General features: G+C 38.9%; 31 protein-coding genes (2 of these 31 only partly in view). 16 read left to right on the plus strand and 15 right to left on the minus strand.

Features of this window, described 5'->3' with window-relative positions:
* From LU635_RS14375 to LU635_RS14400, 6 genes are all read right to left on the minus strand, one after another.
* Window positions 1-408 carry the 5' end (the start) of a glycoside hydrolase family 43 protein gene (locus LU635_RS14375; RefSeq protein WP_423738495.1) on the minus strand. Its footprint begins 582 nt before the window's first position, so only the first 408 of its 990 coding nucleotides appear in the window; the start codon lies at window positions 406-408; its stop codon lies beyond the left edge, outside the window.
* A complete protein-coding gene (locus LU635_RS14380) occupies window positions 398-2812 on the minus strand; it encodes a glycoside hydrolase family 127 protein (RefSeq protein WP_240100186.1) in 2415 nt (804 codons plus the stop codon). The genes LU635_RS14375 and LU635_RS14380 overlap by 11 nt, the downstream gene beginning before the upstream one ends.
* 5 nt (window positions 2813-2817) lie before the next feature.
* The gene (locus tag LU635_RS14385) at window positions 2818-4293 is read right to left on the minus strand and encodes an arabinan endo-1,5-alpha-L-arabinosidase (RefSeq protein WP_240100187.1); all 1476 of its coding nucleotides are present in this window, start codon (window positions 4291-4293) and stop codon (window positions 2818-2820) included.
* Between the two features lie 56 nt (window positions 4294-4349).
* On the minus strand, window positions 4350-5897 hold the full coding sequence (locus tag LU635_RS14390) for an alpha-N-arabinofuranosidase (RefSeq protein WP_423738496.1): 1548 nt from the start codon (window positions 5895-5897) through the stop codon (window positions 4350-4352).
* Window positions 5898-6000: 103 nt separating this feature from the next.
* Window positions 6001-7554, minus strand: a complete 1554-nt coding sequence (locus tag LU635_RS14395) for a RagB/SusD family nutrient uptake outer membrane protein (protein ID WP_240100189.1) — start codon at window positions 7552-7554, stop codon at window positions 6001-6003.
* Between the two features lie 26 nt (window positions 7555-7580).
* On the minus strand, window positions 7581-10595 hold the full coding sequence (locus LU635_RS14400; protein ID WP_240100190.1) for a SusC/RagA family TonB-linked outer membrane protein: 3015 nt from the start codon (window positions 10593-10595) through the stop codon (window positions 7581-7583).
* Between the two features lie 186 nt (window positions 10596-10781).
* Between LU635_RS14400 and LU635_RS14405 the strand changes: the two genes are divergently transcribed.
* Window positions 10782-11471 (plus strand): NUDIX hydrolase, encoded by a 690-nt coding sequence (locus LU635_RS14405; protein ID WP_240100191.1) that lies wholly within the window; start codon window positions 10782-10784, stop codon window positions 11469-11471.
* 107 nt (window positions 11472-11578) lie between these two features.
* On the opposite strand, the gene LU635_RS14410 is transcribed toward LU635_RS14405, so the two are convergent.
* The 6 genes from LU635_RS14410 to LU635_RS14435 all read right to left on the minus strand — a co-directional run bounded on the left by LU635_RS14410 (window position 11579) and on the right by LU635_RS14435 (window position 24637).
* Window positions 11579-12571, minus strand: coding sequence for a Gfo/Idh/MocA family protein (locus LU635_RS14410; RefSeq protein WP_240100192.1), 993 nt, complete (start codon window positions 12569-12571; stop codon window positions 11579-11581).
* Between the two features lie 389 nt (window positions 12572-12960).
* Window positions 12961-16986: an FG-GAP-like repeat-containing protein gene (locus tag LU635_RS17275; protein WP_240100193.1), complete on the minus strand. Its 4026-nt coding sequence runs from the start codon at window positions 16984-16986 to the stop codon at window positions 12961-12963.
* Between the two features lie 108 nt (window positions 16987-17094).
* A complete protein-coding gene (locus LU635_RS14420) occupies window positions 17095-18303 on the minus strand; it encodes a DUF4998 domain-containing protein (RefSeq protein ID WP_240100194.1) in 1209 nt (402 codons plus the stop codon).
* 10 nt (window positions 18304-18313) lie between these two features.
* The gene (locus tag LU635_RS14425) at window positions 18314-19534 is read right to left on the minus strand and encodes a DUF5000 domain-containing lipoprotein (RefSeq protein ID WP_240100195.1); all 1221 of its coding nucleotides are present in this window, start codon (window positions 19532-19534) and stop codon (window positions 18314-18316) included.
* A gap of 13 nt (window positions 19535-19547) precedes the next feature.
* Entirely contained in the window at window positions 19548-21509 is a 1962-nt protein-coding gene (locus tag LU635_RS14430) for a RagB/SusD family nutrient uptake outer membrane protein (protein WP_240100196.1), read from the minus strand.
* An 11-nt stretch (window positions 21510-21520) separates the two neighbouring features.
* On the minus strand, window positions 21521-24637 hold the full coding sequence (locus LU635_RS14435; RefSeq protein ID WP_240100197.1) for a SusC/RagA family TonB-linked outer membrane protein: 3117 nt from the start codon (window positions 24635-24637) through the stop codon (window positions 21521-21523).
* A gap of 614 nt (window positions 24638-25251) precedes the next feature.
* On the opposite strand from LU635_RS14435, the gene LU635_RS14440 reads away from it, so the two are divergent.
* A complete protein-coding gene (locus tag LU635_RS14440) occupies window positions 25252-26283 on the plus strand; it encodes a LacI family DNA-binding transcriptional regulator (RefSeq protein ID WP_240100198.1) in 1032 nt (343 codons plus the stop codon).
* 34 nt (window positions 26284-26317) lie between these two features.
* On the opposite strand, the gene LU635_RS14445 is transcribed toward LU635_RS14440, so the two are convergent.
* On the minus strand, window positions 26318-30334 hold the full coding sequence (locus LU635_RS14445) for a hybrid sensor histidine kinase/response regulator transcription factor (RefSeq protein ID WP_240100199.1): 4017 nt from the start codon (window positions 30332-30334) through the stop codon (window positions 26318-26320).
* A 298-nt stretch (window positions 30335-30632) separates the two neighbouring features.
* On the opposite strand from LU635_RS14445, the gene LU635_RS14450 reads away from it, so the two are divergent.
* The 14 genes from LU635_RS14450 to LU635_RS14515 all read left to right on the plus strand — a co-directional run bounded on the left by LU635_RS14450 (window position 30633) and on the right by LU635_RS14515 (window position 53436).
* On the plus strand, window positions 30633-33731 hold the full coding sequence (locus tag LU635_RS14450) for a SusC/RagA family TonB-linked outer membrane protein (RefSeq protein WP_240100200.1): 3099 nt from the start codon (window positions 30633-30635) through the stop codon (window positions 33729-33731).
* Between the two features lie 9 nt (window positions 33732-33740).
* Window positions 33741-35432, plus strand: coding sequence for a RagB/SusD family nutrient uptake outer membrane protein (locus LU635_RS14455; protein WP_240100201.1), 1692 nt, complete (start codon window positions 33741-33743; stop codon window positions 35430-35432).
* A 129-nt stretch (window positions 35433-35561) separates the two neighbouring features.
* The gene (locus LU635_RS14460) at window positions 35562-37145 is read left to right on the plus strand and encodes a glycoside hydrolase (protein WP_240100202.1); all 1584 of its coding nucleotides are present in this window, start codon (window positions 35562-35564) and stop codon (window positions 37143-37145) included.
* Window positions 37146-37152: 7 nt separating this feature from the next.
* Entirely contained in the window at window positions 37153-39567 is a 2415-nt protein-coding gene (locus LU635_RS14465; RefSeq protein WP_240100203.1) for a glycoside hydrolase family 2 TIM barrel-domain containing protein, read from the plus strand.
* A gap of 132 nt (window positions 39568-39699) precedes the next feature.
* Window positions 39700-42807 (plus strand): beta-galactosidase, LacZ type, encoded by a 3108-nt coding sequence (gene lacZ, locus LU635_RS14470; RefSeq protein WP_240100204.1) that lies wholly within the window; start codon window positions 39700-39702, stop codon window positions 42805-42807.
* Window positions 42808-42820: 13 nt separating this feature from the next.
* Window positions 42821-43819, plus strand: coding sequence for a glycoside hydrolase family 43 protein (locus tag LU635_RS14475; protein ID WP_240100205.1), 999 nt, complete (start codon window positions 42821-42823; stop codon window positions 43817-43819).
* Window positions 43820-43857: 38 nt separating this feature from the next.
* On the plus strand, window positions 43858-45147 hold the full coding sequence (locus LU635_RS14480) for a BNR repeat-containing protein (RefSeq protein WP_240100206.1): 1290 nt from the start codon (window positions 43858-43860) through the stop codon (window positions 45145-45147).
* A gap of 4 nt (window positions 45148-45151) precedes the next feature.
* A complete protein-coding gene (locus LU635_RS14485) occupies window positions 45152-47017 on the plus strand; it encodes a glycoside hydrolase family 2 protein (protein ID WP_240100207.1) in 1866 nt (621 codons plus the stop codon).
* A gap of 13 nt (window positions 47018-47030) precedes the next feature.
* On the plus strand, window positions 47031-47906 hold the full coding sequence (locus tag LU635_RS14490; protein WP_240100208.1) for a glycoside hydrolase family 16 protein: 876 nt from the start codon (window positions 47031-47033) through the stop codon (window positions 47904-47906).
* 34 nt (window positions 47907-47940) lie between these two features.
* Complete coding sequence (locus LU635_RS14495; protein ID WP_240100209.1) at window positions 47941-49080, plus strand: glycoside hydrolase family 43 protein; 1140 nt, start codon at window positions 47941-47943, stop codon at window positions 49078-49080.
* An 89-nt stretch (window positions 49081-49169) separates the two neighbouring features.
* Window positions 49170-50396, plus strand: a complete 1227-nt coding sequence (locus LU635_RS14500; protein WP_240100210.1) for a DUF2264 domain-containing protein — start codon at window positions 49170-49172, stop codon at window positions 50394-50396.
* 18 nt (window positions 50397-50414) lie between these two features.
* Window positions 50415-51590 (plus strand): glycoside hydrolase family 88/105 protein, encoded by a 1176-nt coding sequence (locus LU635_RS14505; protein ID WP_240100211.1) that lies wholly within the window; start codon window positions 50415-50417, stop codon window positions 51588-51590.
* An 11-nt stretch (window positions 51591-51601) separates the two neighbouring features.
* Window positions 51602-52612 (plus strand): family 43 glycosylhydrolase, encoded by a 1011-nt coding sequence (locus LU635_RS14510; RefSeq protein WP_240100212.1) that lies wholly within the window; start codon window positions 51602-51604, stop codon window positions 52610-52612.
* Between the two features lie 29 nt (window positions 52613-52641).
* Window positions 52642-53436, plus strand: coding sequence for a 3-keto-disaccharide hydrolase (locus LU635_RS14515; RefSeq protein ID WP_240100213.1), 795 nt, complete (start codon window positions 52642-52644; stop codon window positions 53434-53436).
* 44 nt (window positions 53437-53480) lie between these two features.
* Here LU635_RS14515 and LU635_RS14520 read toward each other — a convergent pair whose 3' ends face one another.
* Together LU635_RS14520 and LU635_RS14525 are read right to left on the minus strand one after the other, a co-directional pair.
* Complete coding sequence (locus LU635_RS14520; protein ID WP_240100214.1) at window positions 53481-54302, minus strand: PKD domain-containing protein; 822 nt, start codon at window positions 54300-54302, stop codon at window positions 53481-53483.
* A gap of 58 nt (window positions 54303-54360) precedes the next feature.
* A protein-coding gene (locus tag LU635_RS14525; RefSeq protein ID WP_240100215.1) for a VCBS repeat-containing protein crosses the window boundary here: on the minus strand, window positions 54361-57671 show its 3' portion. The gene runs 109 nt beyond the window's last position; the window shows 3311 of its 3420 coding nt (coding positions 110-3420); its start codon lies beyond the right edge, outside the window — the gene reads right to left on this strand; its stop codon occupies window positions 54361-54363.

Here is a 57671-nt window from a genome sequence, read left to right on the forward strand (position 1 = left end):
TCCAATGGCTTTACCAGGGTGTGTATCATCATGATGTACCGTAACATACCAGTAAAATTTACCATCCTTTTCAATAACTTCAGCAGCCCAGGCATCATCTACTGCCCATTTAAAATCCTTAGCTTTTAATGGTACCGGATGCTCTTCCCAGTTAACCATATCATCTGAAGAATAAACCAGCCATTCATTCAGATCATAGAAATTATAATCATCTGCAGGATCATCGTGACCTACATATAAATAGACTTTACCATCATGAATTATAGCTGCCGGATCGGCTGTATATTTATCTGTAATTATGGGATTATTGAAGTTTTCGTTAATAGAATCCGACTCATGCTGTGCATTTAAAGAAATTCCCCCAAGCAGGGCCATAGCTATTGCAAGAATTTTAAAGTTACTTTTCATTCTGTTTATCGTTATTTTTCATTAATCTAATTCCGTATACACCAGCCGTACTTGAACCAGGCATTGCTTCAAATCTAAGAATAAGTACCCCCTCACTTTTCTTCAGGATACCCGGAGGAATGGTATAGTCTTTTTCAAAAAACCGGTTCCCTTCCAGACCGTTAAAACTTTCTTGAGCAATTAGCTTATCATTTACCAGAATCTTAAAATCCCTATTGCTATCTCCTCCAAAATAAGTGATTCTAAGCCTTCGCGCTTCCTCTTCCTTATCCACAAGTCGATAGCTAAACCAACCCTGGGCATCACGCCAGTGACGATTTCGGTTTACCCCAATATTTGAATCTTCACTTTCAATAAAGTGATCGGCCTCCGGTTGCTGTTCTCCGGGAGCAACCATATCGATGGTAAGAGCGGCAAGAATTTTTTCTTCTTCCTCCAGTTGTCTCAATTTTTCATTTATTTCTTTAATTCCTTCTGTAGTTTCCAGTGGCAGGTATATAACATACCTGGATTCATGTAGCTTATAAAAAGGAATAAACTTCAGATCTTTATACCTCTCAGGGTATAAGACTTCCGGAGCTGAAAAAGTCAAAGATTTACCAGGTACTTTTTTAACCAGTTTTTCAATATTTTCGGTTTTGTCTGAAAGGAAATATGGCATTTGGGTAAGTGGAATAGATTTACCCGCCGCAATATGACCTCCTCTGCTGGCATCTGCAAAAAGTCCCTGTAGATCTTCTTCACCGGTTTTGGCAGCCAATACGATCGGGCCATATTTTAAAGATTTATAATCTGACCCATCCGGCAGTCTTTCAGAACTAAGTTGCATAGGCAGTTTTACCTCCACCCTGTCACCATCTTTCCACTTCCTTTCAATAGGAACATAATAACCAGGCTCAGTATCAAATTTTAAGGCCTCTCCATTCACCTCTACTTCAAATTCACCGGCCGGAATCCAACGTGGATAACGCAATTTTAAGTTTAGCTTTTGTGGCCTTTTAGAATTTATAATAAATGAAGTGGATTCCTGCTCAGGAAAATGGGTTTGCTGGGTAAGGCTAATTCCCTTCTCTTTCCAGTTTAACTTTGAAGGAATAAACAGATTCACATAAAGGTCGTTATTCTTATAAGCATAAATAAGCTCATTATACTTTCCATGATTTTCCAGACCAGAGCCCACACAACACCAGAAACTGGTTTCCGGTTGAGAATAGACCCTGTAGTGACCGGGACGCATCGGTGTAAAATATACAAACCCGCCCTTTTCAGGGTGTTGAGAGGAAAGAATATGGTTGTATAATCCCTGCTCATAATAATCAATATATTTCTCATCGGCTTCAGCCTGAAATAGTTTTTTACTTAGTTTAAGCATGTTATAGGTGTTACAGGTCTCGGGACCCTGTACACTGGATATCATACTTGCAAAATCATTGGTGGGGTGAAAATGTTCACGTACACTGTTTCCGCCTATTGCCACAGTTCGCTTTTTTACCACATTCTCCCAGAAATATTTAGCAGCTTCATGAAAGTCCTTATTTTCATCAAGGGATGCTATGGTCTCAAAACCGACAACTTTAGGGATCTGCGTATTCGCATGCATTCCGTTAAGGACATCTTTTTGCTCTTCCAAAGGATGAAGTAAATATTCATGAGAAAACCTGTAGGCCAGATCCAGATACTTTTTATCTCCTGTGATTTGAGCCACATCGGCAAAAACCTCATTAAGCCCTCCGTGTTCAGAGCGGAGCATATCCTGTATCTGCTCTTCCGAAAGATCTTCGGTAATATCAATCATCCAGTCGCTATAATCAATAAGCATTTCCTTAGCAAGATCATTTCCAGTAAACAAATAAGCATCACGCAATCCTGCATAGGTTTTATGAATATTATAAAGAGGAACCCAGCGGTCGTTCAGGCTAAAGCTACCTGCATCTATATCTCCAGAAGCTATTTCCTCCCATAATTCGGTGCTACCGGGAACTCCGCCTATATATCCATTACCTATGGCGTCCTGGGCGAGCTTCAGCTCCCGTAGCATATAATCCAGTCTCTTCAGCACCTCCTTCTTCCCTGTTGAAGCATACATAAGCGATAAAGCAGTTAGGTAATGGCCCCCAATATGTCCGTCAAGACCGGTATTTTCCCAATTAGGATAGCTCTCGGCTTTAGGCTCCAGACCGGCTTCCTTTAAAAAAGGAGCCAGTAATCTGTTAGGTTCAAGCTCCATGATGTAATCAAGGTCTACCTGCATGGCGTCCTGAAAAGGACTATCCAGTAACTTCACATCCTTATGCAGGAAAAATTCCAGTTTTTTCTTTTGGGCATTTGCATTGAATGCCGCAAGCAATATCAGGAGAGTTACTACTGAGATTCTTCGTTTTAATACTGAATTTCTACAATGCATTTATATCAGTTTATTTTTTTTGCCCAGATTGCGGTTCCATCGTTGTTCAGACCTGTGAATAAAATTGTCTTATCAACATTGTTTTCCCAGTCACGGCCCCACTCCACGTAGAGTTTATCTGTGTATCCATTGCTGAATTCCATTGTTAACCATGGAGCCTCATAGCTCCAATGGTTGTCTGAATCTCCATTAATTGAACCATCTGCATTCAGCTCAAGATTAATTGAAGTCTGAAAATCAGGAGAAGTTTGTTCTTCAGCATAGCCAGGTACTACCTGATAGCCTAATATGATCTGCTCATAAGAACCAACCAGGTCTTCTTCTGCAATTCCTTCCTGCTCCACAGCTGCATAACGTTCTGGAGAAACCACCGGCCATCCATCTTCTGTCCAGTGCATCTTTCTTACATGTAGCACCATAAAATAGCTATTCTCCCCAGGTCTTCCCTGGTGTGCCATATAATACTGACCTTTATCATCGCTAAAAACCGATGGGTGAGAAACTCCCTGCCAACCTGAATGGCCATTAAACTGATATGGAGCCAGGATCATTGGAAGGTTATCCATTTCAGTATTAATATTATTTCCATTATAATCCAGGAAAGGTCCGTCAGGTGAATCACTCCTTCCAACTCTGACATTGTACTTTGTCTGAAGCCAGTCATATGCTATAAACATATAGTACTTATCCTGTTCTTCGTGATAGATCACTTCAGGACCTTCAATATTTCCATTAACAATTCCCCCTGTAAATCCACGTTGAGCTATTCTTGTACCTTTGGTCCCGGGATTTTCCGGAAGTCCAGTAGAAGGATTCAGTTTAAAATAATAGATACCGTCCCATGCCGATCCATAATAGAACCAATGTTCATTGCCCGGAGTAACCACTACAGTAGGGTCTATAGCATTTGTTTGCCTCGTATTGTCGGCCTGGGAAGTCACAACCAACCCCTGTTCTTCCCAGGGACCCAAAGGGGAATCTGATGTTGCCAATCCTATAACGCTTAACCTGGGTGTAGGACTGCTCAGGGAATAATACAGTCTGTATTCGTCCCCTACTTTCATCGCGTAAGGAGCCCATAAGGCATCGAAAGGATCTCCTCCCTTCGATTCTATGAACTCCCTCCCCCGTTGTGGTAAACCATCGAAAACCCATCCCACAAAACTCCATTCTACCAGATTCCTTGATTTTCTAATTTGAATGCCAGGACGAATTTCAGAACCAAAGGAAACATCGGTACTGTAACTGTAATAGGTATCACCTTCCTTGATTATTGAAGGATCGTGAGAATTGTACAGCCCCCAGCTATAGACATTGTCGGCACCTGCCACATGATGATAGGTATCAGTGATCGCTGAAAAGTCTATGGAGTTATCAGGCGGTTCCGGATTTCCACCATCTTCACCCTGGTCAGGTAGACTCGGTCCGGGCGCATCATCTGTTCCCGGCTCCTCCTTGCTACAGGAAACTGTAACCAGCAAAATAAAGCAGGAAATTATTATTCTACAGAACAATATGTTACAAAGTCTTACAGTCATTATTTTTCAGATAGCATCACTACCGAAAATGGTGGCAGGGTCACTTCGATAGTTCCATTTTTTATCTTAAAATCTTTGAACTCCTTTGGTGTTATATTACCAGGATCGTCAAAGGTATTATGGTCCTGAAGATTTGCACTGCTTAGGATCTCTCCATCCATTTTCCCTGCTTCAAGATCTCCAAGGTTGATCTCCACTGTATTTGTTTTCTTAGAGTCAATGTTTACAAGAGAGATGTGAATTTTTCCCTCTTCAGATTTAGAAGCTGATACAGATATTGCCGGCAGGGATTTGCCGTTATAGGTATAATTCACTCCATTAAGTTCTACCGGAATCAGAGTCGCATCATGATGTACGGTATACATTCTCATTACATGGTAGGTAGGTGTAAGCAACATTTTCTCTTCCTTGGTAAGAGCAACAGCTTGTAATACATTCACAGTTTGTGCAAGGTTTGCCATTTTAACCCTGTCTGCATGATTGTTAAAGATATTAAGAGTAGCTCCGGCAATCATGGCATCACGCATGGTATTTTGCTGATAAAGGAAGCCAGGATTCGTACCTTCTTCCACATTATACCAACCACCCCACTCGTCTACAACAAGAGCTACCTCGTGTTCCGGATCATATTTATCCATTATTTCCAGGTGCTTGTTGATAAGTTCTTCCATTCGGAGCGCTTTGGTCATGGTCTTAAAATACTGGTCTTCTGAAAATTCCACAGCCGGACCTTTATCATTCCATTCTATCACCGAATACGAATGTAATGCAACCCCTTCAATCAAATGTTTCGGTATGTCACGCATCAACACTTCGGTCCAGTGATAATCGTCCTCACTGGCACCGGAAGCAATTCTGAAAAGTCCGCCAGAATTATTCCAGTCGCCCATAAAAGTTGCATATTGCCGGTAAAGATTGGCATAGAATTCCGGAGTCATATTTCCTCCACAACCCCACATCTCATTTCCAACACCCCAGTATTTCACATTCCAGGGTTTTTCACGGCCATTTTCTCTACGAAGCTTGGCCATTGGACTCACTCCATCATGGTTGACATATTGAACCCAATCTGAAAGTTCTTTTACTTCACCACTACCAACATTTCCAGCCAGGTAGGGTTCAGCTCCAAGCTCCTCACAAAGATTCAGGAAATTGTGGGTTCCAAAGCTATTATCTTCAGTAACCCCTCCCCACCAGGTATTCACAATAGTGGGACGATCTTCCTGAGGACCAATTCCATCTTTCCAGTGATAAGTGTCAGCAAAACAGCCCCCTGGCCATCTTAAATTGGGAATTTGAATATCCTTTAATGCCTGAATAATATCATTACGAACTCCATCGGTATTTGGAATATCACTATCTGGCCCTACATATAATCCATCATAGATAGAACGTCCCAGATGCTCGGCAAAGTGGCCATAAATATGCCGGCTTATAACTACAGAGTCTTCAGGAGATTGAAGACTCACCTGTGCATCCTGTGCAAGTACAGATAAGCTTGAACACATAAATAAGAAAATGGGAAAACTAAATTTAAACTTTTTCATAATACATTCTTGTAAGATAGAAGAATTCCGGTGGTTTAATTCAAACCACCGAATTCTTCAGTTAGCTAAAAACAACTAAAATTAATTATTAATTTAAGCACTATTAATATCCAGGATTTTGTTCAGTTCCAGGATTATTATCAACTTCGGTTTGAGGGATTGGGAAATACTCCCGGCCATCTGTATAGGTTTCAAATTCAGGATCTCTTTCCTGCAACCAATCCAGCCTGGTATCTAGCCATCCCCATCTTCTTATATCATCAAATCGATGACCTTCAAGGGCTAATTCTAAAAATCTTTCATGTGCTATCTGCTCAAACATTTCCTCCTGGGTCATGTTAGGCTTGATCTCTCTAAGATCAGGCAGGTTCACACGATCCCTAACCATTTGAACATAATCGTAAGCAGCATCGGTTTCACCGGTCTCATTCAGGACTTCAGCATACATTAACAGAAGGTCTGCATATCTATAAATTCTTTCATTTATCCCCGATCGCCAGTCAAATTCATCCGTTCTATCCCCGTAAGAATTCTGGTACTTATTTACGAAAAGTGCGTTAAGATCAGAAGGGTTATTTGCATAATAAGTGGCGAAATCTTTACCATATAAGGTATAACCCTCAGGGTCATTCCATGCAATGGTGACATTTAAACGAGGATCATTTTCACCATTCAGCGTTTCTTCCTTCATGAATTCTTCAAAAAGAGTCTGAGTAGGCTGAACATCTGTCCATCCAAAGCCTCTTGGAGCATAAGTAATTGCTCTGGCCGAGGTCTTACCCCATCCCGAAGCAGGTGCTCCACCCCATCCAAGGTCTACTCCACCAGCTTCACGGCTAAACTGAACTTCAAAAATAGACTCTGAGTTATTCTCATTCTCTGTGGTAAAATTATCCTTATAATCTGGAACCAGTGAATACACACCCAGGTCTATCACCCTTTTAAAATTTACTTTCGCTCCTTCATAATCCTGAGTGAACAACTGAGCCTTTGCCAGGTATGCAATCGCCGCTCCTTTTGTAGCTCTTCCAACCTGCCCGGCATCGGAACCGGAAACATCATTATAACTTACAGGTAACATCTCTATGGCTGTAGTAAAATCTTCTTTTACCTGAGCCCATCCCTCTTCCTGGGATTTCTGTTCATGATAAAGTTCAGTAGAAGTGGGAACCGGAACATTTTTGAACATATTCACAGCGTGGAAAAGATACAGACCTCTAAGGAAATACGCCTGACCCAGAATTCGCTCCTTCAAAGCTTCATCCTCCATTTCTATCATTGGTACATTTTCCAGCACCTGGTTTGCCCGGTAGATTCCCTGATAATAGGTTTCATAAGCCCAGCCATAGATCGACGGATCTGCAATACTGGAATTGAACCTACCAACATTATACATAGCACCCCATGGACTCTGACTTCTGGAATCATCTCCCTTAAGATCGAGTAGTAATGGAGTACTTCTCATGTAAGTACCATCGGTTAATAAACTTCCGTAAACTGCATTCACTCCCAGCAATGCATCCTGATCATTTTTCCAGAACGATGCTGTTGTCTCGACATTTGGATCGGGTTGTACCAGATCCTCTTCTTTAACACATCCACCTAACAGGAAGAGCCCTGCCAAAAAGAGTGGGTAAAAAGATTTGATATTTTTCATTTCTTAATATTTTATGATGTTTTTGCTTAAAATTGAACTTCTACACCAAGAGCTACGGTAGTTGGATTTGGAAAACTTCCTCTGGCAAAACCTCTTGAGAATAACCCGTCACTTATAAAGTCCGGATCGTAACCTCTATAATCGCTAATAGTCCATAAATTTTGTCCTGTAACATATACCCTTGCGCTGTTTATAAACAAATCTTCCACTAATGGTACTGAGTAACCGAGCTGAAGATTCTGTAGTTTTATGTAACTTCCATCTTCAATAAACCTATCAGAAGGTCTATTATTACCATTCGGGTCACCAATAACAGGTCTGGGTACATTTGTATCGGTATTATCAGGTCTCCAGTAATCTACCAAATCTATATGATGGTTAGTATACTGCCCAACCATTAGATTCTGATAAGTCGCATTGAAGACCTTATTTCCTGCGTTCCCTTGAAAGAAAAATGAAAAGTCAAAATTCTTATAAGTACTGCTAAAATTCAATCCATAACTAATTTTAGGTATAGTAACCCCTTGGAAAGTACGGTCATCGTCGGTGATAATTCCATCACCATTTACATCCCTGAACTTCACATCCCCGGGAGCAGCTCCGGGCTGATCGGCATGAGCATCTATCTCTGCCTGATCCTGAAACAGACCTTCGGTTTCAAATGCATAAAGTTCACCTATTGACCTTCCGACCTCAGTCCTGGAAGCCGCCCCGCTAATTGGAATATCATCTGCACCAATCTTGAGGACTTCGTTATCTAGAGTACCTAGATTTGCTGAAATATTATATTGAAATTCACTTTCAGCATTGCTGTAACTAACTGCAAATTCAAGACCCGTGTTTTCTACAATAGCAGCATTGGTCGTAATACTTGCAGGAAAGGCACCTGTTGAAAATGGCAACGGAACATCTGCAAGAAGATCACTCGAACGTTTTTTGAACCATTCTGCAGTAAACTGTAGTTTATTGCTAAAAAGTCCCGCTTCAAGGGCAGCATTCCAGGTTTCAGTGTCTTCCCATTTTACATCCGGGTCTTTGATATCGATCGCAATAGTACCCGGAGCAAGGCTATTTCCGAAGGCGTAACTCGCAAAAGGATTCACCACGGCTGCGTAGTCATATGGACCAATCGTGTTGTTACCTAACTGCCCGTATCCACCACGTAATTTTAGGGAATTCCACCATCCTGGTAATTCAAAGAAACTTTCATTATGCAATTTCCAGGCTCCTGAAACAGAGAAATAATCTCCTGTGTTATTCTCCTCTGCAAATAATGAAGATTTATCACGCCTAAAGTTTAAAGTTAACAGGTATCTGTCATCATAACCATAATTCAAACGACTTAAGTAAGACAGGGCGGTTACGGTATTTTCATACTCGGTTCCTGAGATCGCATCAGCAAATTGGATTTTGCTGATCTCATCTGGTTTAAACCCTACCCCTCTTCCTGTAGTAACCTCATAATCACTTCGTTCCTGGATAACCCCAGCCAAAGCACTTATAGTGTGTTCATCAAAGGTCTTGTCGTAACTTAAAAGATTATCCACGATGGTTCTCAAAGTACTTCCGTTAGACACATCAAGCGCCGCCTCACTATTGGTAGTAATATAATACCAGCCCAGGTCACTTGGAGGATTAAAGAATTTATTGTAGGTGTCTAGCCTGTCTGCACTTGCACGGAATCTATAGGTTAAGCCATCTAAAATATCAAATTCACCATAAATATTCCCCAGGAACCTGTTTCTTTCACTAAGGTTGGTAATCAGATTCTGAAAACCAATTACGTTAAGAGTAATTGCCCGCTGGGTAAGATTATCTGCTCCACCGTATCCTCCCAGGCGATTTTCATCATAAACCGGCATGGTTGGAATTGCCTGGAGGAGATCTATTACTGCTGTTTGTCCTGCCAGATATTCACTGAAATTATTTTTATCTGAACTGGTCACCGCAATCTTTCCGCCATATCTAAACCTGCCTTTCTCACCATTCAGGTCCAGTGTTGCTGAATATCTTTCATAATCCTGGGGAGTTTCGATATATCCTTTATTCTTGAAATAATCAAGATTCAGGTTGTAATTAATAGTTCCTGAGCCACCACTAAAACCAAGTGTATGATTTTCTACCATTCCAGTCTTATAAGCAACCTCCTGCCAATCAGTATCAACATCATCAATATAGAATTCACTGTCAGGATCATTTCCAGGAACAACTTCAAGCCCCGCATTTATTTCGGCTGCACTTGTAATATCCTGATATTGCACCCGGTTGGTAAGAGGAATAGTGTTTGGGACAGTTTGAATTCCAACCTGAGAACGGTATGTAATGTGATTTGTACCTTCTTTTCCTTTTTCAGTAGTGATAATAACTACGCCATTAGCACCACGCTGACCATAAATAGCGGCTGCAGATGCATCCTTAAGAACCTGGATACTCTCAATATCGCCGGTAGGGAAATCGAATGGAGAATCTACAATCACTCCATCCACAACAAATAGTGGATTATTATTATTGAAGGAGGTCACCCCTCTAATTTTAATGTTCACAAAACCTCCCGGTTCTCCGGAGGATTGAACAGTAACACCGGCAGCCTGTCCCTGAAGCAATTTTGCGACATCAGGCGAAATAACTTTCTTCGCTTCATCGGCATCTACTACACTGACTGAGCCCGTAAGGTCTGATTTCTTTTGTGTACCATAACCTACCACAACTATATCATCAAGTTGATTCATGTCTGACGTCAAAGTAATATTTATAGTTTCTCTGCCATCCACTTCAACTTCTTGTGTAACGAAGCCGAGATAAGAAAAAACAAGAGTAGAATTAGAAGGAGCTTCAATAGAATATTCTCCATCCATATCTGTTACCACTCCGTTGGAAGTTCCTTCCTGAATAATATTTACGCCGGGTAATGGCTCTCCATTATCTTTAGCAGATACAGTTCCGGTAACGGTAATATTCTGTGCAACCACCGGAACGCTAAAAATAAGAGTTAAATAAAACAGAAAGCGAAATCGATTTCGCTTGAGTTGATATTTTCTCATAATTTATGTTTTAAGTGTGTATTAAACATTTACAAATGTTATCAAATATATCCATAAAACCAAGAAAAAAAATATCAAAAGTGTATTTTTAACACCTATATTTGAAAATATAATAACTTAGCGGAAGATTTATATATTAATGGTTGTCCAATAAGCTAGATTTTACAAAAATTTCTAAATTTGTCCATGCTTAATACTTATTCAACAGAGGATAAAGTTCTCCTGGCCGTAGACTGTATAATCTTTGGCTTTGACAAGGAAGAATTAAAGATTTTATTAATCAAGAGGGATTTTGAACCTGAAAAGGGTAAATGGTCATTAATGGGAGGTTTCTTAAAGCAAAACGAGAATCTAGATCAGGCGGCAGACAGAATCCTAAGTACTCTTACAGGAATCAATAATGTTTATATGGAGCAACTGCATTCCTACAGTAAAGTAGACAGGGATCCTGCAGAACGAACTATTTCCGTTGCTTACTATGCTCTGATAAACATCGAAGATCATAATGCAGAACTGATCGAAAAATACTCTGCAAAATGGTTCAGTATAAAAAAAGCTCCAGATCTTATTTTTGACCATAACATTATGGTTAAGCATGCCATAAGCAGGCTTCGTTATAAAACATCAAAAGAACCACTTGGTTTTGAGCTATTGCCCCCAAAATTCACTATGCGGCAATTGCAGAAATTATATGAGGCAATCCTGAACCAGAAACTTGATAAACGTAACTTCATAAATAAAATCAATTCACTGGATATTCTTATTAAGCTTGATGAAAAAGATATGAATTCTTCCAGGAAAGGCTCTTTTTTATATATGTTTGATGAAGAAAAATATAAAAGAAAAAAAGCTGAAGGGTTTTCGTTTAAGGTTTAAATTAAATTCTCTCCCAGTTGATTTTTTTCACCAGACACAAATTTTAAGAATACCACAAATTAGCTTCCTGTATATTTCTCAATCCTGTTGCCTATCATAAAACCTCATTAATCATTATTATTACAGAATCCATCCATAATTTTCATAACCATTAGCCCCTCCTCAGCGCTACATGGATTAGGTCCATTATCCAGAAAATAATCTACAGTAGCTTCTATCATAGGTTGCTGGACATACTTCGGATTTCTGAAATGGAAAAGATCATGACTACTATCAGATACTAACTCAAGCTTTTCCCCAAAAAAACTAAATTTCAGGTATCCCTTACTGCCGTATATCAAACACTCATCCTTACTTTCTTTTACTGACATATTAAAACTCCATATACCGCGAAAATGTATCCCGTTTTCAAACCGGATTAGTCCGTTTACATAGTCATCGGCCTCATAATTACTGGATTGGTTTCCCGAAATACCGCAATATGACCTGTAATTCCCAAAATATAATAACATCAGGTCCAACTGATGAGGTGCCAAATCATGAAAATAGCCTCCTCCCGATATTTCGGGTTTAATGCGCCAATCTTCGTTAGCTCCCATTGCGATTAGATCAGATTTCAGAGGCTGCAAAATCCTGATATCTGCAAATCGTATTTCTCCGATTGCCCCTGAATCGATAAGCTTTTTCACTTTCAAAAAAGCAGGCAGTCTTCTGCGGTAATGAGCAATTGTTAGTTTACATTCAGATGTATTTAATACCTTGATAATTTTTGACACCTCCTTTGATGATAAAGCCATTGGCTTTTCAAGGTATACATTTTTACCAGCTTCCAGGGCTTGAATGGCCAGTTCTGCGTGAGTCGATGGAGGAGTAGCGATATATACCGCACTTATTTCCCTGTCCTTTAGCAATGTTTCAACATTGTCAAAATGCTTTTCTGCTCCAAGAATTTTGGCAAATTTTTTCGCCTTTATTCCATCCCGGCTCATTACAGCTATAAGTTCAGATAAATTATTTTTATTAAACGCAGGGCCACTTTTCTTGCGAACCACATCCCCACAGCCAATGATACCCCATTTGATTTTTAGATCCTTATGCATGATTAATCACTTAGCCAGTTATTAAAGAAAGATTCCATTTTTCGAAATATATAAAACATCAAACTTTTAAATCCACACATATGCATAAATTAATTTTTTAATCAATATTAAGATTAATCTTACAAGAGAAATGTTTATTTCAAACATATATTGTAATTTACATCATAAGAAATTATAAAGCACTTAACTAATATCCATCTTCCTGAAAAAATATAAAGTCATTTTGTATTGAGCTCCCTAATAAGGAAAAGACTCTTTTCCATATATGTTTATAAGGTATAGAATACACGAAAGGCTTTTCTTTTAAATTATTTAAAATGCCTCTAAACGGTGTCAGGTAAAAAGCCCCAGTAAAACATAACCTAAATCTCAGCACACAGCCTAAATTTTCAATAATCAACGACAAGGATTTTTTTGGAGGTATTATTGATTCTGAGAATGTAAATACCCCGGGAAACAGATTTATTTAATTTCAATTTTGAAATATTCCCTGCCTCATTAAATTCAACTGAAGGAGTTTCTATAAATCTTCCGCTCAAATCAAACAAATAAAACTCATCTTTTAGTTTCGTATTTGATACAAATATTTCGGGAGAGGAAGACCTTACCGGATTTGGATAAACTATTAGTTTCTGAGGATATTCCTTGATGGGTTTTTCCAGACCTTCAAAATAAGTGATTGCATGATCATATGCTTTCTTTCCTATTTTTTCACCAATAATTCTTCCTAAAATATCATCTATTGGAGGATGGATACCTCCCCATATTCTTGACAAACTACACTGATCGGAAGCATCCTGATAGGTTGCCCATTGCAAGGTAATATCAACCGACGGCCCTTCTTCAAAGACTAAGAATTCATTCTTTTTAGCTATAAACTCACCCATACCGCCAGGGAAATATTTGTCCCCTGTCAACAAAGTCAAAACTTCAGCTGCAGCTCTCGAAAAAGTTGAATGCCCCGAAACAAAACCTGCAAATGGCGGTGTTACAAAAGTAGGACGTTGATAGGGCCACCAGGTTTCCGCTAATATCCACCCAACCCCTGCCACATCTACAGAAGGATCATCTATAAAATCGTGGCCTTTCCATGAATACAACTTTATTTTACCCAGGTTTTCATTATTTTCGCCTGCAAGTGGATCCCCTTCTTCTATTATTTCAATTAATCCCTCTTTTAATGGGATTCCATTAGGGGCATAATTATCTCTGGATGGATTGGAGCTTTGTCCCTGAGCACACATATAGCGTATAGCTGAAATAGGTCTTATATAATCATACCATCCTTTCAGGCTCCAGGATGCAACCGCAACATCGTGCATCGCTCCCCCAAGCAAAAAGTAAGCTTTGACATCCCATTCCAGATCATCCAGAACTGTCCCTTTCCCATTAATTTTTTTTTCTAATGCCTCATGATCGGTTACATAGTTGAGTATGGTGAACCAGTGTCCCGGAGGGGTTTCGGAATCCGGTCCGTCTGCCCAGAACTCTGCTAAAACCCTTGTATAATCACCCCGGGGAACAATCTGCTCTTCATAGGCCTGCCCTGTATAAGGATTAATTCTGTGACCTTCTCCCAAGTCACCTCCGTCAATTTCATCATAGAAATTTTTATAATCTGAATACTGCTGAGGGAACTGATCAATTGAAATATTCCCCATAGATCCTGGAGAAATATCCCATAGAACTCCATCATACGGATCTAGATGAGATCCCCATTTGGAAACTAATGAAAACGCCCATTTATAATCATCATCTTCAATTGATGGTGGAGCGTCAGTATCATAATAGACGTGATACTCGTTACCGGATCTGCTATGAATAGTTTTAGTGGCATCTTCAAGCGAAAAAGGTTCCACCCTCCCCCACTCTGCCCCCAGAAAGCCGGGAGTTTGTCCTTCTATAAGATGACCGCTCTGGTCAATAAAAGATTCGAAGGTTAAGGGTTGCCAGCGGTTAGGATTAATATCTTCTATGTTCTCCGGATGTGTAAGATCTAAAGGATCGTTCACAGGCTCATAAAAAATATTGTCATAATCATTTGTTTCGTTAGAGCCGTCCTGTAAACCATAGTTAATTATTTGCTTCGCTATATAGTTTCCCAGAGCTACAGGATCGCCGAACGTGTAATCTTCAGCCCTTATTGAAGTATCATATCCTAGCTCATACATTGCCTCATCTAAAATTTCCTGGGCAACCAAAGAGTTAGGGGAATGCTTAAAACGATGAGACAGCAACCTGTAGGCTGCAAAGCTTATGGTTTGTTTTCTGGCTTCGGATTTATTCACAGTTGTTTCGAATCCTTTGAATTCACTTTCAAAACCATGAAGCATTTTCCCTGTTAAATAGGTAGAAGCTTTATCATTATAAATAGCCCAGGCGTCATACATGGCAATACTGGTATGAAACAAATTCCTGGCATGAACGGTTGGCCGGGCATAGTCCTGCCTGATTAACTCCAGGAGAACTTCGTTCCAGAACCGGGCAATGGAATGATTTATAATTTGAGACTCATCATCCTTTAAGCTAATACTTAATTCTAGCAATTCACTGGTGCAATTGGCATTAGATTCCTTAAGACTTATTTTGCCTGAGTTACCTGCGCCCCATTTTACTTTTAAATTGCCGGTTTCATCTGCTTCTATTATCTCACCTCCTATTACCTCCCATTCTAAAGAAGAACCTTCTTTTAATTGATAGGAATATACCTCGATACTGTTCTTCACCGCTACATTACTCCCCATGATATGGCCTGTTTCAAGATAAATGCAATTTCCTGTACTTTCTATAGCATAGGGATTGTAATTACAGGATTTGGGATCCATACAACCATAAATCTTTTTGCTTGGCTCTTCATTAATAATGGTAAAACCATTACCTTCAATAGCAGAAATAGTTTTATTTACCGGCAAGTCATCGTAGGTCTCAACCAACCCGGATGGCCACGTGATCTTCAGTTCCTGAATTTCAGCATCAGAACCTAAACCAAAATGTACAGGCCTCAAATTTTGTGAAAGAAATCCTTTTCCTGAATAATAGCGATGCAAAGAACCATTTATCGTTTTAATAGAAACTTTAGTTCCTATCGCACCTCTGTTAGAATTCGTTCCTTCCAGTTTCACTTTAAACCAGTGAAGGTCACCTGAAGGGTTAGTAAAATCGGTTAGTGTATTTTCATAAAAATAGGAGGGTTCATCATTATTTGTTACAAAGATATCCAAGTCTCCATCTTTATCATAGTCAAATATTCCTGCTCCAACACTAATGGTAACTTCACCTAAATTAGTTTTTTGAGAACTATTAATAAACTGATTTTTGCCATTGGCAAATAAATTTTCAAAATATACATTAGTTCCCGAACCAGCATTTGGATAGTTAAAACCATTCACTACAAAAATATCTTCATCCCTGTCCAGGTCAAAATCAGAAAAGGTAACATCCCATGCCCAGCCCGCATTATAAATTTTCAAATCCCTTCCACGATCTATATAAGTATTATCAGGAGTTTTGGTAAAAAGAGCATTATCTCCAATGGTGGTAATATAGATATCAAAATTTCCATCATTATTGTAATCTCCAACGGCCATCCCCATATCACCTTTAGAATTGCCCAAACCATAGGAGGACGCACTTTCGGTAAAACCGGTCCCACCATTATTTATATAAAGATCATTAGGACCAGGAACAAAATCATTGGCAACATATAGATCCATCCATCCATCCTTATTGAAGTCAAAAGGAATGCTCTGGTAAGAATGTTTACTTTCTACTCCCTCAAAAATATGACTCACATTGGTGAAGGTTCCATTTCCATTATTCTTGTATAACCTATTGCCTTCACAATCGCTATTCCAGTCTGAGATATAAATATCCAGAAAACCGTCCCTATTGTAGTCAAACCAGACGGCATCAGTATTGATACAATCATTATATTTTTTGAAACCAGCTTCTTCGGTTACTTCTATAAAAGAACCATCGCCTTCATTATGAAAAAGCTGCATTTTGTTAGAGTGAGTCATGAAGAGGTCAGGAAAACCATCATTATCATAATCCCCCCAAAAAGCGCCAAATTTGATTCCTGTTAATGCTACAGATACCTCCCCATTTTCAGTATACGGAAATAGATTAATTAAACCGGAACTACTGGTAACATCGCTAAAAGTACCATCATTGTTGTTCCGAAATAATTTACTGTGGCTGGATGTTACTCTCTCGTTATCCTTATTCCGGGCAACGAGGAATAAATCAAGATCCCCATCCCTATCATAATCAGCTATAGCAACCGCATTATTTTTTTCAGCTGAAGTTAATCCGGCATAGGATTCTATCCTTTGGAAATCCTGAGCAGCAAGCTGAGAATAACAAAAGAATATTAAATAAAATGCACTAAGTATTACTTGCTTTTTTTTTCTCACAGCTTGATTAATAAGGAAGAGTATTTATCTAATTCAATAAAAGAAAGCTTTAAGGATTAAAAACGGAAAGGAGTGGTATTTAACCTCCTTTCCGTTCATTATCATTTTTTAATTTGCCACAATTATTTCCCAGGATAAAATATTTGAGAATTTGTTCCCAATCTGTGTGCTTATAAGCCCTACTGAAATTTCAGACATTTCTTCTTCTGTAGTAAATTCTACAGTATATTCTGTAGTGCCCTCTAGGATGCGCTTATAGCCCATAATTTCAGAAGCTGTTGTAATGTTCTCTACGTCGGGCAATCCATCTCCTTTAGCAACAACAATATATTTTCCACCTTCATCTTCAGGCAGATGATTATTGTTCATTAAAGAAACCTTTAGCTGGTAGGTAGCCGGTTCCTCCACCATTACAATTTGATATATTTTACCATTAATAATGTCAGGAGATCCCCAGCCAGATTCAAGATTGAAAATATTTCCATTCCATTCATCCCAGCCACCATAACCGTTATGGGTTTTGGCTGCATCGTTCGTAATCCAAGGTTCTCCAAGAGTTCCCCATCTTCCATCGGCTTCAGCAGCAATAAAAGGAACCGCAGCATTTCCTAAAACCGGTGTAGGGATTGGTTTAATTTCCTCAAATTCGGTATAAAAGGTATCTATAGCTGTTTCGATAGGTAGAAAGGCCGTACGATAAGAAAAAGTAGATCCATTCTCATAATCGGATATATCAAGAACAGAGTCGTCTATATCCAGGAATACCGAATTTTGAGTTCCAGCTGTTGTGGTATACTTCACTTCAGAACCTATCACTCCAGAACTGAGGTCCATAGCGGCAAAGTTAATGGCCAGATCATTCTCTATAAGGACACTTTTTTCAATAGGCCTGTTGAATAAGGTGGTAATATAACGATCTCCGTAAACTTCTGCGGTGACCGATTCCATAATGGATTTATGGCCCTGGTCATCAAAAGTTCTAAACTGAAAATTATATACATTTTCTTCCAGTCCATCAATTACTTTAGAAAACATATCGGTTCCCTGAGTTCTTTCAATAGGAACTACAACCGAATCTTTCTGCCCATTCCAGTAGACACGGACTTCGCTTACTTTTGGGTCGCCAATAATAAGACCTTCAATTTTCACACGGTTTTTACCGGGAAAGACCTCTAATGAATCTACCTTAGCAAGGTATAAGGTTTCCCCATTTTCTACGTACTTTAAATAGTCCTTATTATCTTCTGAACAGGACACGATTCCTATTATAGACAAGACAATTAAACAACTGGCTACTATATATTTAAAATTTCTCATAATCTTTAATTTATTCTACAAAGTCTGGATTACCATAAACATGAATTTCCGAAATGGCCATAAATTCACCTCCGGCCCAGTTTTCCAGAGACTCGATTCTGAGGTATCTTACGGCTGGCTTATTAATATCAATTTCATAATCAGCACCATCCCGGGCCGCTAAAAGGTCATCGTTATTTTCCTGGCCATATGGTAATCCGGAAGGTTTATTTACTTCATATTCCCCCATTAAGGTCCAGCTATCTAAATCGGGATTATTAGGATCATTAGATCCCCAGATCCTGAATTTCTTCATAGCTCCTAAATAGTAATATAAACGCTGGCCCCCGATAGGTTCCGAAAATGCCCAGATGTGTAATCTACTTAATTTAGTTTTCTGACCAATATCAAAAGTTACCAAATGCGAATCCAGATTTAAATTTCTAGCGGTAAAATAAGATCCCCAATATTCGAGAAATTCATTGTCCCATAAATTAGTTACAGGGTAAGCATTATTTATAGTAACAGCATCATTTGATAAACTAACGGCCCTATAGCTTGACTTAGGCATTAATTGCTCATAGAGTGGTGTGATCTCTGTGAATAAAGTATCGGTCACATTTAACCACCTGTCTCTCACAGCAATGGCAAATTCCTGTGTTATAGTATCAAAACCTCTTAAACTTTGAGAAATTTCACTGGTTTTTGTATAAATACTTGTTGGGAGAGGTTCCCAATCACCTACATCATTCCTTTGCATTATCAATACAGCAATTGATTCCTCTGTTGGATTTTGAGCACTAACTTTTAGCCCACCAAAGTCTGGATTTGCCTCCAAAGATTCAAAAACATCAAAAATTGGAGCCTTTTCTGGCGCTACGGTCACTGTAACTGGTTCAGATTCAACTTCACTTTTATTTACAGCTCTCACCGTCACTTCAATTTCAGATTCACCTTTAAAACCTTCCAGCACCATATTATTGCTATAGTATGAAGCCTTTTCTTCCATTTTAGTTCCATTCTCCAGGGTGTACCGGGCAATAACATATAACAGATTCTCATCCTCTGGTAAATTATAGGTCAATCTTGCCTTACCGGGTAAATTTTCAACGGTTAGGTTCTCTACCGTCCCGGGAGGAGTGGTATCATTAGACAAAGGTGAAGGCCCATCATCTGTACTACAACTTATAATAGTTGTGGTGATTATTGGTAAAATAAAAACCAATAAAATTTGTTTAAGATTTATTTTCATAATGCTATATTTTTTACCAACCTGGGTTTTGAACCAGATTAGGGTTTTGAATTAAAGTCGTTTCATTAATTGGCCAGAAATAATCCCTCGGGGCCACGAATCGCTGTTGGTACAAAGTATTAACCTGATAGTATGAACCTTCAGTGTCACCAAATACATTCCATCCTTTAACCGGTTCATTATAATCACGAACGGCTTTTTTCCATCTCCTAACATCCCAGTAATTCTTACCTTCAAAAGCAAGCTCAATACTACGTTCCTTGTGTATGATCTCCCTCATTCCTTCTTTTGTGGTGTATTTATTCGGGTTCACCGAATAGTTCTGCCAGGAAGTCGCTACACCTTCCAGCCCCGCACGCTCTCTTACGGCATCCACATAATCCAAAACCTCACCTGTAGGTCCGGCCACTTCATTCAGAGCTTCGGCATACATAAGATATAAATCTGCCAGTCTTAATTCTGGCCAGGCATACTCCTTATATAAAGTACCACTAAAGTTCACCTCCCAGTTAACCAGTTTTTTGATATAATAACCTGTAACATTAAAATCAAAGGCATCTGAACTTCCAGCGTAATCTTTATATTTAGCTTCAATATGATATTTGGTCTCTTCAGAACCACTATCATTTATATACCAGATGGCACCATCAAATCCAAGGTCTGCATAGAATCTTGGCTCTCGATCAAAATTAAGGATTGAGGTGCGATATCCTTCCTTGATATTAAGCCTGTCATCTGGACCGGCTTCCCTAATTCTGGTAATATCACTAAAGTTCAGGGTTCTGTCTTCCTCAATAGGTACGCCGTTTTCAGTATAAAAATTTGAAGCTGCTTCAATAGTAGCCCCAAAAACCTTCCTGGCCTGCCAGTGTGCTACTTCTCCTGTTAAAGGAGCCATAACCAGACGCTGTAATTCGTAGGTACGACTTCCAGCATTTGACCAGATTACTTCACGGTTCCACCGTTCTGTTACTGCCTGCCTTATATCAAGTTTAGTCTCCGTGGTTTCAGAAACATCAAAAGGAATGTCTTCTTTGTAGAAGATCGCATGCCCATTAGCTTCTGCTACCTCAATAGCCTCTTTAGCGGCATCGGCAGCTCTTTGCCACTTAGACTCATCGTAAGTGGTATCAAATAATGGAGTTCCATCATTATTTACCAGTCCAGACATATCAGAATTCCCATTAAATAAAGGGCTTGCTGCTGTTAGCAATAATTCAGCCTTTATACCAAGGGCTACAGGCCTGGTTACTCTTCCCAATTCATCCTGAAGGTTCATAATTCTAGGAGGAAGATTTACTGCCGCTTCATCCAGTAACTTCACCAAATAATCCACAGTTTGATCTATAGGTTCCCGAGAAACCTGAAGTTCACTTTCCGGAGCATCGATAGCCACTACTTCACGCATAACCGGAATAGGACCGTACATACGCATCAAATAATAATGATAATAGGCTTTTAGAAATTTAGCCTCTGCTATCCATCTTAAGCGTTCTGCCTGAGTAATGTCTGGAACCTGATTTTCATCTTCTAAGTTCTCAATAAAGATATTACAGTGCCTTATACCATCAAAAAGCGGGTACAAATCACCAGGGCCAGCGGCCTGATAGCGACCTTCCCAGGCATCCATGTAGGGATTTGAAACTCTTTGTAAGCCTCTTGCCACATCAAAAGCAAAACTATTAATCGCCGCATCCTGTCCAGGAATCCAGGTTTCATCTCCAGCAAGCATCCCGATATTATAAACACCATCCCCATTCTTTGGAAGATAGGAATAACAGGTAAATAAATATTTTTCAGCCTCATTCCTAAGATTAAAAGCCTGATCTATGGTTTGGATATTATCTGGGACCACCTCCAGAAAGGATTCTTCACAAGACCCCATACTTAGTGTTAAGACAGCCAGAAAGATCCAGCTAAAAGCTCGCTTAACACCAGTTAATTGTTTTTTCAAAATTTTATTTCTAATTCTCATAACTCTCTTGTTTAAAAATCAACTTTAACACCCAGGCTATATACAGATTGTATAGGATAGCCCAGACCATTACCCCCCATTTCAGGGTCCCACATATCAAAATTACTCCAGACCGCAAGGTTATTACCAGAAAAATAAACTCTTAGATCCCTGATATCGAACTTGGAAAGGAATTTAGAAGGCAGGTTATATCCTGCTTCAACGGTTTTTAACCTTAGAAAAGAACCATCACGCATCCACCAGGATGAAGTCTGGTTATTATTTTCAATAAAAGTATCACTCAACCGTGGCCAGAATGAATATAGATCCCGATTACTTTCTGACCAATGGTCTTCTGCAATTGCATTTAATAAACCGTTTTGAGCTGAACCAGTTATTACAAACGGCGATATATTCCACGGATTAATAAAGAAAGAAGTTCTTCCTACACCCTGGAAAAATAAGCTCAGGTCAAAATCCTTAAATCCTATGGTACCTCCAAAACCATATACAATCTCTGGTATAGTTGGATAACCCAAAGGAACCATATCGTTTTCAGATATTACACCATCACCATTTACATCATGATATTTGATATCCCCTCCCGTATAATCTCCAAATTGTGTAGGTGCATTCAAGGTTTCTTCATGGTCTACAAATAAGCGCTCTGCGATGTAACCATAAGCCTGGTTAGTATTGGTCCCGATCCTGGAACGGTATGCCAGTTCCTCCGGATAATTCAACTCATCATACTGCAGGATTTCATTGGTTGCATAGGTGAAATTCCCTCTTAGCTGAGTATACCAGTCCTGATTGATCTGTTTGTTATAGGTTACCGTAGCATCAAGTCCACGGCTTTCGGCCTCCGCAAAATTAGTTGAAGGAGTAGCAGTAAGACCTAAAGTAGATCCTATATTTGATCTGGCCTGCAGGATATTATCCCTTCTTTGCCTGAACACATCTACAGTAAAATTCAAAGCATTGTATAATTCCAGGTCCAGTCCCAGATTAATCTGGGTAGATTCTTCCCACCCAATATTTTCGTTGGCGTAACGCTCAATAAACACCCCATTTCTATAATAACCAAAGGTTTCACCGAAAGCGACGCCATAATTTGGATCGTTCAGGTTGACATTAGAAAGATAGAAGAAACGGTCTGCCACATTACCTATCTGGTCATTACCAACTTTACCATAGGTACCGCGAAGTTTCAATTGTGAAACCACATCTTTTAGAGGCTCCCAGAACTTCTCATTCGCGATCGAATATCCAACACCTACCGATGGGAAAAATCCATATCTGTTCCCCAGGGCAAATCTTTCAGAACCGTTGTACCCAAAATTGAATTCAAATAAATACCTTGTATCATAACCATAAGAGACACTACCGGAAATCCCATGGTTTCTATTAGGTAGAGAACTCTGAACATTTCCGGCATTTCCGGTTTCAAAACTTTCCAAATAGTTGATCACCCTTGCCGATACCGCATGCACCTCATCAAAGGTTCTGTTATAACTAATTTCTGTTTCCAGGTGTGCGCGAGAATCCAAAAGCTTCGCACCTTCATTATAATTAAGGAATTCAGTTCCAGGTGTACCTATAGACCCCTGTCCTCCAGGATTAATTACATCTAATACTAACTCACCTGTAACGGGGCTGATATTAGCATCATAATAGAACGGGTTATACTGCCTGGCAACCTCGTAATACGAATACCTTCTTAGATACCCCATAGCACGAGCCTTAAGCCCTTCAGTAATAAAATCAAAATCCTGTTTCAAGGCAATCTGGGCCTGTAGGGTAGACGCCTTATTTGTTTGATATCCACGTACCATTTCTGCATATGGATTGATCAGAATATTGTCGCTGCCAAAACCTGTTGGAGCTCCTCCGAATAGCGGATGCTGAATATAAGGCAGATTCTCAGCCGGGTATACCGCCGGGAACTTAACAGGGTTAGACCATAAAGTTAAATTAAATATACGTTGCCCACCGTTTATTAAATTCCCATTCGCGTCTCTTCCGCCAACCGGACCATTATAGTCATCAAACTGTCCATATAATCTTACAATACCTGTTGTGGTAGGGGTAAGATCTATATCCAGGTTGGTCCTAACCGAATAATTTCTAAGTTTAATATTATTATTGAAATTGTTTATCCCTTCTACATTCAGTAAACCATTATCAATATTATAAGTTCCTGCAATATAGTACCTGGCCTTTTCGCCTCCACCAGAAGCACTTATATTATAGCCCTGATTTACGGTATAATCTTTTATTAGCTCATCTATCCAGTTGTTACTTGGATATAAATAAGGATCATCTCCTATAGATGTTCTATAGATTTTATTTTGATTATAAGGTAACTGTGCTTCAGGATTACGTGTAAGTGCCGCTTCATTCGCTAGTTGCATATAGGTAATATTATCGGCAAAATTAAAATCCTGGGTATTGGTAGACACTCTTGTTTCACTTCTAAACTGGAATCGCGTTTTGCCTTCCTGTCCCATTTTAGTCTGGATCAAAACCACACCATTTGCTCCGCGTGCCCCGTAAAGAGCAGCTGCAGCTGCATCCTTTAAGACCGAAAAGCTTTCAATATCATCCGGCTGAAGGCGGGCCATATCCCTGGTAGTAGATTCGATACCATCAATTAGAATCAATGGATTTTGTTTACCAGATCCAAAAGTCCCCAAACCTCTAATAAAGAAATCGGAGTCGTCTGCTCCGGGCTCACCGCTACGTTGAAAAGCGACCATCCCGGCCACCCTACCAGCCATCATAGTGGTAAGGTTATTAGTAGGACCTTTTAATTCTGAAGGGTTCACAGCAGTAACAGAGCTAACTAAGTTTGCCTTTTTCTGCACTCCCCCAAAACCCACAACAACGGTTTCGTCTAAGGCCTCAACATCAGGATTAAGAGTCACATCAATTTGAGACCTGCCATCTACCTGAATTTCCTGAGAAGAAAAACCAAGATAGGTAAACTCCAAAACAGCATCAGACGAGCTAACACTTATTTGATAATTACCATCAAAGTCGGTCGCAACTCCATTGGAAGTTCCTTTTTCAATCACATTCACTCCGGGAATAGGCATATTATTATCAGAAGCCGTAACCTTACCGCTCACAGTAACTTGTTGTGCCATTAAAATTCCGGAGGATAAAATTAGAAGCCCAAACAAATAAATGTTGAGGCTGTTTTTAGAAATTTTAAAAATTCGCATAATTGTTTTTCATATTAGTTTTAGTCAGTTAATGAAAAATGTAAACGTTTACATTATTGTAAAAAATTAATCGGATAATGGTGGATCCGAAGCAATAGTGTTAAGTTTTTGTTATTTATTTGGGGTTAAATCTATGCCTTACTTTATTCCTTTCCAAAAAAAAACTAAATTAAATGTTATTTTAACATTTATAGAGGGTTTTAATTTTCATTTTATGATCCATATCAAAAATTTATTATCAAATCCGAAACAGAAATATTATTTATACCCGGAAAACACACAATAGCAAAGGTGTAATTTAAATTTTGGATCTTTTTTCTTCCAGCAGATTACTAAAAAAATTCCGGCGGTAAATAAAAACAAGAAAAGGATTAAGAGGTGGTGCTATGGCTAATGACTTAAAATTTATTAAGTTATTTTTAACATTTAATATATTATTAAATTTATGAATTGCAATTTTAATCTCTCCTATTCCGTTTAATATGAATTATATTTCCCACAATAAAGAAAATTCCTTCCAGAGCTACTAAAAGACAATGAAAACCAAAAAAAATAGTACTATTCATGATATATCTAAAAAGCTAAACCTTAGTATAGCAACGGTCTCAAGAGCACTGAATAACAGTTCCAAAGTAAAGCCCCGTACAAAGGCTAAGATTTTAGCAGCCGCCTCCGAATTAAATTACCAGCAAAACCATGTGGCTCTTGCTCTGAAAAGTGGCCAAAGTAAAATTGTAGGGGTTGTTGTGCCCTTTCTTAACCATAATTTCTTCTCATCAGTAATTGGAAGCATAGAAAATACATTGAGTAAGGAAAACTATCATGTTGCAATATACCAGACACACGAAAGTTACGAAACAGAAGTAAAACATATAAAGGCCCTGCTGAATGCGCAGGTAGATGGTATATTTTTATCTGCTTCCAAAGAAACAAAAGATTATGGCCATATAAATGAAGTCTTGGAAAGGAATAAACCTTTGATCTTTTTTGATCGAAAACTGAATGTTCCTGGAACCAGTTCAGTTGTTATTGATGATTTTAAAGCTGCTTATGAGGCAACTACTCATTTAATTAAACAGGGAGCTAAAAAAATCGCTCATTTTGCAGGAGACTTCCAGTTAGAGATATATCAAAATAGGTTTAATGGATTTATTGAAGCCTTGAAAGATAATCACCTAGATTTTGACAAAAGGTTTTTTTACCGAACTGATCAAAATGTTGAAGGTGGGATAAAAGGTATGAAAAGCATATGGCAATATAAAGACAAACCTGATGCTATATTTTCTTCGAATGATTTTGCCGTTGGTGGAGCCATTCAGGTAATTCGTGAATACGGGTTGTCTATCCCAAAGGATCTTTTAATTGCAGGATTTAGCAACGAACCTTTTACCCAGTTTATGGAGACCCCTATAAGTACTGTAGACCAGGCCCCTCTGAAAATGGGTGAGACTGCTGCAGAAATTTTCCTGAAAAAAATCAGAAAAGAAGAAAATCTCACCAAGGAAAATTCGATCATTCTTAATCCCACCTTTTTCCCAAGAGCATCTTCACTTAAAAACAGATCATGATTCACAAAAAAGAGCCTTAAAAAATTATGACACTTCAAGATTTAAATTCTCTTGGAGTCTTACCATATTTTTCTTTAAAGATTTTTCTGAAGTATTTAATATTATTAAAACCAACTTCATAGGAGGCCTGAGAAACAGAGAAATTTTCATTTTTAATAAGTTTCGCTGCCTTTTCAATCTTCAGGTTTCTGATATACTCATTTATATTCAAACCTGTAATTGCCCTAAGTTTCCTGTACAAGGAGGTCCTGCTCATCCCTATATCCTGAGATATCATCTCTACATTATCCGTACCCTCACTAATATGTGTTAGTATTATATAATTGAGTTCGGTAAGAAATTCCTTCTCCTTATTTAATAAAGTGGAATGTTTATCTTCTTCTTTGCTTACTTTCCCCGTTCCAGTTCCACCTTTAAAATAATCCTGCAATCTTTGCCTGCTCACCAGTAAATTTTCAACCCTGGTCTTTAGAAGTTTTGGATTAAAAGGTTTTACAATATAATCGTCTGCACCCTTTTCATACCCATTAGTGATACTTTCAACATTTCCTTTAGCCGTGAGAAGTATAACAGGAATATGGCTGGTGGAATGCTGCTGCTTTAATTCAGAACATAAATCTATCCCGTTTTTTTCAGGCATCATAACATCTGAAATTATAAGATCGGGAACATATTTGGAAGCCTTTATAATCCCTTCCTTGCCATTCATTGAATGAAGCACATCATATTCTTCCTTAAAAATCCCGTTCAGGAAATTTAAAATCTCTTCATTATCATCAATGATCAGAATAAGTTGTCGGTTCTCTTGTGAGTTAAGACTGGCTATTTGCGTCTGAGTTTTGTTATTATCAAAAACGGCTGTTAGTTTTGTCATAACTTTCTCTTCTACCTCATTAAATTCCTCAGAAATTTCTTTGATTTCAACTTCGGGAATCGTTAGAGTAAAAACCGTTTTCTCTTGTGGTCTACTTTCGGCTTCAATAGTGCCTGCATGTAATTCAGCAAAGCGTTTGGATAAAGCCAATCCAATTCCCGTCCCTTTTTTACGAATATTAGAATTAGAACGGTAATACCAATCGAAAATATGTGATAGCTCTCTGGCATCAATCCCTGTTCCTGTATCACTTACGATAATCTGAAATTTTCGGTCATCACAGATCAATTCTACTTTAACTTCACCACCTTTCTGGCAGTATTTTATGGCATTTGAAAGTAAATTGTTAACTATAACTTCTACTTTTTCGATATCTATATAGAACATTTTTTTATCTGCTGGAAGTAAATATTCAAGTGATATATTTTTTTCTTTCGCAAGGGGAAGATAATTTTCGATCCATCTCTTTAAATTACCCGAAAGATCATTTTCCCTTTTGTTCAGCTGGCTCAGGCCTTCTTCAGCTTTCCTAAATTCCAGTAATTTATTAATGGAGCGATGCAACCTTTTAGCATTTCTCTGAATAAACAATAGGTCATTTTTCAATTTTTTATTCTGATTTTCGGATAAAAGATTTTCAACGGGAGCAAGAATCAATGTTAAAGGAGTTTTTAATTCATGAGAAAAAGCCGTAAAAAATCGAAACCGCTCCTCGTTCAGATCCTGTTCTAGCTGACGCTCTTTTTTCTCAAATAAAAGTGAATTTTTAAGATATACTCGTTCTGAATAATACCTGAAACTGATCCATATAAGTATAACTCCAGCGATTATGTAAAGTATGTAAGCAGGGATAGTTTTCCAAAAGGGAGGGAAAATCGTTATTTTAAGTTCTTTATTATTCTCAGTATCGAAACCCGAGTTAGTCTTCACCTTAAGTGTATACTCCCCGGGGGGGACACTCGTAAAATTGGCAATTCCAGCATCCTGTTCAATCCAGTAATCATTATAGTTTTCGAGTTTATAAGAATAAGTCAAATTCCGGGCTTCGGGATATTTCAAGGCTGCGAATTCAACCGAAAAGGAGTTCTGATAATGTTTTAACCTTATTTCATCCTGATATAGAATCGTTTCCCTAAGTATAGAATTATCCTCACTAGCATTCACATTAACAAGTTCATTCAGAACTTTTAACCCCTTAAAAAACAAATAGTAGTCTTGCTCTAAAGTTCTGAAATGATCCGGGTCTAAAATGTTCAAGCCATTATTTCCCCCAAAAAAGAGATTGCCGGATGTATTTTTTAATGCAACACCAATATTGAACTCTCCTGACTGAATGTTATTTAGAGTAGAAACATCCAGTATTGCATTTGTTTTAACATTGTAACGGTTTATACCTTTATAGGTCCCCATCCAGACATAGGTTTCATCTTCTTGTATAAGACTGTTCACAGAATTATTACTTAAACCCTCTGCTTCGGTAAAACTCAGTATTTTTTCCGTTTCCGGATTAAACCTGAGCAAACCTCCATATCTGGTTCCGGCAAGCACTTCACCATTTTGCAACACTAACACTGAAAATATTACATCGCTGTTAAGTCCCTCGGTGTTATCCTGATTATAATACTGAGAATTACCGGCATCAGGATTATACCTTATCAGTCCCGATCCAAAGCTGCCAAGCCATAGATTCCCATTCTTATCTTCGTCTATGGAACGGATATCAATTTTACCTAATTCTTCAATATATTCAAACTTATCCTGGCTTTCCAAATACCTGAATAATCCTCCACGATTCGTACCAACCCAGATCGTTCCCTTCCCCGATTCGAAGACATCACGCACATCACTGCCTTTCCCGACAGGTCCCTGAAGATAGTGCCTGGAATTACCAGTCTTTGGATCCAATCTGTTTAGCCCCCCCTGATAGGTTCCTACCCAAACACGATTTTTACTATCTTCAAGGATAGATAGAATATAATTATTACTTAAACTTCTACTATCCAATTCATTATGACTGTAATTACGGATATGACCTGTTTGGGGGTCATATAAATCAAGTCCGCCTCCATCAGTGCCTATCCAGACTTTGTTATTCTTACTCTTTGCCAGAGCTCCTATCCGGTCATGACTTATAGATTCTTTATCTCTGTTATGGACTAAAAGTCTTACCGGTTCCCCCTGAGGGTTCACATAATTTATTCCGGTGGGTGTACCAATCCACATATTATGGTTTCTGTCCATAGTAATAACAGAAACTGTTCTGTTAAAGACACTACTTCCATCACTTTCCGGCAAATACCACCTAATCCTTAAATTAGTGTTATTATCAAACAAAGAAGATTTCTCCAGTATATTAAGCCCTCCATTTCTCGTACCGATCCACATATTCCCTTTCCTGTCTTCTTCAAAACATAAGACATCGTCGTCACTTAAACCGTCAGGACCAGATATTGCCCTGTTTACACGAATTGTATCATTTCCTTTGGTTATGATCTGAAGGCCATTTCTCGTACCAATCCACAAATTCCCGTCAATATCTTCATACAAACTATTAATAACAGCCGGTAAATTAGAATTAGCCTCAGAAAAAAGATGAGTAATTTCGGCATTTTGAAGATTGATCTTATTAAGCCCGTTATCATAGGTCCCAATCCACAAAAGACTATCATGTTGCAACTCCATGGAGGAAATCTCATCAGAAGTTAAGTTAATATTTCTACCAAATTTTTCCTGAAGTGTTTTCAGATCCCAGTTATCGTCGGCAAACTGAATTCCTCCACGGTAAGTTCCAATCACCGGGTGACCATCCGGTCCCATAGTTGTAGAACTTACACTGTTATTAATTAATCCGTCTTCAGTATCTATAAGTTTAAAACTATCCTTTTTAAAATTATAAATTACCAGGCCTGCATCTGTTGCGATCAACAATTCATGACTTTTGTGCATTTTCAATTGCTGAACATAATTATTGGCAAGACTAACAGAAGGAGATCCGAGATGTTTTTTGAACTGGACGAAATTATTCCCATCGTAACGATTTAAACCATCTATGGTAGCAATCCAGATAAACCCAAGGGAATCCTGCTTTATATCGTTTATGAAGTTATGTGATAATCCTGAAGAAACATCCAGGAGATGAAATTGCAGACTATCCTCGATTGATTTATTTTTTATCAATTGAGTTTGTCCAGCTATAAAATTAATTTTCAAAATTAATAGAATAATAAATACGTAACGAATCTTCATTTCTGGATTTAAGATTTTACTAAAAATATAAATTAATATCCCCAAAATTCAGGAAAAAATAAGCATTGCACGATATACCCCCTTTTTTTTGACAGTATACCCCCCACCCTTTAATCAGCAAATCATGAAAATTGTAAGTGGATTTTTAGGAAACTCATTATACTAAATCGTTTTCTAAAATCAGATTGACATTTTATTAATCATCCGACTAATTAAAAGCTAAAAAAGTATGTCGAAAATTTTATTTAAACCTGAAAACTGCCGGAAATATATTTCTGCTTTTTTCATTATGTTCACTACATTCCTTTTTGCTCAGGAACAGGAAATTACTGGAACTGTTTCTGATGATAATGGGTTACCTCTACCAGGTGCCACAGTACTCATCAAAGGTACATCAAACGGTACAACTACCGATATGGATGGGAATTTTTCGCTTGAAGTAACTAATCCTGAAGATAAGACACTTGTTATCTCATTTATTAGTTATGTGTCTCAGGAAATTCCAATTAATAATCAGACATCATTTCAGATCATCCTTGAATCTGACCAGCAAGCGCTAAATGAAGTTGTGGTGGTGGGATATGGTGGAAAAAAAAGGGCAACCTTAACCGGTTCAATTTCTGAAGTGGAAGGAGAATCTTTGGCGGAAAGTCCACAGCCTAACCTTTCAAACTCGTTTGCCGGCCGGATGTCTGGTGTAATTACAACTAACCGTGCGGGGGAGCCAGGATACGATGACTCTTCTATTTTAATTAGAGGCCTTGCCACTACTGGTAATAATGATGTACTTGTTGTTGTTGATGGTGTCCCTGGCCAGGTGGGAGGCTTGTCAAGGTTGTCTCCTGAGGACATCGAAAGCGTTACGGTTCTAAAAGATGCATCGGCAGCCATTTATGGTAGCCGGGCTGCTAACGGTGTAATTCTTATTACCACCAAAAGGGGTAGAAATAATTCAAAGCCACAGATTTCCTATAAATTCGATATAGGGTTTTCCTCTCCTACCAGACTGCCAGACATGGCAGATGCCTCCACTTATGCACAAATAAGAAACGAAATCGCCTATTATAATAATCCTGATGGAGGTTTAAATCAAATTTATGATGATAGCGAAATTGAATTATTCAGAAACGGATCAGATCCGATAAATTATCCTAATACCGACTGGGCTGAGGCAACACTACAGGATGTAGCAATTCAAACACAGCATCACTTAAATATTAGAGGAGGTGGAGAAAACACCAATTACTTCTTCTCTCTTGGAAAGACTTCCCAGGAGGGACTATATAAGAATGGAGCTACACAGTATGACCAGTATAATGTTCGTTCAAACATAGATGTAGACTTAAGCGACCGCTTAAATGTTGGATTATCTTTATCTGGAAGAAAAGAAGATCGTCAATTCCCAACGGAAGGAGCTGGATTTATTTTTAGATCTATTTATAGAGCCTACCCAACAATTCCAGCTTACTATCCTAATGGAAACCCTTCTACAGGAATTGAAAATGCCAACCCGGCTGTTTTAGCAACAGACCTTGGAGGCATTAATGATAACCCCAGGTATGTTTTCAATGGTATTCTAAGAGCGGAATATGAGCTTCCATTTCTGAAAGGCTTGTCTGTAGATGGTTTCTTTTCGGTTGATGAACTTTCAAATCGTGTGAGAAATTTCAGAACGCCATATACACTTTACAACTACAATCGTCAAAATGATGTTTATGAGCAGGTTATTGCAGGAGGTGGTCCAGATATGCAAGCTTCTTTAGATGAGGAGCAATACAATGAATCTCAAACCGTTGCAAACATTAAACTGAATTATCAAAACGAATTCAACGGGCATAATATCGATGCTTTTGTAGGTTACGAACAAAGTGAAACCAATTCTCATACGCTTGGGGCCAACAGGATTCATTTCCCAACAACACAAACTCCTGAACTTTCCCAGGGAGGACCGGCGGCGACCGATAGAAATAACTATGGATATAGTTTCAATTTCACTCGCCAAAGTTTCCTGAGCCGAATCGCTTATGATTATGAAGAAAAATATCTGGCAGAATTCCAGATGAGAGCAGACGGTTCATCAAATTTCCCGGATGGTAAAAGATTTGGATATTTCCCCTCTATTTCTGCTGGATATAGAATTACTGAAGAGGAATGGTTTAATATAGAGTTCTTTGATGATCTTAAATTTCGTGCTTCTTATGGTCAGTTAGGTAATGATAATGTTGGCCAATTTCAATATTATGACAATTATTCATTCAACAACCGTTATATAATTGGAAATGAAGTGGTAACCGGTATTGATCTTACAAGACTGGCAAACCCTAATATTACCTGGGAGGTCGCAAAAAAGACTGATATAGCCATTAATGCCAACTGGCTAGAGCATTTTAGCACAGAACTGGTTTATTTTAGACAAAACAGAACCGATATTCTTATTAACAGAAATGCTTCAATTCCTGAGGTAACAGGTATTGTTAACCCCTATGATGCGCAGACACTTGTTCCGGCAGAAAATATCGGAGCTGTAGACAGTCATGGTTTTGAAGCTAGCCTGGGATATCAACATAATAGTGATGATGATTTTGATTTCAATATCATGGGTAACTTCACATATGCGAAGAACGAAATCCAGTTTATAGATGAGGCCGCAGGAATCCCCGATTATCAAAGACAAACAGGAAGACCTATGAATACTTACTTATTATATAAGACCCTAGGCATTTTCCAAAGTCAGGAAGAAATTGACAATACCCCCTCTGTTCCAGGTGCAAAACCTGGAGATCTGATCTTTGAAGATTTAAACGGCGATGGAGAGATCACTGCTGATGATCAATATCGAACCAAATACGGGAATATTCCGAGAATGACATTTGGCCTTACCTTCGATGCCACTTATAAGAATTTTGACCTGTCAGCCGTAATTTCAGGGCAGGGCCAGGTAAGACAATATGTCTTGCCAGAATCCGGAACAATTGGTAACTTTTATAGCAGTTGGGCCGATAACCGCTGGAGCCCGAACAATACGGATGGTACTTACCCCAGAGTTAGCGAAAGATCTTCTTCTGCAGTTAGTGGAGGCCTTTACAGAAACGATTTCTGGTTAGATAATAATGCTTTTGTGAGGTTAAAAAGTTTGCAGGTAGGATACACCCTTCCCAAAGACTGGATGGAAAGGTTATCCTTATCAAATGCTAGAGTTTATGCTAGTGGATTTAACCTTTTAACCCTTACCGAAGTGGAAGATTATGATCCGGAAGGTTTTAGTGAAAGCGGACAGTTCTATCCACAACAGAAAATTATAAACCTAGGATTAAACGTTCAATTCTAAAAATATACTATGAAAAATATATTCAACATTAAATTAATATATGCCGCTCTTATTAGCAGTATATTATTAACAGGATGCGAAAAGGATTTTTTGGAAATAACACCAACAGATCGTGTTTCGGATGCTGCGATCCTCTCAGACTCTACCCTATTTGAAGCATTTGTGATAAATAGATACCTAGGGGTTCGCCTTACCAATAAAGAAGGTGACGGAAGTTTACCCGGATTTGGCCGGGGATTCGAATATGCCATGTGGAGTTCCCTTACCGATGAATCCATCTATAACAATGATGATAATACCTGGTTAATACAGCAGGGACAATTATCTCCCGAAAATACCGGAATAGCCGGTACCTTTTGGGGACGTAGTTATAGGAGCATTAGGGAAATAAACTACGCTTTGGCTAATATTGATGATTTACAAATGAGTCAATCTCACAAGAATCTTCTTAAAGCTGAATTACATTTTATACGTGCTTACCGCTACCATGATCTTATCAGAAATTATGGTCGCGTAGTCCTGGTTGGGGATAGAGTAGCTGAACTGGGAGATGATTTTTCAGATCCGTCATTATTCGAGAGAAGTTCCATACAGGAAGGAATTGACTATGCAATAAGTGAATTGAATCTCGCTATTGAAGGATTACCGGTTAACAACAACGCTAACTGGCAGGAAGGTCGTGCCACAAAAGGTGCTGCCATGGGTCTAAAATCAAGATTACTGCTGTATGCTGCCAGCCCTCTTTATACAGAAGGTTCTACAGATACACAGAAGTGGGCTGAAGCTGCTCAGGCTGCTAAAGAAGTTATGGATCTTGGAGTTTACAATCTTTATCCGGATTACAGTGAACTTTTCCTAACCCCGGGATCAAATAGTGAAATAATCTTTGCAAGATATTATAACCTTAACCAGTTACATACTCACCTGGAGATTGCCAACGGACCCAATGGTTATGGCGGATGGGGTGGAAATGTACCATTACAGAATCTTGTAGACGATTATGAAATGGAAGATGGTAGTGAATTTAGCTGGAATGACCCTGAAGAAGCTAAAAACCCGTACGAAAACCGTGACCCAAGATTCTATGAGACCATATTATATAATGGTGCGGAGTACAGAGGAAGAGAAGTTGAAACCTTCGTACCAGGGGGACTGGACAGCCAGGATGGTCCTGCTAACTGGAACACTAGTAAAAGTGGATATTATCTTAGAAAATTTATTGATGAAGATTTACCAATCCAGAATCCATGGGGAGCTGCAGGAATACAAAACTGGATCTATATAAGATATGCTGAAATTTTACTGAATTATGCTGAAGCTAAGAATGAAGCCGGCGGGCCGGATGAATCGGTTTATGCAGCAATCGACGCAATAAGGGAAAGAGCAGGCATGCCTCCTCTTCCTGAAGGTCTTTCTCAATCAGAAATGAGAGAAAGAATACGTCATGAAAGAAGAATTGAATTAGCCTTTGAAGAACATCGCTTTTATGACGTTAGACGTTGGTTGATTGCCAACGAGACAGCAAATGAACCAGCTAAGGGAATTACCATTACCAAAGATGATAATGGAGATCTTTCCTATGAAATCAAAACAGCTCTTGAGGGACGTAGTTTTAAAGAGAAGCATTACTGGTTACCAATTCCACGTGCCGAGATTTTAGCTTCAGATAACCAGCTTGAGCAAAATCCAGGATATAACTAAAATTTAATTTTTGTTTCAGTAGTTAGTTTTTATCGGCTGTATCCGGACCTTCAGGTCGGATACAGTCGATTTATAAATTTTTAAGTAGAAGACAGGCCTACTAACCTAGTACAACTCTTAATCTTTAAAATGAAAATTAAAAGACATTTTTTTATACAAGGACTAATACTAAATTTCTCCTTCCTTATATTATTTGCCAGCTGTGTATCCTGCCAGGAGAATGAAGATCTGAATGAATCAATACCTCCTCCTGAGAAGGAAGATGGGAGAATAAGTTTAATTATTGACCCAAGCCTAACCTATCAAACCATAGATAATTTTGGAGCAAGTGATGCCTGGTCCACCCAATTTGTTGGAAGATGGCCAGAAGCCAAGAAAAATGCCATGGCTGATCTTCTATTCAGCTCAGAAAATGATGAACAGGGCAATCCTCTAGGTATTGGCCTTTCATTATGGCGATTCAACCTGGGAGCGGGAAGTGCTGCACAGGGATCTTCCAGTGGTATCTCAGACTCCTGGAGAAGAGGTGAGTCGTTTGTGGTGCCGCAAACCGGGGAATATAACTGGTCAAAAATGGCCGGACAGGTTTGGTTTGCCAATGCAGCTAAATCTCTTGGGGTTGAAAAACTACTTGTTTTCACCAATAGCCCCCCCGTTACAATTACCAGAAATGGCAAAGCCTTTACCAGTGATCCAAATCTTTCCAATTTAGCTCCGGAAAATTATGATGATTTTGCCATTTATCTGGCTAATGTAGTTGAAGGAATGGCAGAAATGGGTTTGGAAGTTGATTATATAAGCCCTGTTAATGAACCCCAATGGGACTGGACAGGAGGCCAGGAAGGAACTCCTTTCTGGAATAATGAAATTGCGGGAATTGTAAGGGCTATTAGCTCAGAGTTCACCGAAAGGAATCTGACTCAAAAAATAGATCTACCCGAGGCAGGACAGATTAATTACCTGTATGAAACAGGAAATAAACCGGGACGATCAGATCAGATTGACGATTTTTTTAATACTTCTTCAGAAAACTATATTGGTGATCAGGACTTAGTGAGCAAGGTTATTTCCGGTCATAGCTACTTCACTACTTCCCCCTATTCCAATATGGTTTCCATGCGCAAAAATCTTGATTCCAAGCTTGAAAGTATCCCGAATCTAAAATATTGGATGTCTGAATACTGTATTTTAGGTGATAATGCGGGTGAAATTGAAGGAAATGGTAGGGATTTAGGAATAAACCCGGCTTTATATATTGCCCGTGTTATCCATAGTGACCTAACTGTTTCTAATGCATCTGCATGGCACTGGTGGCTGGCAATTTCGCCTTATAATTATAAGGATGGGCTGATCTATGTAGACAAAAATGAACAAAACGGAAATTTTTATGAAAGCAAAATGTTATGGGCTCTTGGAAATTATAGCCGCTTTATAAGACCAGGATTTCGAAGGATCAAAATAAGTTCTTCTAACTCTAATAAGGATTTCCTATATTCTGCCTACAAAAATCCTGAAACAGGAGAAAAAATAGTTGTTATTGTTAATTCCAAATACGAAGACATTTCTATCGATCTGGAAGCAAAAGGCAATGAAATTAAGGATTTAACTGCTTATGTAACTTCTCCTGTAAAAAACCTGGAAAAAATGAACCTTCAATTAAACGATTCGTATAAGATTCCAAAAAGATCCATAACCACATTGATCTTCAACTAACTAAATTATGAACAGGATAAATTATAAACATCTATTAGCCTTATTGATATTATTGATTCTTAATACTGAATTATCAGCACAACAAGCTGGAAAAGAACTTTTCAATGAAGGCTGGAGTTTTAAGAAAGGTGACAGCACTGAGGTATTTTCCAATTCTGACTGGAGAAGCGTACAACTGCCACACGACTGGAGTATTGAAGGTCCATTCAATTCAAGATGGGCCAGTGGTACCGGATTTCTTCCAGGTGGAATTGGCTGGTATAAGAAGAGTTTTGATATAGCCGATTATAGCCCGGAAAAAACATATTCTATCTACTTTGATGGTGTTTATAAGAACTCTGAGGTCTGGATCAACGGACATTATCTTGGGAAAAGACCAAACGGGTTTATCCCTTTTCAGTATGAGCTTACCCCCTACCTTAAGGCAAATGATAATCAAATAATTGTTAAAGCAGATCACACCCAACATGCAGATTCCAGATATTATACAGGATCTGGAATTTATCGAAATGTATATCTACTGAAACAAAACCCAGTACATTTCGCACAATGGGGTGTTTTCTTTACTACCCCTGAAATTTCTGAAAACAGCTCAAAAGCTAAGGTTTCAGTAGAAGTTAGAAACAAAACCAAGGATACCGTTCAGACGATCATTCATGCAGAATTATTTGATAAACAGGGCAATGTTGTGGCTACTAAAGATAAACCGCTTTGGCTAAGACCCGGAAAACAGAATTATGTAGAATTGAATTTCTATGTTTCTGATCCAAAACTCTGGTCCCCGGAAAATCCAAATCTCTATGATCTAAAAGTCAGTATTCAAAAAGCCGATCACTCGGTTGTCGATGTCTGGGAGCAAAAAGTCGGATTTAGAACTTTTAGATTTGACGCAGACAAGGGCTTTTTTCTCAATGGAGAGAATATGCTAATAAAGGGAGTTTGCATTCACCACGATGCCGGAGCTTTAGGTGCGGCTGTACCAAAAGAGGTATGGAGGGAAAGATTTGAAACCATTAAGGAACTAGGTGCCAATGCAATCAGGATGAGCCATTATCCTCATCAGGATTATATCTATGACCTGGCTGATGAAATGGGATTCCTGGTTCAGGATGAAGCTTTTGACGAGTGGGAGTTCGGAAAGAATAAATGGATCACTGGCTGGAATGTGGGAACTCCTGGCAATGATGGTTCTCATGAAGAGTTTGCAGAATGGGGAACACAGGATGTTCAGGATATGATTAGACGTAATAGAAACCATGTTTCTATCATCATGTGGAGTATTGGAAATGAAGTAGATTATCCCAATGATCCTTATAGCCATCCAGTACTGGACGAAGGTCGAAATCCGCAGATCTATGGGAAAGGCTATCAGCCCCAAAATCCCCCAGTTGAACAGTTAGGAAAACTGGCCAATGAATTAGTGAAAGCTGCCAAAATGTTCGATACTACAAGAGTGGTAACTGCTGCGCTCGCAGGAGTTACCATGTCTAATTATACTATCTATCCTGAAGTTCTGGATATTGTTGGCTACAATTATCAGGAATTCAGGTATGAAGAAGACCATAAAGCTTTTCCCGATAGAGTGATCTACGGGAGTGAAAACGGAGATGCACTTGATGCATGGTTGGCGGTGAAAGAAAATGATTATATCTCTTCACAATTCCTGTGGACCGCATTCGACTTTATGGGCGAAGCAAGGGAATGGCCAAACAGAAGTAGTGGCGCGGGAATCATAGACCTGGCGGGAAAACCAAAACCCGATTTTTATTTTAGAAAAAGTCTCTGGAGTGAAGAACCAATGATTTTTTTAGGAATAACCGATAGTAAAAGCAATGTTCTGGGAAGAAGAAACATCGAAGAGTCCTGGACCGGCAATAATGGAGAATCCAAATGGGTAACCGTTTATACAAATACTGAAGAAGCCGAATTATTTCTGAATGATAGATCTTTAGGCAGACAAAAAGCAACTTATTCGAACGAAAAAATGATCGCCTGGGAAGTTCCTTTTGAAAAAGGAGAACTAAAAGCAATAGGGTATATTAATGGAAAAAAAGTGGCCGAATACAACGTAGAGACCTTTGGTAAAGCCTCTAAAATTCAAACCTTAATTAATAAGGATTCTTTCTCAAAAAAAGGCGACATCATTCTTCTTGATCTTCTACTGATGGACAATCAGGGAAATCAAATAACCGATCAGGACCAGATAATTGATTTTGAAATCAATGGACCCGGAAAAATTCTTGGCCTTGAAAGCGGTGACCGTAACAGTCATGAAAATTATCAGGCATCCCAAAGAAAAACATACCGGGGTAAACTAAGGGCTTATATCCAGATAACAGATGATTCAGATCAAAATCTGGAAATAAGCATAATAAGTGAAGATTTTGGTAAGGAAAGAGTGAAAGTCAAAAAAATAATATAAACAGGACAAAATAGAAGTTCCTTTTTGGAGGATTTCAATAAAAAAATAAAATTTCATTATCATAAATTTTAAGTGTAATTTAAACACCTGAATTTGTTTTGTGAATAAATTGATATAATAAATAATTCTAGAATGAAAAATAGTTTGTTGATCGCACTGAGTTTTTTAAGCATTCTTGCCGGTATGGCTCAGCAAAATGAATGGGAAAACCCGGAAATACTGGATAGAAAAAAGGAAGAGGCTCATGCGCAATTTGTATTTTTTGAAAATGCAGAAGCTGCCAGAACAAAATCTAAATCAGCATCTGGATTACTTAAAAGCCTAAATGGAACATGGAAGTTCGACATAGTAAAGCATCCTTCACAACGACCCGAAGATTTCTTTAGTCCCGGTCTTGACGATAGTGAATGGAATGACATTGAAGTTCCCTCTAACTGGGAACTGCAGGGGTATGATATTCCTATTTATACCAATGTCACCTATCCTCACCCAAAGAACCCTCCTTTAATAGATGGTGACTATAACCCTGTTGGGAGCTATAGAACTTCTTTTAAGGTACCCGAAAACTGGGGTGAAAAGGAGATCATCCTGCATTTTGGATCGATTTCCGGATATGCGCGAGTTTACTTAAACGGTAAAGAAGTAGGGATGACCAAAGCCTCCAAGACTCCGGCTGAATTTAACATAACTCCATTCCTGAAGAGCGGAGAAAACCTTTTGGCTGTACAAGTGACCAGATGGCATGATGGCAGCTATCTGGAAGACCAGGATTTCTGGAGATTAAGCGGAATTGAGCGTGATGTTTATTTGCAAGCGCTACCAAAAACTACCATCTGGGATTATTTTATCCAGAGCGGACTTACTAATAATTATACAGATGGAACCCTGAACCTGAGCGTAGATCTTAGAAAATTTGAAGACAGTAAGATCAAAAAACCATCGGTCAAAGTTCAGCTCTTCTCCCCTTCCGGAGATATGATCTATTCCGAAGAAAAAGAGAAAGTCGATGTTGAAGAGTCAGTGAAATTTCAGAAACAATTGCCGAACGTAAAAAGATGGAGTTCAGAAGAGCCATACCTTTATACTTATACCATTAGCCTTGCTGATAAGAAAGGAAAAGTTCTTGGCGCCTTATCAGGCAAGACCGGTTTCCGTGATATTCTTATCAAAGACGCGCAATTACTGGTCAACGGTAAACCAGTGATTGTTCACGGTGTTAATCTTCACGAACACCATGGGATAAAAGGTCATGTTCCAGACCGTGAGACCATGATCAAGGATATCCAGATCATGAAACAGAACAACATCAACGCGATTAGGATGAGTCATTATCCACACGGAATTGAACTCTACGAGCTAGCCGATAAATATGGAATGTATGTAGTAGACGAGGCTAATATCGAAACTCATGCGATGGGTGCCGAACTACAGGGAAATTTTGACAAATCAAAACATCCGGCTTATTTGGAGGAATGGGCTCCCGCTCATATGGATCGAATAAAAAGGATGTTGGAGAGGGACAAAAATCACACTTCCATTATTCTATGGTCAATGGGTAATGAAAGCGGTAATGGCCCGGTATTTCATGAAGCTTACGACTGGATCAAAGAACGAGATACGACTAGGTATGTAAGTTTTGAACAGGCTGGGCAGGATTCTAATACCGATATTGTTGCTCCAATGTATCCTTCAATCAGGTATATGAAAGAATATGCAGAAGATGAATCTAAAGAGCGTCCTTTCATTATGTGTGAATATTCCCATGCCATGGGAAATAGCAGTGGAAATTTCCAGGAATACTGGGATATTATTTACAGCAGCCCTCATATGCAGGGAGGATTCATCTGGGACTGGGTAGACCAGGGATTGGAAGCCTATACTGAAGATGGCGAGATGTTCTGGGCTTATGGTGGAGACCTAGGAGGGGAGAACCTTCAGAATGATCAGAATTTCAACGCCAACGGGCTTGTAGACGCAGCAAGGGAACCCCATCCGGGTCTTTTTGAAGTAAAAAAGGTTTACCAAAATATTCATTTCGAACTGGAAGGACGCAACACCATTAAAATTAAAAACAGGTTCAATTTCACCAATCTGGATTCTTATTATTTCAAATGGGAATTACTTGCTGATGGCAAAAAAATAGCTGAAAAAAGATTTGAAGTTTCAATTGAGCCTAATGAAACCGGAACCCACCAAATAACACTACCCGATCTGGGAGATGCTGAACATTTTCTAAATGTATACGCATATACAAAATCTGCTACTGAACTTGTTCCGGCAGATCACGAAATCGCCAGGGAGCAGTTCAAAATAGGAGAGGTTGATTATTTTACCGATACTAATTCGCCCGAAGGAGAGCTTCAATTCTCTAAAGACAAAGAAACCTTAAGCTTTTCAGCTGGAAATACGGAAGGAGTTTTCGACCTAAAAAATGGAACACTAAAATCTTACTCTTTGAAAGGAGAAGATAGTAATGTTATTGTCCAGTATCCTGAACCTTACTTCTGGAGAGCGCCCACAGATAATGACTTTGGCAATAATATGCCACGAAACCTGGCCTTCTGGAAAGATGCCACTCAGGATAAAAGTGTTAAGAATGTTGAAGTTGGTCAGGAAACATCCGCAGGCTTAGCTATAACCATTCAATACCAACTCTCAGATACGGTTAATGTGCCTTACCAGGTTGAATACCTTGTTCGCCCTGATGGGAAAATAAGAGTTTCGGCCACCATAGATATAACCGGAAAAGATCTTCCTGAATTGCCTAGGTTTGGAATGCGAATGGTTGTGCCAGGCGAATTTGAAGACCTGGAATATTATGGAAGAGGTCCTTGGGAAAATTACTCTGACAGGAATACCGCTTCATTGGTTGGGACCTATGAAGATAAAGTAGAAAACCAATATACCTGGACCTATATTAGGCCCCAGGAAGCTGGATACCGCACAGATGTACGTTGGCTAAGCCTTTCCACAAAAAATGGAAAATCGCTTACAATTGAAGGTGAGCAGCCAATAGGCTTTAGCGCCATGAATATTCCTACCGAACAACTGGATCCCGGAATGCACAAAGCGCAGCGCCATCCTACAGATCTTGACCCTCAGGATAAAGTCTTTCTTCATATAGATCTTAAACAAAGGGGACTTGGAGGAGATAACAGCTGGGGTATGTTACCACATAATGAATACAGACTCTTGGAGGATTCCTATAATTATTCCTATATACTTTCATTAGAAAACTAAAATTGAAATACTCATGCAATTAAAATTCATATTATGCATACTGATCTTACTGCCCTTGGCCAGTCTTGCCCAGGAAAAAAAACTTAGAAAACAGATACCCCTGGATTCGATAAGACTAAGCGATCCTTTTATCCTGGCAGATGAGAACACCTCTACCTATTTTATGACCGGCTCTGGTGGCAAAATGTGGAAAAGTAAAGATTTAGCATTCTGGACCGGTCCGTTTGATGTGGTAAAGCATGATCCTGATTCCTGGATGGGAAAAAACCCGATGATATGGGCGGCAGAACTACACAAATACAAGGGGAAATATTACTATTTTGCCACTTTCACCAATAGGGATATAAAGATCGATACGGTTAAAGGAAATGTTATTGAGCGCCGCGCAAGCCATGTGCTAGTAAGTGACAAACCAGACGGCCCATATGTTCCCATGAAAGATGATACATATTTACCTCCAGATAAACCGACTTTAGACGGGACATTATGGGTAGACCAACAGGATACTCCTTATATGATCTATTGTCATGAATGGTTGCAGAACTGGGATGGAACCATGGAGAAAATTGAATTGAAACCAGATCTAAGTGGCTCTCTTGGTAAAGGTGAAATTCTTTTCAGGGCCAGCGACTCCCCATGGAGCAAGGAAAAGAATGATGAAGGTAAAACCATTCCCAATAAAGTGACCGATGGCCCATTCATTTTTAGAACTCAAACCGGAAAATTAGGCATGCTATGGACAAGTTGGGTGCACGATGATTATACACAAGGTGTTGCTTACTCTGAGAGCGGAACCATAGACGGTCCATGGATTCAGGAAGAAGAGCCTATTACCCCGCCCAATTATGGTCACGGAATGCTGTTCACTAATTTCGATGGACAGTTATTAATGTCTTTACATAGCCACCGTGTAGGAGAAAACGGAAGGTATATACGCCATCCAAAACTCTTTAAAGTTGATATATCAGGAGATAAACTGGTTGTTGGCGAAAGCTATGATCCTGGTGAATAGGGTTACCCCCATTAAACCATCAAAATCGACATTTTGATTTGAAAAAATTACTTTTATTAACCGTTTGTCTAATATTAACTTCCTGTTCCGGAATAAAGACAACCACTTCCGAAGTTGGAAAGGGATGGGCAAAGAATTCAGTGAATACGGTAATTTTCAGAAAGAATGCGATTATCTCCAATAAAAACTATCAGTTTACTGCATACTATGATAACAGTAGCAATCTGATCCTTGCGAAAAGGAGGTTAGATAAAAGTACCTGGGAAGTACATAAGACCAGGTATAAAGGAAATAGCAAGGATGCACATAATGCAATTAGTATCGCCCTGGACGGAGACGGTTATCTGCATGTGAGCTGGGACCATCATGATACTAACTTACGCTATGCGATTAGTAAAAAACCTTCGGGTCTCGAACTGGGAAATGAGCTTAAAATGACAGGAAAGCTGGAAGAAAAAGTTTCCTATCCGCAATTCTATAAGCTGCCCAACGGCAATCTTTTATTTATGTATCGCTCCGGGCAGTCTGGAAGAGGAAGCCTCGTTTTAAACCGTTTCAACAACAAAACCAAAACATGGGAGCAGATTCACGAAAACCTTATTAATGGTGAGGAGCAGCGTAACGCCTATTGGCAGGCTACTGTAGATAGAGATGGAAATATTCATCTTTCCTGGGTATGGAGAGAATCCTGGGATGTAGCCACCAATCATGATCTTGCTTACGCAGTTTCTAAAGATAACGGCCAGACGTGGGAAAGGTCTGACGGAGAAAAATATGAGCTCCCCATTACCGCGGCTACGGCAGAGTATGCCTGGAAGATACCTCAGAATAGCAATCTGATCAATCAAACATCTATGACTACTGATCGTGATGGAAACCCCTATATAGCCAGTTACTGGAATGAAGGAGGAAAGACACAATATCATTTAGTCTATCTGGAAAATGGAGAATGGAAAAAGGAAAATACAGGTTTTAGAAAAACCAGTTTCGATCTTAGCGGAGGAGGAACCAAAAAAATCCCCATTTCCCGACCTGAAATTATGGTGAATTCAGGTAAGGCTTATCTGTTATTCCGCGATGCTGAAAGAGATAATAAAATTTCCCTTGCCTATAAAAACATCAGCAAAGGAGAATCATGGAAAATTAAAGACCTTACCTCCTATTCTGTAGGCGAATGGGAACCTAATTATGATCTGGAATTATTCAGCTTAAAAAAAGAACTTCACATATTTGTCCAAAACGTCAGCCAGATGGATAGTGAAGGTTTATCAACACAAGAACCTACACCAGTAAAAATACTGAAAGTTAAAAGTCTACCTAAAAAATAATAACATGAAAACTGTATCTCAATTTCTCGCTTTCACTTTCCTGATCTTTTTTTCAATGTTAATGAATGCACAGGAAAATCTTATCACAAATACACATAACCGTGAAAGCATATCCCTGAATGGCACCTGGAATTATATCATAGATACTTATGAAACCGGATTCTATAATTACCGCTGGAAAGAGAAAAATGAGAATGATCCTGAAGCCTACTGGAATAAACCCGTAGTAAATAATCCTTCAGATCGCAGAGAACATGGTTATACAGATGCCAATACTCTGCAGGTTCCCGGCGATTGGAACTCCCAGGACAATATCTTTAAATATTATGAAGGAACCGTATGGTATCAGCGAGAATTCGATGCGCCAAATCTGGAAGAGAATCAAAGGACCTTTCTTTATTTCGGTGCTGTGAATTATGAAGCCCATGTATACCTAAATGGGAAAAAACTGGGTATGCACAAGGGAGGTTTCACTCCTTTTAATTTTGAAATTCCGCAGGATTTACTTCAGGAAAAAGATAATTTCCTTGTAGTAAAAGTTGATAATAAAAGGCACCCCGATGAGATCCCTACTGTTAATACCGACTGGTGGAATTACGGTGGAATCACAAGAGATGTAAAATTACTGGTGATGCCTGAAAATTTTATTCAGCAATATGCAGTCCAGCTTGAACAGGACCAGGACATCAGTTCAGCCAAAAGAAAAAAGAAATTTAATATTGAAGGCAGTCTAAAACTTAATAAAGAAGCTCACGCAGAAGAAATTACAGTAGAAATCCCTGAACTTAAGGTAAAAGAGAAACTTATTGCAAATGGTGATCAGCTTGATTTCAATTTTACTGTAAAAAAACTGGAATTATGGTCTACAGAAAACCCAAAACTCTATGAGGTTATTTTCAACTTTAAAGGTGAAATACTTAATGATAAGATCGGTTTCCGAAAAATTGAAGTTTCTGGTAAGGATATTCTATTAAACGGTAAAAAGGTCTTTTTACGTGGTATTTGTCTTCATGAAGAAATTCCTCTCGAAGCCAGACGAGCCAAAAATATTGCGGACGCAAAAAAGCTTTTTGGCTGGGCACAGGACCTGAATGCCAATATGGTCAGGCTTGCCCATTATCCCCACAACGAATATATGACCCGTATGGCAGATTCGCTGGGAGTAATGGTTTGGTCTGAGATTCCGGTTTACTGGACCATCAATTTTAAGAGTGATTCTGTTTATAATAAGGCAGAAAAACAACTTAAGGAAATGATCATCAGGGATCGCAATAAGGCTTCGGTGATCATCTGGTCTGTTGGGAACGAAACCCCTGTAAGTGAAAGTCGGACAAATTTTATGAGGAAATTGGTTGAAACTACAAAGTCCATGGATGATTCCAGACTTGTTTCTGCAGCCCTGGAAGTTGGTTATAACCGTAATAAAAATTATATCGATGATCCTTTGGGAGAATTTACTGATGTTATATCTGTAAATGAATACCTGGGGTGGTACGGCGACCTTCCCGGCTCCAAGGCACAATCTAACTGGGATCTCGCCTATAACAAACCTCTTTTAATTAGCGAAACAGGTGCTGGTGCAAAAGGTGGATATCAGGGAAAGAAAGAACAAAGATGGACTGAGGATTTTCAAAAATGGTACTATGAAGAGACCATCAAAATGATGAAACGAATGCCTGAAAATTATAGCGGCATGATGCCCTGGATCCTTTCAGATTTTCGTTCACCAAGAAGAAATCACCCGAAATTTCAGGATGGTTGGAATAGAAAAGGCCTTATAGATAATCATGGAAATAAGAAGAAGGCCTTTTACGTTCTTAAAAAATATTACGAAGACAAAGAACAGGAATTTGAGAACCCAGAAAAATAAAATATTTAGTGTTTTGAAAAATATTTCAGGGCTGTATCCGGTTTTGATTATTCTGATTTCATTGTTTTCCTGTAAGGCCCCAGAATACCTTCCGGACAGTTCAGAACCAGCACAAGAAAAAAATGGATTCGAACTGGTATGGGCAGAAGAATTTAATGAAGGTAACAAACCAATTCCTAAAAGCTGGTCTTATGAGTATGGATTTATTAGAAATGAAGAACTTCAGTGGTACCAGGATGATAATGCCAGAATTAAGAATGGTGTTCTGATCATTGAAGGAAAACGGGAGGAAATTAAAAACCCCAATTATGATAAGGGTAGTAGTGACTGGCGTAAAAACAGGAAATATGCCAATTATAGCTCTTCAAGCATTAATACCCGTGGAAAGAAAGAATTTCAATATGGTATCATTGAGGTTCGCGCCCGCATAAATACAGCAAGAGGAAACTGGCCTGCGATCTGGACGCTTGGCGTAGAAAAACCATGGCCTGCTAATGGTGAGGTAGATATCATGGAATATTATATGGTGAATAATGAACCTCATATCCTTGCCAACGCTGCCTGGAAAGGTTCTGAGGAGTATGTGAATTGGGACAGTGAGAAAATCCCTTTCGGCCACTTTTTGGACAAAGATCCTAAATGGACTGAAAAGTTTCATATCTGGAAAATGCAATGGACAGAAGAGTATATTCGTCTTTACCTTGATGATGAACTCCTGAATGAAATTGACCTAGGTAAAACCACGAATCCGGACGGTTTTAATCCTTTTCATCAACCCCATTATATTTTACTCAACTTAGCCCTGGGGTCGAACGGTGGAAATCCCTCAACAACAGAATTCCCCCAGTATTATGAGGTTGATTATGTTAGAGTTTATCAGAAGAAGTAAAAGTTCAATAATCTGGATTAAGCAAGCAAACCGTATGAATAAAACAATATTAAACACTTTATTTTTTATCAGCCTTGGTTTTATCTCAGGACAGGCACAACATAACTCCGAAAGATATTCAGCTTTTCGTCCTGGTGATATTTGGAAAGATACTGATGGTACTCATATCAATGCACATGGAGGCGGACTCTATTTTGAAGACGGAATCTATTATTGGTATGGTGAACATAAAGGAGATGACAGTAAAGCTCATGTAGGGATTAATGTTTACTCTTCCCGGGATCTTTATAATTGGATAAAGGAAGGTGTGGCTCTTTCTGTCGAAAATGATTCGAATTCTGAAATTACGGCAGGAAGCGTTATGGAACGTCCCAAAGTGATTTACAACAAAAAAACGGGGAAATATGTTCTATGGTTTCACCTGGAATTAAAGGATCAGGGATATAGTGCTGCCAGAACTGGAGTGGCTGTAAGCGACACTCCTACCGGTCCTTTTAAATATATAAGATCTTACCGCCCCAATGCCGGAAAATGGCCATTAAACTTTAAAGAAGAATGGAAAACCATCCCGAAAGGTGGAGATCCTGAAGAATGGTGGACCCCACAGTGGCATAAAGCCCTAAATGAAGGAATGTTTGTTAGGCGGGATTTCAAAGAAGGGCAAATGTCCAGAGACATGAGCGTATATGTTGACCAAGATGGGACGGCCTACCATATACATTCTTCCGAAGAAAATCAGACCTTGCATATTTCTGAACTTACCGAAGACTATTTAGGCTTCACCGGAAAGTGGGTACGAGTACAACCGGGAGGACAAAATGAAGCTCCAGCAGTCTTCGAGAAAGACGGTACTTACTATATGATTACTTCAGGGCTTACAGGCTGGGACCCCAATCCTGCTCGATCCTTTAAAGCAAGCTCTTTAATGGGACCCTGGAAGGCTCTTGGAAACCCAGCAAGAGGTGTGGATGCTGATAAAACTTTCCATTCACAAAGTACTTTTATCCTTCCTGTACAGGGAAAGGAAAATGCTTTTATTTTTATGGCAGACCGCTGGAAACCTGAAAATCATATAGATGGTCGGTATATCTGGTTGCCTATTGAATGGGAAGATGATGAACCGGTAATCATGTGGGAAGATGAATGGCGTTTGTCATTTTTTGATAAACAATAATTTCTACAATTGCCAGAATAGCTGATCGGAAATAATTGGACGGACCATCTCATCCCGAATAAAATTACATCAAGATAAATCTAAATATTATGAAAATTAAATTCATTATTCTATCTCTACTACTCTTCGGAAGTGCACTTAAGGCACAGAATAGTAATTTAGAAGAAAGGAAGCCCACCGAGATAAGGGAATATTACATTTCTTCTCTCGTAAGAATCGCCGACCCTGTATTGGTGGCATTAAGTAAAAATGAATTAAAAAAGCGCATGCCTGTAGAAAAGTCTCCGGGTGCCTGGGACGATCGAACACATGTAACTTACCTTGAGGCCTTCGGGCGACTTCTTTCAGGAATGGCTCCCTGGCTGGAGTTAGGCCCGGACGAAACGGAAGAAGGTGAATTAAGGGAAAAATATATTCAGTTAGCACGCAAAGGCATTCATAATGCCACAGATCCTGAATCTCCAGATTTCATGAATTTCACCAATGACCGTCAACCCCTGGTAGATGCTGCGTTTTTGGCACAGGCCCTTTTAAGAGCACCTAACCAACTTTGGGAGCCGCTTTCAGAAGATACCAAACAAAATGTGATCGAGGCCTTAAAATCTACCCGTCAAATAAGTCCCTACTACAGCAATTGGTTGTTATTCAGCTCCATGGTAGAAGCCGCACTTTTAAAATTTGATGATAGCGCCGACAGATTCCGACTGGAGCAGCCTCTGACAAAGCATATGGAATGGTATCTGGGTGACGGGATATATGGGGATGGTCCTAATTTCCACTGGGATTATTATAATAGCTTCGTGATCCAGCCAATGATGTTAGACATTCTAAAAACAATGCAGGATGCTGGCATTGACCGTGACAAGGATTATAAAGAGGTACTGAGAAGAGCCAAAAGATATGCTGAAATCCAGGAACGTCTAATTTCCCCGGAAGGTACTTACCCCCCAATTGGAAGATCTTTAGCATATAGATTTGGAGCATTTCAGCTTCTATCACAAATTACTTTATGGCAGGAACTTCCTGAACAGATAGAGCCGGCACAGGTGCGTTCGGCACTGTACACAGTTATAAAAAACCAGTTGGAAGCAGAAGGAAGCTTTGATGAAAATGGATGGTTGAGAATAGGTTTTTACGGGCATCAGCCAAATATAGGTGAAGGATATATTTCTACAGGAAGCCTTTATCTTTGTTCGGAGGTATTCCTTGTGCTTGGACTAAAACCAGATACTCCTTTCTGGAATGATGCTCCCACACCATGGACCCAGAAAAATATATGGAGCGGAAGGTCAATTCCAATTGACCACGCACATTAATTAAAAAAAGATTTAACTATGCTGATTATTTTTAAACAACTTAACAAATTAGGCCTTGTTCTATTTACTGGCTTTTTGATTTCATGCGGTTCTTCTAAGCCTAGAATTTCAGAGAAATACCCGGCTTTACCAGATTCTAAAGAACAGGTTGCAAAGATTATTAATAAAGTCAACCAGCACTGGCAGAAAAACCACCCTGAACCCGGATGGGCTTTCTGGCATAATGCTGCATACCATACCGGAAATATAGAAGCTTACAAGGTTACAGAAAAAGAAGATTATCTTGAGTATTCCCGCAAATGGGCAGAAGAAAACCAATGGATGGGTGCCAAATCGCAGGATAAGTCAGAATGGAAATATAGTTACGGAGAAACAGATGATCATGTATTGTTTGGTGACTGGCAAATCGCTTTTCAAACCTATATTGACCTCTATAATCTGGAGGAGCAAAAAGATCCATCCAGGATTGCGAGAGCCATGGAGGTAATGGAATATCAGATGAGCACGCCGGAAAATGATTACTGGTGGTGGGCTGACGGACTTTATATGGTGATGCCTGTAATGACAAAATTATATAAGGTGACAGGCAATGAGCAATATCTGGATAAACTATACAAATATTTTCAGTATGCCAACAGCATCATGTATGATGAAGATGCGAAGCTTTATTACCGGGATGCAAAGTACGTCTATCCAAAACATAAAAGCGCTAACGGAAAAAAAGATTTTTGGGCCCGTGGAGATGGCTGGGTATTTGCCGGACTGGCAAAGGTAATACAGGATTTACCTCAGGATGCCCAGCACAGGCAATTTTACGTAGATCGATTCGTAAAAATGGCTGAAGCCCTGGCCGCTGCTCAACAGCCAGAAGGATACTGGACCCGTAGCATCCTTGACCCGGAACATGCTCCGGGACCGGAAACAAGTGGAACTTCTTTCTTTACTTATGGATTTCTCTGGGGTATTAATAACGGCATTCTTAATCAAGAAAAATATTTACCTGTTGTAGAAAAGTCCTGGAAATATTTGGCCAATGTTGCCCTTCAGGAAAATGGAGCTGTTGGATATGTCCAGCCCATAGGAGAAAAAGCTATTCCAGGGCAGGTAGTTGATAAAAATTCTACAGCTGATTTTGGAGTCGGGGCTTTTCTATTAGCCGCTTCAGAAATGTATAGATTCATTGATCTAAATTAACCCGGGAACCCATGAATTTAATTAATGAAAGAATTCTGCTGATATTCCTTTCTAGCCTTTTACTGGTATCCTGTAGAAATAGCAAGGATAATTCTACTCTGCAAAAACAGGAAACCAGTAAAACTGAAATAATCAAGAACCCTATTCACAAAGGATATTATGCTGACCCTTCAGTTATTCAGCATGGTGACCGCTTTTTTATTTATGCTACGATCGATCCATGGGGTGGGGATAGTCTTGCTGTTCTGGAGACCAAAAATTTTCAGAAGTTTAAAACCCATAAACTAAACTGGCCAACCAAAAAAGCTTGCACCTCCCCTACTTCTAAAGATGCTATGGTATGGGCTCCGGGAGTAACCAAGGGAAAAAACGGAAAATTTTATATGTATATTTCAGTAGGTAGCGAGATCTGGGTTGGAGAAAGTGAGACACCACTTGGCCCCTGGAAAAATGCAAAAGAAGATGGAAGTCCTCTAATAAAAAGTAGCCTTTATCCAGATTATCATATGATTGACGCTCATTGTTTTATTGATAGTGATGGGCAGGCATACCTTTATTGGGGTTCCGGTTGGGATTGGGTGAATGGCCGATGTTTCGCAGTAAAACTGAAAGACGACATGGTGAACTTTGATGGTGAAATTAAAGATGTAACTCCGCCAAATTATTTTGAGGCACCTTATATCCTAAAGAAAAATAACAGATACTACCTAATGTATTCTGATGGCAAAGCTATTGATTCTACATATAAAATAAGATATTCAGTGAGTGATAATCCTTTAGGACCTTTCGAGGAAGGAGTAAACAGCCCGATCGCTACCACTAACGCTGAAAAGAAGATCTATGGCCCAGGGCATCATTCAGTATTTACAAAAAATGGCCAGTATTACATCCTGTATCACCAGATAAAGCCACAAGAAAAAGATTACGTTCTACGTCAACTTCGACTGGATAGTCTGAATTTTACTCAAGACGGAGAAATAGAAAAAATTAATTTTAAAGGTGTGGCCACCTTTTCAGAATAATACAGGATGATGAAATCCCTATAATAACTATGAGAAATCCAAAGATCTATATCCTTTTGTTTATTCTAAGTTTAGCTCTATGCTCCTGTGAATTTTCCGCAAAAGAAAAAGAGCAGAACGAATGGATAAATCTTTTTAATGGTAAAGACCTGGAGAACTGGATTGTAAAAATACATCATCACGAAACAGGTGATAATTATGCCAATACCTTCAGGGTTGAGAACGGAACTATTCAGGTAAATTATGACAACTATGAAGACTTTGATGAACGCTATGGTCATTTATTTTACAAAGAGCCCTTTTCTTCTTTTCATTTGAAATTTAGATATCGTTTTAGCGATCAATGGATGGAGGATGCGCCTTCTTATACCTATCGTAATAGTGGAGTGATGTTTCATTCACAGGCTCCTGAAACTATCTTAAAGGAACAGGACTGGCCAATTTCGGTAGAGTTTCAGATGCTTGCCCGTGAAAGTGAAGGTGAAACCCGCCCAACCGGTAATATGTGCTCTCCCGGTACGGAGGTTTATTATGAGGGAGAAATGGATCCCCGGCATTGCATCAATTCAACTTCCAACACTTACGAGTGGGACCAATGGATTGATGCAGAATTGATCGTTTATAGCGATTCTCTGGTAATTCATAAAATAAACGGAAAGAAGGTGCTCGAGTATACTAAACCCCAAATTGGTGGCGGAGTCGCAAATGGCTATGATCCTGGGATAAAAATTGATGGCAAGCCTTTAACTGAAGGTTATATAGGGCTACAGGCCGAAGGCCAGGGAGTTGAATTTAAGGATATAAAAATCAAAAAGCTGGATTAAAAAATCCAGCTTTTTGATTGAAAATATCTTAACAGTTTATTTTTCTACTCAACCTTTATGAAAGAAAGATCTGTAAAAGTTAGATCATAAGGCTGATTGGAGCCACTCTTTATCACTATATAAAAACTTTGAGCAGTATCAAAGGTGTAAAGACCATCATCTGGGTAAACACCTCCGGAGTTATATTCAGAAAAACTATAGGTTCCTGTACTGGTAGGACTTCCATTCCAGGTACTGTAGATAACCTGATAATCAACACTCGGCACATAGTCCTCCCCTTCCTGGGGCTCAATATCGCTAAAAATAAGCTCAGCCCAGGTTTCATCAACCACAGAATTTACAGTTAAGTTTCCTCTAAATTTATAAGTACCCGGTTCCACTGTGATCTCCTGAAAAATGTGAGAACCTGTCCAGCCACCAGGCCCCTGAAAATTAATTGAATTCGCATCTACAGTGACAGTAACCCCAGGAGTAGCCTCCTGAACAATCCATCCTTCCATATCTATCAATCCAGAATCATAAGCTTCTTCCAAAACAACCGTTTTATTTTGTTCTGCAGGGACAGATCCTTCTACTCCATTAACTACTACACTCACCTCATATTCTCCATAATCTGCATAAGTATGACTGGGATTAGCTTCCGTTGATGTATTTCCATCTCCAAAATCCCACATATAAGACTCTGCATTTGTAGTTTTACTTGTGAAATGAACTGTTAAAGGTTCGTTTGCATCAACCTCAGATGAAATAGATAAGGTAGGACTAAATGGAGGATAATCCACATCATCATCAGAACAGGAAGTAACAAGCCCAATAAAAATTGTAAGTGTCCAAAGACACATCCTTTTGAATTTAAAATTTTTCATTTCTATTTAGTTTTAATTAGTTGAAAATTCACCACTTCTATAATTTCCATTATGGTTATTATCTTTTTATTTTAATCAATTGTATGCTATCATTATTCTTGGAGATGGCAATTAGTTTTTCCCTCTTGCCATTGAGTAATTTAGCATCTCTTACGTCCCCTTCTATCCATACTCCCATTTCATCAATACTAACGGTTTTAAACTGCCCATTACCTATGCCTTCTAGTAAAAGTCCTTTACTAGCATCACTAGGACCATATTCAACCTTAAAGGGATAATAATTTCCAGTTAATAGTATATCGGGAATATTATCTTCATTAAAATCGTATATAGTGATTCCCTGGATTGCAGAAAACTGGGCTTCAATAGGCAATTCATGTATTTCAAAATGTTTACCCTTATTCTCTAAATAGACACTTTTAAGCTGGTAAACACTTAAATGTTTTGCTTCCTTTAGGAGTTCGGAAGAGAAAACATCTTTCAATTGAGCTTTTGCATAAGGCTCATACTTAAGGAACTTCTTTTTTATCAATGGAAACGCATCCTGCAATTCGTCTAATGTTGCAATGGGATAACGCTTTTCCTGGATATAACAGCTAATAACGGGAGATAGCACTCCATCACCTCTAAAATCACCTATATAGGCCTCTAGCGGTTCATTTTGTGAAACATTGAATGGTAAATTTGAGCCCATATTACCCACGATAAGATCTATATCCCCATCTCCATCCATATCAGCCTTTTCGATATTTTGCCATAAGCCATTACTTCCATCAAGGCCAAATTCTTTAGTCCTTTCTTTTAATTTACCATTCTCGTTAATGAATATTTTTATTGGCATCCACTCTCCCACTAACACCAGATCTAACCATCCATCATTATTAAGGTCTGTCCAGGTGGCATCAGTAACCACCCCTGGCTGCCTAAGCTCTGGATTTATCTCCCTTGTAACAATAGAAAATTTGACCTTGCCAGAGTTTTTATCCACATCATTTCTTAAGACACCTCCCAGGGAAGAGTCGGGGTAAGTCCCGGGATCACTTCCACCTCCAACAAAAAGATCTTCGTCCCCATCCTTATCATAATCTCCAGCTACAACAATGCTTCCGTTGGAGAAAGCTTTTGGCAAGACACCCTCTTCAACATTTTCAAAATTCCCTTCTCCGTCATTTATATAAAGTGCATCCATTAAAACAGCAGGATCACCATTTGCCTGGCTTCCCCCATGCACAACATACAAATCCATATCGCCATCTCCATCAGCATCAAAGAAGGTGGATCCAGTACTTTCGTAAACATCAGTGGCTGACCAAAATTCTTCGTTACTTAATACAAAGTCACCCCTGCTATTGGTAATAAATAACGCATCAGGTTGACCAAATGCACCACCTATGAATATATCCTCAAGTCCATCATTATTAACATCAGCTACAGACATTTTTGGACCGGACATCGAGCTTTGTTTTAATGCAAGCCGGTTTACCTTAAAATCTATGTATTGATTCTCTTTATGTCTGAAGTTAATTCCCGAGTTTTCTACTTCTTCAAAAAGGTGTTGAGAAATTATATCATTTTCAGATCCATTTGGCGTAGCTTTAGTTTCATCAATTTGAAGCAATTGATTTGGTTTTACATTTTCCACGTTAGAAATATCTCCATTAGGCCATTGAATCTTAACATTTACACTTTTAGAAGTACCTAAACCAAAAAACAATACAGGCTCTACAGAAGACTGGTATCCACGAACATTATAATTCTCTGCAAACTGAATAATAGAATCTGAACTCACCCAGACCTTAGAACCAAGAGCGAGAGTATTATTCTCCTTGCCTTTAAGTTTTATCTTAAGAAAGTTATTTGATTCCCTCTGAATATTATTTCTGTAAATACCTACAGGCTCATTGGTATTGGATACCACAAGGTCAAGGTCGCCATCATTATCAAGATCTCCGTAGGCAGCTCCGGTAGATACAGTTGGTTGAGAAAGCCCCCACTCCTTTGTTACGTTTTCGAAGTTTACGCCATTACGATTCTCAAACATATAATTAGAAACCTTGGTAGCGGGCATCTCTTTGACCAGCTCATATATAACTCCGGAATATTTCTGCTTTCCACGTTCTCCAAAAAGCTGTTCCCCTTCTTTTCTAACCTTGGCCACTGCTTCATTCACTTCGAACTTCATGAAGTCTTTGTTCGTAAAATCCCTCAAATAACCATTGGTTACAAACAGATCTTTTAAACCATCATTATTAAAGTCTGCAATAAGAGGAGCCCAGCTCCAGTCGGTAGTTGATATTCCCGCCAGCTGACCTATTTCACTGAATCTAGGTGTCCCATTTTTATCCATCCCCCTGTTAAGCTGAAACATATTTCGCATTTGCTGCTTATGGTATCCGCTATCTATTGCAAGTTGATACCTGTCAAATTCATCGGGTCCTTTTAATAGTTTTTGCCTGTAATTATCTTCAGGAAGCATATCAAGAGTAATAAGATCCACCTGGCCGTCATTATTGAGATCGGCGGCATCATTACCCATAGAGAACTGAGAAATATGTCCAAAGGAATCTTTGGATACATCTGTAAAAGTACCATCGGCATTATTCAGGTATAAAAAATCCTGCTCAACATAATCATTAGATACATAAATGTCCGGCCAGTTATCATTATTAATATCACTTATGGCGACTCCCAGACCAAAATTCAATCCACTGCCGTGAATACCAGCTTCTTCGCTTACATTCTTAAAGACTCCATTATCATTGCGATATAGAGAATTACCGAAATAAGGATGCCTGGAATTGCGAAGTTTAGTACTATTATAAAATGGTGAATAATATTCTTTTGAATGGTTCAAAAGGAACATATCCAGGTCATTGTCCAGATCATAATCGAAGAACACGGCCTGTGTACTATAGCTGCCTTCAGCGTCCAGTCCAAAATCTTGGGCTTTATTTTCAAATTCCGGGATCCCATCTTTATTGACACCCTTATTAATAAACAGCTGGTTTGCCCTATCTTCATGAGTGCCCAGACCGGAATAACAAACATAGATATCCAGCAAACCATCCGCATTTATGTCTACAATACTCGTCCCGGTAGTCCATGCCTGTTTTCCTTTAGTACCAGATAAATCGGTAATATCTTTGAATTTGAAATTGCCCTGATTAAGATAAAGTTTATTCTCTCCGGTATTAGCAGTTAAATACAGATCTGGTAAATCATCTCCATTAAAATCTCCTATAGCCACACCCCCACCGTTATACATGTATTCATACTGCATAACATTCAATTCTTCTGTTTCAATAATTTCATTAACAAAATCAAGGCCTGTTTCTGAAGATGATAAAGATTCAAACACAGTATTCTCAT

The organism is Christiangramia crocea (genome assembly GCF_022410465.1).
In the GTDB taxonomy this organism is placed as follows: domain Bacteria; phylum Bacteroidota; class Bacteroidia; order Flavobacteriales; family Flavobacteriaceae; genus Christiangramia; species Christiangramia crocea.

Bases quoted from the DNA above. Each gene is read 5' to 3' on its own strand.
- LU635_RS14400 (WP_240100190.1), bottom strand. From the start codon at position 10,595: ATGAGAAAATATCAACTCAAGCGAAATCGATTTCGCTTTCTGTTTTAT.
- LU635_RS14430 (WP_240100196.1), bottom strand. From the start codon at position 21,509: ATGAGAATTAGAAATAAAATTTTGAAAAAACAATTAACTGGTGTTAAG.
- LU635_RS14485 (WP_240100207.1), top strand. From the start codon at position 45,152: ATGAAAACTGTATCTCAATTTCTCGCTTTCACTTTCCTGATCTTTTTT.
- LU635_RS14475 (WP_240100205.1), top strand. From the start codon at position 42,821: ATGCAATTAAAATTCATATTATGCATACTGATCTTACTGCCCTTGGCC.
- LU635_RS14420 (WP_240100194.1), bottom strand. From the start codon at position 18,303: ATGAGAAATTTTAAATATATAGTAGCCAGTTGTTTAATTGTCTTGTCT.
- LU635_RS14450 (WP_240100200.1), top strand. From the start codon at position 30,633: ATGTCGAAAATTTTATTTAAACCTGAAAACTGCCGGAAATATATTTCT.
- LU635_RS14410 (WP_240100192.1), bottom strand. From the start codon at position 12,571: ATGCATAAGGATCTAAAAATCAAATGGGGTATCATTGGCTGTGGGGAT.
- LU635_RS14510 (WP_240100212.1), top strand. From the start codon at position 51,602: ATGAATTTAATTAATGAAAGAATTCTGCTGATATTCCTTTCTAGCCTT.
- LU635_RS14405 (WP_240100191.1), top strand. From the start codon at position 10,782: ATGCTTAATACTTATTCAACAGAGGATAAAGTTCTCCTGGCCGTAGAC.
- LU635_RS14455 (WP_240100201.1), top strand. From the start codon at position 33,741: ATGAAAAATATATTCAACATTAAATTAATATATGCCGCTCTTATTAGC.
- LU635_RS14460 (WP_240100202.1), top strand. From the start codon at position 35,562: ATGAAAATTAAAAGACATTTTTTTATACAAGGACTAATACTAAATTTC.
- LU635_RS14500 (WP_240100210.1), top strand. From the start codon at position 49,170: ATGAAAATTAAATTCATTATTCTATCTCTACTACTCTTCGGAAGTGCA.
- LU635_RS14465 (WP_240100203.1), top strand. From the start codon at position 37,153: ATGAACAGGATAAATTATAAACATCTATTAGCCTTATTGATATTATTG.
- LU635_RS14390 (WP_423738496.1), bottom strand. From the start codon at position 5,897: ATGAAAAAGTTTAAATTTAGTTTTCCCATTTTCTTATTTATGTGTTCA.
- LU635_RS14395 (WP_240100189.1), bottom strand. From the start codon at position 7,554: ATGAAAAATATCAAATCTTTTTACCCACTCTTTTTGGCAGGGCTCTTC.
- LU635_RS14495 (WP_240100209.1), top strand. From the start codon at position 47,941: ATGAATAAAACAATATTAAACACTTTATTTTTTATCAGCCTTGGTTTT.
- LU635_RS14435 (WP_240100197.1), bottom strand. From the start codon at position 24,637: ATGGCACAACAAGTTACTGTGAGCGGTAAGGTTACGGCTTCTGATAAT.
- LU635_RS14425 (WP_240100195.1), bottom strand. From the start codon at position 19,534: ATGAAAATAAATCTTAAACAAATTTTATTGGTTTTTATTTTACCAATA.
- LU635_RS14505 (WP_240100211.1), top strand. From the start codon at position 50,415: ATGCTGATTATTTTTAAACAACTTAACAAATTAGGCCTTGTTCTATTT.
- LU635_RS14440 (WP_240100198.1), top strand. From the start codon at position 25,252: ATGAAAACCAAAAAAAATAGTACTATTCATGATATATCTAAAAAGCTA.
- LU635_RS14520 (WP_240100214.1), bottom strand. From the start codon at position 54,302: ATGAAAAATTTTAAATTCAAAAGGATGTGTCTTTGGACACTTACAATT.
- lacZ (WP_240100204.1), top strand. From the start codon at position 39,700: ATGAAAAATAGTTTGTTGATCGCACTGAGTTTTTTAAGCATTCTTGCC.
- LU635_RS14515 (WP_240100213.1), top strand. From the start codon at position 52,642: ATGAGAAATCCAAAGATCTATATCCTTTTGTTTATTCTAAGTTTAGCT.
- LU635_RS14380 (WP_240100186.1), bottom strand. From the start codon at position 2,812: ATGCATTGTAGAAATTCAGTATTAAAACGAAGAATCTCAGTAGTAACT.